We start from the raw sequence: 50172 nt of genomic DNA, 5'->3' as shown, positions 1-50172 counted from the left end.
AGGCGTCTTCGAAGTTTGGAAATTCCATGGCGCGGAGCTTGCCGGCAATCTGCTCGGGAGAAAAGCGTTTTCGCAGCAGGTGGACGACCAGCTCGAACAGCTCGTTGCCGGGCACCAGCTTTTGCCGGGGCCGGCAGGACATGCGGCGTTCACGCATCGCTCGCTGGGCATGCTGGGTGATGTAGTCGCCCTGAGTACTGCGGTTACGGCGGATCTCGCGACTGATCGTCGAGGGGCTGCGGTTGAGCATTCGGGCAATGGCCCGCTGGCTCATGCCGCGCAGCAGACCGACCTGGATGTTGGAGCGCTCTTCAATGCTGAGTTCGTGGTAAGACATGGCAACACCGTACCGGAAAGGTCAGGTGTTGCACTCAGTTTTTGCCGCCGCCAACAGATAATCGATCAAAACGGACTTGCAAGATTCTCCACATGATTCGCTTGAGATTAACCACAATACGTACATCGCCCGCCAAAGGCCTTTATACAACGCGCGTGACCGGATCCCCTAGCGAATAGCACCCAAAACACCAACTTCAAAAAGCCAGCTCTCGGAGAAGGACCTATGAGACTAAAAGCAGTTTACATAAAAAATTTCCGCTGCTACGCAGACAAAATAAAAATCCCTCTCGATGAACTAACGACCATTATAGGCAAGAACGACATCGGAAAATCATCTATTCTTGAGGCCCTTGAAATATTCTTCAACAACGATACTGTATCTGTCGACCCTAGCGATGCTAACGTCAAATCAGAAGACAAGCGCGTCGAAATATGCTGCGAGTTTGATGACCTCCCAACATCCATGACCCTGGATGCAGGAGCCGAAACGACATTGGCTAACGAGCACCTCTTAACAGAGGACGGAACACTTAAAATCCTCAAAACGTTCAACTGCGCCAACAAAAAACCAACAGAAGAAGTATTTATAATTGCCAACCACCCAACGGCTGCCGGATTCAACAATCTTCTTGAACTCAAAGAAAAAGAACTGCAAGCCAAAGTCAAAGAGCTTGGACTAGACGTCCCCCTTAAGGGAAACCCGGGAATGAGGCAGGCAATTTGGGCCTCTGCCCCTGACCTGTCATTGGCAGAAACCATTATCCCAGCAGGCAAAGCAAAAGAAGACACAAAAAAAATTTGGGAGCAAATCGAAAGCCATTTGCCTATATTTGCACTATTCCAGAGTGATCGGAGCAGCCGTGACTCCGATGACGAAGTGCAAAGCCCGATGAAAGCGGCGATAGCCGCGGCCATCGCAGAAGTGCAGGATGACATCACCAACATCCAGAGGCGTGTCCAGGAGAAAGCCGAGGAAATCGCGCACAGAACCCACGACGCGCTAAAAACACTTGACTCAAATCTGGCTAACGAACTGACCCCTGAGTTCTCTGCACCAACCCCTGCAAAATGGACAAGTCTATTCTCTGTAGGGCTCAACACAGACTCTGGCATCCCCCTAAACAAGAGAGGCAGTGGTGTCCGACGCTTAGTTCTCGTGAGTTTCTTCAAAGCAGAGGCGGAGCGACGACTTAAATCAGGAAGCCGCCGCAACATTATCTATGCAATCGAGGAGCCAGAGACTGCCCAGCACCCGAACAACCAGCGACTGCTTATCGAATCATTTAAGACTCTCTCCGAGGAAGTTGGCTGCCAAGTACTTCTCACGACTCATAGCCCAGGACTCGCCGCTAAGCTACCTAGTGACAGCATTCGCTTTGTGACTCGCAACTCGACCGATGGAAAACCGATCATACTGTTAGGCGCCGACGCTTTTGGTCCGGTTGCTGATGCACTTGGAGTAACACCTGACAGCCGAGTTCAAGTTCTTCTTTGTGTTGAAGGACCTAACGACGTTGCTTGTCTCAAGGCCCTAAGCAAAGCCACCAACGCCACGGATCCAACCTTACCTGATTTAGATACCGACGAAAGGATTGCATTTGTGGTACTTGGCGGAGCAACACTTCAGCACTGGGTCAACCGGCACTACCTACAGTCTTTGAAAAAGCCCGAGGTTCACATATATGATGGTGATGTTGCTGACTACCGGGATTCGGTAGCGCAAGTAAATGCTCGCACTGATGGCTCGTGGGGTGCTATCACTAGCAAGCATGAAATCGAAAGCTACCTGCATCCCGACGCCATAGTTAAAGCATTTGGATTTAGGATTGCCGTCACCGACCATCCCGCGGAAGGAAAGGCAACACCTAAGGTATTCGCTGAAGCGTATACCGCCCACCAAGGGCACGGGGCCGTACTAAAGGACTCAACCGCCAAGAAGCATCTCGCAAACAAAGCATTTCCTTGTATGACCGCTGCAATGCTTCAGGAGCGAGACCCACAAGGAGAAGTGGTTGGCTGGTTCCGAAGAATCGGCGAGATGCTGATATAACTCACCAGCCAAAATGTTTGATCGTGCCCACGCTCCCGCGTGGGTACGCCACACGACCGCTCCTGCGGTTGGACGCAGAGCGTCCAGGGTTCAGGCCCCCACGCGGGAGCGTGGGGGCCATCGAAATCAGAAATCCTCCGGAATTTTTTGAGCGGTTCACAGAGATTGACCTCGATGAGTAATAGCAGCGAAGTGAAGAAGAGCAGGCGCATAAACTTTTCACCGGCAACCAAGCTGGAGTTGGCTAAGCGGGCAGGCTTTCATTGCAGCTATCGTGACTGCGTGACCCCGACCACTGCGTCAACCGTTAACGATGATGGGGAGGATGCGGCTGCAGGTATTGCGGTCGCTGCCCATATCTACCCAGCGTCTAAGAACGGGCCTCGGAAAAAGGATGGATTGACGCCTGATGAGATCAGCAACATATCCAATGGAATATGGCTCTGCCGCACACATGGCACGTTAATTGACGACTTCCAAGCAGAGTTCCCGGCTGAAAAAGTCATTGAGATGAAGCTGGTACGTGAGTTCGCCCAAAAGCTCACCATCAAGATGCCGGACGTGGGTTATTTGGTGGGTTGGATGGGCGTTAAGCGATTGGATGCTATCGTCTGGAAGCATTGGCCCAATGTCGATGAAGAGCAGATCAGACTTGAAGTCCTCACTGAGGGCATCAAGTGCGTACCCACCTCTGAAGATTCGATCTGGACCAAGATGCCTGTTCCACCATCGGTATTTGAGCTCAAGCCGATGATAACGGCGGCTAAGCCGGCTGCACAGGCCGGCGCAGCACCAGAAGCCCCCCTTCGTCGTGAGTCGTTTGCTGCAGAGCGGCGGCGCGCGGTGCAGATCGTTACTTCTTGGCAAAAGTTGCTAAAGCGCTGGGGCTGGGACGGCGAAGGGCTGATTCACGATGGCCATGTGAAGATCACTGCCCGCAATCCGGAAACCGGCGAGATTGCCGAGCCGTTTGTGTGGGCCAGAGGACGTATCGTTGGCCTGTACCGCTTCAACCTTGTCGATGGGGAATCCGTCTACCTCGACATCAACTATACAGCGCACCGGTCTAGCAACCTCGATTGGCATTTAAACGTGACCATCAAGGATGGGCTCTGCCGTACTGAAAGCACCTTGAGTGCGAGAAAACCCATTACCCCACACAACAGCGCCAATACCTTCGAGCGGAAAGAGGTCGAGGCTTGCTCGCAAGTCTTTGAGAAACTGGCCAATGGATGGGAGCCGATTGGATATGTAGGCCTTGAAGCCGGTGAATGGTCGGAGCCTGAGACTGTGCACCCAGAGGTATTTTCGATCAAATCCCAAATCACTGAAGCGCAGATCGCTCAGGCGCTTCAGCATTGCGCCAGGGTAAAGCTTGGCTACGAGTTGGGGATGACTTGGGGACTATGCTTCTGCTTCAACGACACATTCCTTAGCGACGTGCTTGATGAGGCCACTATCCGCGAAGCATCTGAAGCGCTACGTGCTCAGGTTGGTCTTGGACCATACCCGCCCTACGCCCACACTGATCAACTGGTCACGGTTGATGAGCGGTTTGGCATCCGGCTGACAATCAAATACGGTGACTTGTTCTTCGAGCTTGCTCAGACCAAACCTCGCGTCCATCGCAACTGGTAATACTGGAGGAGGAGCGCCCAGCCCTTGGGCTATCAGCAAGTAGGGTAGAAAACTCGTGCAGCGATTTTCTACCGCCACGCAGGGCGCGGCCCCAAGGTGGGCAATACCTCCGGCAGTTGCCCACCCTACAACTCCCCTCTGCCTCGCTGGGCCACGCTCAAACGCAGATGCCAACAGTAGCGCAGCGACAGCATGAGCAAGGTGAAGCACACCGAGATGGCCAGCAGGGCAACCAGACACGCGACCAGTCCAGCGCTTCGCCGAGCACCTCGATGCTGGCACTGAGCAGCGCGGCGGTCGCGTAGACTTCCTTGCACAGGATCACCGGCACGCGGTTGAGCAGCTCATCGCGGACGACGCCAGCGAGGAGTTCCCGCCCCTCTCCCACCCGGCGCCGAGTTCCTGCATTTGTTGGAAGGCGAACGGGTCTACCGCCACGGCAACCCGATCTACCCCATGCAGCCCGGCAGCAGCCTGACCGGCAAACCACTTCACACCCCTGTCCCCATTTTCAGGGGACAGAGCAGTTTCTCTTGTCGACCTAAGCTGTTGCTCAGTGTCGACGCAGAGTGACGGCGTCCTGACGTGCGCTCGGTCGACAACAACGACAAGAGGATTCTGCTCATGCAATACCATCTGAACGGCTTCAAGCCCGGCAACTACCAGATTCCTGATGAGGCGCGTGAGCCTGCAGCGCCGCCGCCGATGGTCGATCTGCCGAAAGAGGTCGATGTGCTGATCGTGGGCTGTGGCCCGGCGGGCCTGGCCTTGGCGCGGCAGCTGGCGGATTTTGCCGATATCAGGACCTGCATCGTCGAGCAGAAGGCCGGGCCCATGCTGTTTGGCCAGGCGGATGGTATTTCCTGTCGCACCATGGAAATCATGGAGGCCTTCAACAGCAGCGAGCTGCTGGCGAAGGAGGCCTACCAACTGCACCAGAACGCCTTCTGGGAGCCGGATGCGCAGAATCCGCAGCACATCAAGCGCACGCACAAGGTGCCGGATGCGCGGCTGGGGCTATCCGAGTTCACTCACTGCGTGGTGAACCAGGCGCGCCTGCACGACATCCTGCTCGACGGCATGGCGCATTCGGTCACCCATCTGGTGCCGCATTACAACCGCCGCCTGCTGGAGCTGACCGTTGACCAGAGCCTGACCCAGGACCTGGACACCTATCCGATCACCGCGACCTTCGAGCGCAACGATGCCGGCCAGTCGGGCAAGGTCGAAACCATCAAGGCCCGCTATGTGGTGGGTTGCGATGGCGCCCGCAGTGCGGTGCGCAAGAACCTGGGGATCGAGCTGCAGGGCGACTCGGCCAACAAGGCCTGGGGCGTGATGGATGTGCTGCTGGCGACGGACTTCCCGGATATCCGGGTGAAGAGCTTCATCCAGTCGAAGGACAACGGCGCGGTGATGCTGGTGCCGCGCGAGGGCGGCTATCTGGTGCGCCTGTATGTCGAGCTCGACCTGCTAGGCAAGGACCAGCGGGCTTCGCAGCTGAACATGACCGTCGATGACGTCATCGCCAAGGCCAAGCTGATCATGAATCCGTACCAGGTGGACGTGAAGGAAGTCGCCTGGTGGTCCATCTACGAAGTCGGCCAGCGCGTTGCCGAGCGCTTCGACGATACCCCGGTGGGCAACCCGGACAAGCTGATTCCGCGTGCCTTCGTCGCCGGCGACGCCTGCCATACCCACAGCCCGAAAGGCGGCTGGGGCCTGAACACTTCGCTGCCCGACACCTTCAACCTGGGCTGGAAGCTGGCGGCGGTGCTGCAGGGCAAGGCGCAGCCGAAGCTGCTGCAGACCTACGCGACCGAGCGCCGCAAGGTGGCCTTCATGCTGATCAACGCCGACCGCGAAATGTCGGCGCTGGTCGCCACCCGCGCCAACAAGGACGCCACCGCAGCGAAGACCAGCACCGCCGAGATCGAGAAGTTCATCGCCCGGCAGAACGGCTTCATCGCCGGCACCTCGATCGGCTACGACGAGTCCTGGCTGTGCACGGGGCATGAGCACCAGGCGCTGGCGACCGGCTTCCCGATCGGGCAGCGCTTCCATTCCGCCCAGGCCGTGCGCGTGGCGGATGGTTGCCCGGTGCATCTGGGGCACCTGAACAAGGCCGATGGCCGCTGGCGCATCTTCATCTTCGCCGATGCGCCCAGCCCGCTGGATGCGACCTCCAAGTCGGCCAGGCTGGTCGAGTTCCTGGCCAACGCGGACAGCTCGCCGGTGAAGCAGTACACCCCGGCCGGGGCGGATATCGACGCGGTGATCGATGTCTACGCGGTGTTCCAGCAGCAGGATCTGGCCATCGACGCACTGCCGGACTTCCTCTGGCCGGCCAAGGGCAAGTACGGCCTGCGCGATTACGAAAAGGTCTTCCAGACCAGCGCGGCGCACGACATCTTCACCCAGCGCGGCATCGACCGTGCGCAGGGCTGCATGGTGGTGGTACGTCCGGACCAGCACATCGCCACCATCCTGCCGCTCGATGCCCATGCCGAGCTGAGCCAGTTCTTTGCCGGGTTCATGCTGAAGTAGGTCTGCTCGCCCGTTTGCAATAACGACACGGCCCGCGCAAAGCGGGCTGTGTCGCGCAGGTAGGGTAGAAAACTCGCGCAGCGATTTTCTACCGCGGTGCCAGGCACAACCTCCAAGGTGGGCAATGCCTGCGGCAGTTGCCCACCCTGCGGCTGGCGAAACCGTGGCCTGTCCCTGATTCCTGCGCTTCTCCCAGCCTTGCCTTTGCCCCATCCGCCCCCATAAAGCCATGACGACTTCTGGAGGCTGTATGAGCAAGCTGTCCACCACCCCGTTTTCCATCCTCGACCTGGCGCCGCTGCGCGACGACGACGTCGGCCCGGGGCCGGCCCTGCGCCGTTCGCTGGCGCTGGCGCAGCACGCCGAGCGGCTCGGCTTCTCGCGCTTCTGGGTGGCCGAGCACCACAACATGGAGGGCATCGCCAGTTCGGCGACCGCCGTGCTGCTCGGTTATCTGGCCGCTGGCACCTCGACCCTGAAGCTGGGCTCCGGCGGGGTCATGCTGCCCAACCATGCGCCGCTGGTGGTGGCCGAGCAGTTCGGCACCCTCGCCGCGCTCTATCCGGGGCGCATCGAGCTGGGCCTCGGCCGCGCGCCGGGCGCCGATCCGCAGACCGCCCGCGCCCTGCGCCGCGAGCGCAGCGGCAGCGCCGACGACTTCCCCGAGGACGTCGCCGAACTGCAGATGCTGCTCGGTCCGCGCCAGCCGGGGCAGACGGTGATCGCCATGCCCGGCGTGGACAGCAACGTGCCGCTCTGGCTGCTCGGCTCCAGCCTGTTCAGCGCCCAGCTGGCGGCGCAGATGGGCCTGCCCTACGCCTTCGCCGCGCACTTCGCGCCGCGCTACCTGCACCAGGCGCTGCGCATCTACCGCGAGAACTTCCAGCCCTCGGCGGCGCTCGCCAAGCCCTACGCCATGGTCGGCGTGCCGCTGATCGCCGCGCCCAGCGACGAGGAAGCCGAGTTCCTCGCCACCACCGCCTACCAGCGCGTGCTGGCGCTGCTGCGCGGCGAGAGCCTGGTGCTGCGTCCGCCTGTCGAGAGCATGGCCGGCCGCTGGCTGCCGCGCGAGCAGGCGGCGGTGGGCGACTTCCTCGGCCTGGCGGTGATCGGTGGGCCGGAGAAGGTGCGCGCCCGCCTGGAGGTGCTGCTGGAGCAGACCGGCGCCGACGAGCTGATCTTCACCGGCGACATCTACCAGCCCGAACACCGCCTGCGCAGCTTCGAGATCGTCGCCGGCTTGCGCTGATGCCGCTGGCCTTCCTCGGCTGACGACACATAAAGGCACACAAGCAAAGGGACAGATTCAATTGCCGGGCTGACCGCCAGCAAAGTGCAGGCTGGCGGTCGGTCGTGCTCCAGAAAGTTCTGCCCATCCTGCTCTTCCCGGCAGGGTTCAGATTATTCCAAACGAAAAAAAGCCCCGCATTGCGGGGCTTTTTTTAAATCAGGCGTCTTAGTTGACTTGAACCTGATCAGCCTGCATCCCTTTCTGGCCTTTGGTCGGCACGAAAGAGACGGATTGGCCTTCGCTCAGGCTTTTGAAGCCTGCGCTTTCGATCGAGCGGTAGTGAACGAACAGGTCGGCGCTGCCATCAGTCGGGGTGATGAAGCCGAAACCTTTTTCATCGTTGAACCACTTGACGGTACCAGTTTGACGAGTAGACATGCTGTATCTCCAGGGTAAATTAAGACTGCGACGCTGAAACATTCAGGCCGAGACTGAGAAGCTAATAGCAAAACGAACCAGGGAGATGAGGCGTTGAAGCATCAAACTGAGTATCGAAGTGGCAATCGCAAAGCAGTGAGGCGAATATACGCTACTTCCTGAGAATGTATAGTTTTATTTTCATAAAATTCCTCCCGAAAGGGAAATATCGCCTGTCGGCGAGATTATCATTCCGCAATCAATTCTCAAGCCGTTGATTTCATTCAATTTAAAACCGTAACTTGCAGACTGGTCCGAATTGATCGAATCGCCGTGACCGTCCGCGCCAGCCGGGGCAGACGGTGATAGCCATGCCCGGCATGGAGGTGCTGCTGGAGCAGAGCGCAGATCCCGCCGGGTTGTGCCCTACGGCTTCGCTACCAGCGACTCGACCGCCCGCCGCGCCAGCGGCGCGATGACCAGCACCAGCGGAAAGGCGAACAGCCAGGCGGTCAGCCAGGCGCCGATCCACAGCGCGCCGAAGTCGGCAACCGGCCCCACGGCGCGCAGGGTGGAGATTCCCGACACCATCAGCGACATGAGTCCGGAGAGGATCAGGGCGAACAGGACCTGGCTGTATTTTCTGGGAATCATCGGGCGGCCTCCGGGGTCTGGCCGCACGGCTCAGCGCGGCGCAGACGGTGCAGCGCTTCGGCGAAGTTCCTGCCGAACATCCGCGCCGTCTTGATGTCGCCGGGGGCGAACGCATGGGCGGGCGACGCTTTCTCGGCCTGGGCCATCAGGCCGGACCAGGAGCCGAGCCGGTTCGCCGCTTCGTCGTAGGGCACACCCAGGTGCTGTTCCGGCAGGATCGGATTGCCGACCCACAGCATGCCGTGCTGCATGCAGAACACGAACATCGACATCAGCGTCGACTGCTTGTCGCCGGCCGGCAACGCCGACACGGTGAAGCCCGCCGCCAGCCGTCCGCGCAGCCGCTGGGCGCGCCACAGGCCCCCGGTGGCGTCCATGAAGGCCTTGACCGGGGCGGACACGCCACCCAGGTAGGTGGGCGAGCCGAGGATGAAGCCGTCGAAGCCGAGCAGTTCGTCCGGAGCCGTGGCGAGCTGCTGCGCCTGCAGCAGCTGGACTTCGGTATTGGCAACGCTGCCGGCTCCCTCGGCAACGCTGCTGGCGATGTATTCGGTATGGCCGTGGGCACTGTGGTAGATGACTGCGATCTTGTTCATTGCTCGCTCTCCAGTAGAGGTTGATGGTGCTCGGCTTCAGCGCAGGAGCCAGGCCAGCAGGACGGCGCTCAGGTAGAGCCCCAGGCCGAAGACCGCGTGATTGACCAGGCTGCGGATGCAGTTCTTCAGCGGGGTGGGCGTTCTGGCGGCGGCGAAGCCGGCGCCCATGGCGGGCTGGATCGCGAACAGGGGGATGACCACCGTAGCGATGCCGACCAGCAGGGCGGGCAACAGGGTCGGGCTGCGGGCCCAGTCCATGCCTGCGATGCCGAGCAGGAGGCCGGCGAAGGCGATGCCGGTGACGTAGTGCATCAACCAGCCCAGGGCGAGTTCGTTCCTGATCGGTTGCGCTTTGGCAATCGCTGCGTGCCTCAGCCTGCCCCGCGCCAGATGCCCGACCCAGCGGCCGATGAAGGCGAAGTCGAGCGTCTTCACGCCCCTGGACTTGAGGAACGTCAGCCAGATGTCCATGACCGCGGTGGCGCCGATACCGGTTCCGGTGGCCAGGATGATGTCGTGCAACAGGTGTCCCATGATGACCTCGCTCAGATTGACCGGTGAAGGGTTCAAGGCGACTATAGAAGTTCAAGCGAACTTGAGGTCAAGGGGGTTTCCGTGGATATCGCTGACGTGGCCAGACGCTCCGGCGTGCCGGCATCGACGCTGAGGTTCTACGAGGAAAAGGGGCTGATCGCATCGCTCGGCCAGCCCGGCGAGCGGCGCCGCTTTGCGCCGCAGATACTCGACCAGCTGGCGCTGATCTCCCTCGGGCAGTCGGCGGGCTTCACCCTGGAGGAAATACGCTCGATGTTCGGCGCCAACGGGGAACCCGATATCGACCGGCAGCTGCTCGCGGCCAAGGCCGACGAACTCGACGCGACCATCAAGCGCCTGCAGGCCATGAGCCGGGGCCTGCGCCATGCCGCTGCCTGCCCGGCCCCCAGCCATGCCGAATGCCCCACCTTCCAGCGGCTGGTGAAAGCCGCGGCGGCCGGTGCGCACGCACGCAAGCACAGCACGCGCGGGCGCCTGCGCAAATGAGACGACCGCCGGCCCTCCTCCGTCCCTGGCACGCCGCCCGGCTTGTGCTGAACTTGTAGCTACGGCCCGCAGTGCATGGCCGCAACTGCGGAGCCCTCATGCAGGTCTGGATGCGTGAGGGAGGGACCACATGTACCACGGTGAACGCTTCAATGCCTGGACCCATCTGGTCGGCGCGGTGCTGGCCAGCATCGGCGCGCTGTGCCTGCTGGTGCAGGCGCTGTGGGAGGGCGAGCCGCTGAAGATCGGCAGCGTCGCGGTCTACGGCGGCAGCCTGGTGCTGCTCTACGTCGTATCCACCGTCTATCACAGCGTGCGCGGCCGGGCGAAGGCGGTGCTGCGCAAGCTCGACCACCTGTCCATCTACCTGCTGATCGCCGGCAGCTACACGCCGTTCTGCCTGCTCAGCCTCGGCGGCCCGCTGGGCTGGACGCTGCTCGGGCTGGTGTGGGGCATGGCGCTGGTCGGCATGCTGCAGGAACTCAGGCCGCGCTCCGAGGCGCGGGTGCTGTCGCTGGTGATCTACGCGCTGATGGGCTGGATTGCCGTGGTGGCGATCAAGCCGCTGGCCGCATCGCTCGGCCCTGCGGGCTTTGCCTGGCTGCTCGCCGGCGGCCTCTGCTACACGGTCGGCATCGTCTTCTTCGTGTTCGACGACCGCTTCCACCACTGGCACGGCATCTGGCACCTGTTCGTGATCGGCGGCAGCACCCTGCACTTCACCGCGGTGCAGCTCTACGTGGTGTGAGACCGAGTGGCGCCGGCCGGAGATGCCGCCCGCGAGGGACCGCAAACCGCCGCTTGCCGCATCGCCGGACGGCTCGCCGCGACAGCCTGCGCGCTGTGCTAGCTTTCTGATTCGCCTCCCCCAAAACCACCACGGCGCGCCCATGACCACAGCTGCCAGCCTGTCCTGGAGTGAAAGCACGACCGCCAGGGATGCCGACCTCGCCGCCTGGCTCGACGCCACCGCCCGCGATCCGCTGGTGAGGGCGCTGATGGCGACCGAGGCCTTCCGCCGCCTGCACGACGTCGCCTTCCTCGGCGCACTGGACTACAGCCACCGACCGTTCCCGCCTGCCGCCCAGCGCAGCCGCGCCGCCCATTCCCTGCACGTCGCCGCGCTGGCCAGCTACGTCGCCAGCGCCCGCGGCTACGACGCCGACCTGCGCCGCCACCTGCTGATCGCCGCCCTGCTCCACGACATCGGCCACCCGCCGCTGTCGCACAGCGCCGAGCCGGCGCTGCGCGCATGCAGCGGCTACGGCCACCACGAGCTGGGGGCGCGGATCATCCGCGGCGAGGCCACCATCGGCCGCGAGCTGCACGCCCTGCTGCGCGGGGTGGCCGACCTGCCGTTCCTCCTCGACCTGATGGGCGGCAGGGTCGCCGCCGCGGCCGGCGGCGACCTGTTCGCCAGTGCGCTGAACGTCGACACCCTCGACGCCATCGCCCGCACCCTCGACTGCCTGGCGCCGCAGCTGCCGCCGCTGTGCCGGCTGGCCTGCGCGCGCGCCGCGCTGCTCGACAGCCACCGCGATGCCGCGGCGCTGGCACTGCTCGACGAGTTCTGGGAGCGCAAGAACCTGGTCTACACCCAGTTCATCGGCCAGCCGCTGGGCATCCTCGCCGACCGCGCCTGCCGGCAGTTCTTCGCCGCCGCGCCGGCGCTCGCCGAGGAGGACTTCCTGGTCGGCGAACGCTGCTGGCAGGAGCGCCATCCGGCGCTGTTCGCCGGTCTCGCCCAGCTCAGGCACGGGCAACTGCCCGCCTGGCTGGACGACGGGCCGTTCGAGATCGAGTTCCGCGGCTACTTCGTCGACCGCGAGCAGGACTTCGCCAGCCGCTACCGCCAGGTGCGCGGCCGCCAGCAGGCGCAGGCCGGGGCGCTGCTGGCGAAGCTGCCGGCGGACGCGGCGCCGGCCGGGGTGCAGGCCACGGGCTACGCCGCCTTCCTCGCCGGCTATCCGCACATCGCCCGCGCCCGCCGGCACAGCGCAGAGGTGCTGCGCCAGCTGCGCGCCGAGCTGCACGCGGCGCTGGCGGACAGCCCGCAGCGCGACCACCTGTGCGTGGTGGCCACCGGCTCCTACGGGCGCGACGAGGCCTGCGCGGAGTCCGACCTCGACTGGTTCATCCTGCTCGACGGTTGCAGCGCGGCGGAGATCGTCGCGGAACAGGCGGAGATCAGGCAGGTGATCGAGCGCCACATCGCCCGTCCGACCGGCGACTCGGGCATGTTCGGCGGCGCCGCGACCCAGGACTTCCGCCAGCTGGTGGAGCACATCGGCGGCAGCCAGGACAGCAACCAGTCGCTGACCCGGCGCATGGCGCTGCTGCTGGAGGGGCGCAGCCTGTTCGGCGACGCGCCGTTCGCCCGCCTGCGCCGTCAGCTGATGGAGGCGTACATCGGCAAGGGCAGCCTGGACAAGTCGATCTCGCGCTTCCTGCTCAACGACGTGATCCGCTACTACCGGACCATCACCACCGACGTGCAGCACAAGGCCTGCGTCGACCAGAAGGCCTGGGGGCTGCGCAGCATCAAGCTGAAGTTCTCGCGCAAGCTGCTGTACTTCGCGGCGATCATCGCCATCGCCGAGACCGCCGGCGAGCCAGCGCGCGATGCGCGCATCGAGCGGCTGCTCGCCCTGCTGGAGCTGCCCGCGCTGGAGCGCCTGCACGCCATCGCCAGCGCCAGCGGGCCGCTGCAGAAGTCGTGCGCGGAGGTGCAGCGCAGGACGCGGGAGATCTTCGCCCTCTACGAGGGCTTCCTGCGCCAGCTCGCCGAACCGGCCAACCGCCAGGAACTGGCCGCGCTGCGCGAGGACGAGCGCGCGGAGTGCGAGCTGTACATGGAGCTGCGCGCCGGCAGCAAGACCTTCACCCGCACCCTGTTCGACTGGCTGCGGGTGAAGTACGCGGAGGAGCATCCCATCCATCACGCGCTGGTGTTCTGAGCCGGCGCTCTCACTCGGCGACGCGGTAGCGCTCCAGCCAGTGCGCGTAGGGCGCCGGCAGCACCCAGGTCGGTCGCTCGACGCCGAGCTGCTGGGCGGCCTTGAGCGGCCAGTGCGGGTTGGCCAGGTGGGCGCGGCCGACCATCACCAGGTCCATCTGCCCGTCGGCAACCACGCGCTCGGCGTTGGCCGGGCTGTCGATACCCCAGGACGAGGCCACCGGCAGTTCCGCCTCGCGGCGCACGCGCTCGGCGATCGGCGCGAGGAAGGCCGGCCCCCACGGGATGCGGGCCTCGGGAATGGTGAAGCCGACGCTGACGTTGAGCAGGTCCAGGCCGCCGCGGCGGAAGCCCTTGGCCAGCTCGATGGACTCCTCGAGGGTCTGCTCGTCCTGGCCGTCGTACTCGATCACGCCGAAGCGCGCGGTCAGCGGCAGGTGCTCCGGCCACACCTCGCGCACCGCGGCGAGGGTTTCCAGCAGGAAGCGGCTGCGGTTGGCCAGGCTGCCGCCGTACTGATCGTCGCGCTGGTTGGAGTGCGGCGAGAAGAAGCTCTGCGCCAGGTAGCCGTGGGCGAAGTGCAGCTCCAGCCACTCGAAGCCGGCGTCACGGGCGCGGCGCGCGGCGGCGACGAAGTCGGCCTGCACGCGGGCGATGTCGCCCTGGCTCATGGCCTGCGGCACCTTGGGCAGGTGGGCGCCGAAGGGGATCGCCGAGGGGGCGATGGTCTGCCAGCCGCGCTCGTCACCTTCGGCGATGTGGTCGTCGCCCTCCCACGGGCGGTTGGCGCTGGCCTTGCGCCCGGCGTGGGCGATCTGGATGCCCGGCACCGCGCCGGCGGCCTTGATGGCGCGGGCGACCGGGGCGAAGGCTTCGGCCTGCACGTCGTTCCACAGCCCGGCGCAGCCGGGGGTGATGCGCCCTTCGGGGGATACCGCGGTGGCCTCGACGATCACCAGGCCGGCGCCGCCGCGGGCGATGCTGGCATAGTTGTGCAGGTGCCAGTCGTTGATCAGGCCGTCGGTGGCGCTGTACTGGCACATCGGCGGCACGGCGATGCGGTTGCGCAGGGTGACGTCTTTGAGCTGGAACGGGGAAAACAGTGCGGACATGCGGAAACGTCTCGTGAACCGGGATGAACGGGGGATTGAGCGGAGCGCCGGCCCGGTGGCGGGGCCGGCGCGAAGGGGTCAGTGGCCGAGCAGCTTCAGCAATGCCTCGGCGCTGGCGTCCGAGGAGGCCGGGTTCTGCCCGGTGACCAGCAGGCCGTCGACGGCGACGTGGCTGTGCCAGTCGGCGGCCTTGCTGTACTGGCCGCCGTTGGCCTTGAGCATGTCCTCGACCAGGAAGGGCACCACCGCGCTGAGCTGCACGGCCTCCTCCTCGCTGTTACTGAAGCCGGTGACCTGGCGGCCTTTGACCAGCGGCTGGCCGTCGGCGCCCCTGGCGTGGCGCAGCACCGCCGGGGCGTGGCAGACCGCGCCGACCGGCTTGCCGAGCGCCTGGAAGCGCTCGATCAGCGCCACCGAGCGGGCGTCCTCGGCGAGATCCCACAGCGGGCCATGGCCGCCGGGATAGAACAGCGCGTCGTAGTCCTCGGCGCGCACTTCATCCAGCGTCAGGGTGCTGGCGAGCGCGGCGCGCGCCGCGGCGTCCTCATTGAAGCGGCGGGTGGCGGCGGTCTGCGCGCCGGGATCACTGCTCTTCGGGTCGATGGGCGGCTGGCCGCCCCTGGGCGAGGCCAGGACGATTTCGGCGCCGGCGTCCCTGAACACGTAGTAGGGCGCGGCGAATTCCTCCAGCCAGAAGCCGGTCTTGTGGCCGGTGTCGCCCAGCCGGTCGTGGGAGGTGAGCACCATCAGGATCTTCATCGAGGTCTCCAGTGCGGGCCATGGGGCCGGTGGATCGTGTGGTGGGCATCATAGGCCGCCGGCTAAGATTCGATAATTCGAAAGCTTCGATCCGAGGTATTCAATAAATGAATATTGCCAACAAGGACCTCAACCTGCTGCTGGCCTTCCACGTGCTCTATCAGGAGCGCAACGCCTCGCTGGCCGCGGCGCGCATGGCGCTCAGCCAGCCGGCGCTGAGCCACAAGCTGAACAAGCTGCGCCACGAGTTCGGCGACCCGCTGTTCGTGCGTGCGCCGCGCGGGCTGACGCCGACGCCACGCGCCCACGAGCTGGCGCCGACCGTGCAGCGCCTGGTCGGCGAGCTGGAGGCGTTCTACGACCACTGCGCGGGCCGCGACTTCCTCGCCCGCGCCGAGCGCATCCACCTGTACACCACCGACTTCATCGAGCAGACCCTGCTGCCGCGCCTGCTGCCGCAGCTGCGCGCCCAGGCGCCCAACCTGGTGCTGATCACCCACAACACCCGCGGCCAGCTGCCGCGCGAGGAGCTGGAGAAGGGCACCTGCGACCTGGCCATCGCCGGCTTCTACGCCAACCTGCCGGACACCTTCCGCCAGCAGCGCCTGTTCGGCGAGGACTTCGTGGTGCTGGCCTCCAGGCACAACACCCGGCTGGCCGGCGGCCTCGACCTGGCCGCCTTCGTCGCCTGCGAACACCTGCTGACCACCCTGACCGGCGACCTGCACGGCGTGGTCGACCGCGCCCTGGAAGCGCGCGGCCTGCAGCGCCGGGTGGCCGCCGGACTGTCCAGCTTCATCGCCCCCACCCGGCTGATCCGCGGCACCGACCTGCTGCTCACCTGCCTGCGCCCCATCGCCGAGGAAGCCGCCGAGCGCGATCCCGAGCTGGTCATCCACCCGCTGCCCATCGAGCTGCCGCGCGTCGAGCTGATGCAGATCTGGCACGAACGTACCGACGCCGACCGCCTGCGCCGCTGGCTGCGCCAGCAGATCCAGCAGGTGGCGGGGGAGTTGCAGCGGCGCTGATCCCGCTGCTCGCCCAGGGCCGGCGCATGAGGCCGACCAGGTAACCCCACACACGACAGAACATCTGCCCTCCCCTGCCGGAGCGAATTCATTCGCTCCTTGCCGTTGCTGCTCCAGCCGTTGCTGCGCCTGCCCTGGCCGCGTCCCCTTCCCCGCCTCGTCTCCACCCGACTTTGCTTGCCCCGCGCACTCCTGGCAGGGCCGGCAGGCCTCTCGAATAAAATTCCCTTCAAGATAAAAAATTTCACAGCAGCTATGGACGGCCCCATCCACCTTCGCTTATAAAAACACCACAGAGAAAAATATATTCCCCGCAGTCAAAAATATTCAGAAATGAAATCGGGCTTCACCGACGAACTTTTCGCCTTGCAACCGCTGCCTCCATACCCCGAGGACTCGACATGCAACACGCTCCGAACCAGTACGTGATCAAGATCAGCTGCCCGGCGACCTCCGGCATCGTCGCCGCGGTGACCACCTTCCTCGCAGACCACGGCTGCTACATCAGCGAGATGGCCCAGTTCGACGACGAGGTCAGCGGCACCTTCTTCATGCGTGCGGTATTCCGCTTCAACGCCGGCCTCAAGGGCGATATCGCGGTGATCGAGCAGGGCTTCGTCGATGTCGCCGGCAAGTTCGCCATGACCTGGGAACTGCACGACACCAGCCAGCCGATGCGCGTGCTGCTGATGGTCAGCAAGTTCGACCACTGCCTGTCCGACCTGCTGTATCGCCACCAGAAGGGCGAGCTGCACATGCAGATCACCGCCGTGGTTTCCAACCACCTCGACCTGCGGCCGATGGCCGAGCGCGAGGGCATCCGCTTCATCTACCTGCCGGTGACCAGGGACACCAAGGCCCAGCAGGAAGCCGAGCTGATGAAGATCGTCGACGAGACCAGGACCGAACTGGTGGTGCTGGCGCGCTACATGCAGATCCTCTCCGACGATCTGTGCAAGCAACTTTCGGGCCGCGCCATCAACATCCACCACTCGTTCCTGCCCGGCTTCAAGGGCGCCAAGCCCTACCACCAGGCCTTCGAGCGCGGCGTGAAGCTGATCGGCGCCACCGCCCACTACGTCACCGCCGACCTCGACGAGGGCCCGATCATCGAGCAAGAAGTGCAGCGCGTGGACCACAACTACGCACCGGACGACCTGGTCGCCGTCGGCCGCGACACCGAGACCGTGGCCCTGTCCAAGGCGGTCAAGTACCACCTGGAGCACCGCGTGTTCCTCAACCACGACAAGACGGTGATCTTCCGATGAGCACGCCCGGCCAACTGATCGACGGCAAGGCCGTCGCCGCCCAGGTCCTCGCCGAAGTGACCGCCGATGTCATCACCCTCAAGGCCCGGGGCATCGAGCCGGCGCTGGCGGTGGTGCTGGTCGGCGACGATCCGGCCAGCCACGTCTACGTGCGCAACAAGGTGCTGCGCGCCGGCGAGGCGGGTATCCGCTCCCTCGAGTACCGCCTGCCGGCCGAAGCAGGCGCTGCCGAGGTGCTGGCGCTGGTCGCCGAGCTGAATGGCGACGCCTCGGTGCACGGCATCCTGGTACAGCTGCCGCTGCCCAAACACATCGACGAGACCGCGGTGCTGCAGGCCATCGACCCGACCAAGGACGTCGACGGCTTCCACAGCGAGAACGTCGGCGGCCTCAGCCAGGGCCGCGAGGTGCTGGTGCCGTGCACCCCGGCCGGCTGCATGCGCCTGCTGCGCGACACCCTGGGCGATCTCGCCGGCAAGCACGCGGTGGTGATCGGCCGCTCCAACATCGTCGGCAAGCCGATGGCCGCCCTGCTGCTGGCCGCCGACTGCACGGTGACCATGCTGCACTCGCGCAGCAAGAACCCGCAGGCGCTGTGCCGCAAGGCCGACATCGTGGTCGCCGCGGTCGGCCGGCCGCGGATGATCAAGGCCGAGTGGATCAAGCCCGGCGCGGTGGTGATCGACGTCGGCATCAACCGCATCGAGGAGGACGGCAAGAGCCGGCTGGTCGGCGACGTCGACTTCGCCAAGGTGCAGCCGCTGACCGCGGCGATCACCCCGGTACCCGGTGGCGTCGGGCCGATGACCATCGCCCTGCTGATGCAGAACACCGTGACCGCGGCGCGCCAGCAACAACCCAAGCATGCGGCCCCTGCGGCCGGTGAGGAGGCCACATGCCGTTCAGCCTGCTGAAATACGGCCTGTCTTCGGACTACCCGGTGGATGTCGATCTGCCGGCGCCGAAGGAACTGAAGTCGTCCTACGACGTGGTGATCATCGGCGGTGGCGGCCACGGCCTGGCCACCGCCTACTACCTGGCCAAGTACCACGGCATCACCAACGTGGCGGTGCTGGAGAAGGCCTACCTGGGCGGCGGCAACACCGCGCGCAACACCGCGGTGATCCGCTCCAACTACCTCACCTCGGAAGGCGTGAAGTTCTACGCCGAGTCGGTGCGGCTGTTCAAGGAGCTGTCCAACGAGTTCGACTTCAACATCATGTACTCCGAGCGCGGCCAGCTGACCCTGGCGCACACCGATGCCACGGTGCGCGCCTTCCGCCAGCGCGCCGAGGTCAACAAGCACTTCGGCGGGCGTACCGAGATGATCGACCGCCAGCAGATCCGCGAGCTGGTGCCGACCCTCAACCTCGACCCCGGCCACCTGCCGGTGCTCGCCGGTCTGTGGCACATCGACGGCGCCACCGCGCGCCACGACGCGGTGGCCTGGGGCTACGCCAAGCAGGCGGCCAAGCGCGGCGTGGAGATCCACCAGCTCACCGAGGTGCAGGACTTCGTGGTCGAGCACGGCAAGGTCACGGCGGTGAAGACCAACCGCGGCACCGTGAAATGCGGCTGCGCGGTGCAGGCCATCGCCGGACACAGCTCGCTGCTGCTCAACAAGCTGGGCATCCGCGCGCCGATCCACAGCTACCCGCTGCAGGCGATGGTCACCCAACCGTTCAAGCCGTTCCTCGACCCGCTGGTCAGCTCGTCGGCGCTGCACTGCTACGTGCAGCAGACCGGCCGCGGCGAGGTGGTGTTCGGCGGCGGTTCCGACCCCTATCCGCTGTACAACACCCGCTCGACCCTCGACCTCAAGGAAAGCCTGCTGGCCCACGCCATCGAGATGTTCCCGTTCCTGGCCAACGCCAGGCTGATGCGCCAGTGGGCGGGCACCACCGACATGACCCCGGACTACAGCCCGATCATGGGCCGCTCGCCCATCGACAACTACTACCTCGACGCCGGCTGGGGCACCTGGGGCTTCAAGTCGACGCCGATCTGCGGCAAGACCATGGCCGAACTGGTGGCCAGCGGCGGCAGGACGCCGGAGCTGATCGCACCCTTCGCCCTGGAGCGTTTCTCGACCTTCCAGCAGGTCAACGAAATGGGCGCCACCGCCGCCAGCCACTGAGGAACCCGCGATGAAGATCATGCCCTGCCCCCTGAACGGTCCGCGCAACATCAGCGAATTCACCTACGGCGGCGAATTCAAGCAGATGCCCGACCCGGCCACCTGCAGCGACGCCGAGTGGGCCGACTACGTGTTCAACAGCGACAACCGCGCCGGCCTGGTGGTCGAGTGGTGGATGCACAACGCCTCCAGCTACTGGTTCCTCGCCGAACGCCACACCGTCACCGACGAGATCGTGCGCACCTTCGATCCCAAGGAAATCTTCACCAGCCGGGTCGACTTCGCCGCGCCCGCCAAGCCCCAGGAGGTCGTCGCATGACCGCTTACAGCCGCCTGCCCGCACCCATGGGCCTGCTGATCGACCGCGATCAGCCGCTTCGCTTCGACTTCGACGGCAAGCCGTACCAGGGCTTCGCGGGCGACAGCATCGCCAGCGCCCTGGCCGCCAACGGCCGCTGGCTGCTGTCGCGCTCGTTCAAGTACCACCGCCCGCGCGGCCCGCTGACCATGGCCGGCCAGGACGCCAACACCCTGGTGCAGCTGCCCAGCGAACCCAACGTGCTGGCCGACCTGCAGCCGCTGGCCGAGGGCCTGAGCGTGACCGGGCAGAACTTCGCCGGTTCGCTGGACAACGACCGCGACGCCCTGCTCGGCAAGTTCTCCAAGTTCATGCCGGTCGGCTTCTACTACCGCTCCTTCTACAAGCCCAAGGGCATCTGGAAGGTGTGGGAGCCGATCATCCGCAAGAAGGCCGGTCTCGGCGTGCTGGATCTGCAGTTCCAGCCCGAGTACCACGACAAGGCCTTCCTGTTCGTCGACGTCGCCGTGGTCGGCGCCGGCCCCGCCGGCCTCACCGCCGCGCTGCACGCCGCCAACGCCGGCGCCAAGGTGCTGCTGGTCGAACAGCAGAGCTACCTGGGCGGCGCCCTGGCCTGGGCACGCTTCGACATCGAGGGCCAGCGCGCCGGCGAGCTGCGCCGCGAGCTGGTCGACGCGGTGGAGAACCACCCGAACATCCGCATCCTCAAGGACGCCACCTGCAACGCCTGGTTCACCGACAACTTCCTGCCGGTGATCCAGGGCAACCGTCTGTACAAGGTGCGCGCGAAACAGTGCATCGTCGCCGCCGGCGCCTTCGACCAGCCGGTGGTGTTCCGCAACAACGACCTGCCGGGCGTGATGCTGGCCAGCGCCGCGCAGCGCCTGATCAAGCTGTACGCGGTCAAGCCGGGCCAGCGCGCAGTGGTACTGACCGGCAACGACGATGGTTATCTCGCCGCCCTCGACCTGCTGGATGCGGGCGTGGTGGTGGCCGCTCTGGTCGACATGCGCACCCAACCGGACGATGCCGCCCTCGCCGCCACGCTGAAAAAAGCCGGCGTCGCGCTGCACAGCGGCAGCACCGTGTACGAGGCGCTTCACGAGAAGGGAATGCGCCACGTCAGCGGCGTCGACGTGCGGCGCATCGTCGGCAAGGGCCAGGTGGCCGGCAAGGGCATGCAGCTCAACTGCGACCTCTTGTGCATGTCCGCCGGCTACATGCCGGTCTACCAGTTGCTCTGCCAGGCCGGCGGCAAGCTGAGCTACGACGACGCCCAGGCCGCCTTCACCCTCAGCGGCCTGCCGCAGAATCTGAGCGTGGCCGGCTCGGTCAACGGTCGTCACGCCCTCGACAACGTGCTGTGCGAAGCCGCGCAGGTGGCCAGCGCCGCCTGCGCCAGCCTCGGCCTGCAGGAAGCAGCCGCGCCGGCCAGCTTCGTCGCCGAGCCGCGGGTCAACTTCGACTGGCCGATCTTCCCGCACCCGGACGGCAAGGACTTCGTCGACTTCGACGAGGACCTGCAGGTGCGCGACATCGTCAACGCCACCCGCCACGGCTATCGCGACGTGCAGCTGGTCAAGCGCTTCTCCACCGTCGGCATGGGCCCCTCGCAGGGTCGCCACTCGGCGCTGCCCACCGCGCGCCTGGTCGCCCAGGCCACCAACCGCAGCGTCAGCGAGACCGGGGTGACCACCGCGCGTCCGCCGTTCGTCGCCGAGAAGCTCGCCCACGTCGCCGGCCGCGGCTTCGACCCGTACCGGCAGACCGCCATGCACCAGCGCCACGTCGAGCAGGGCGCGAAGATGATGCCGGCCGGCGTCTGGCAGCGTCCGGCCTTCTACGGCAAGCCGGAGGAGCGCGAGGCCTGCATGCAGGCCGAGGCCCGCCACGTGCGCGAGAAGGTCGGCATCATCGATGTCTCCACCCTCGGCGGCCTCGACGTGCGCGGCCCGGATGCCGCCGAGCTGCTCAACCGCCTCTACACCTTCGCCTTCGCCAAGCAGCCGGTCGGCCGTTCGCGCTACGCGCTGATGACCAACGAGCACGGCGTGGTGATCGACGACGGCGTGTGCGCGCGCTTCGCCGACAACCATTTCTACGTCAGCGCCACCACCAGCGGCGTCGACCGCATCTACCAGCAGATGCTCAAGTGGAACGCGCAGTGGCGGCTCAACGTCGACATCACCAACGTCACCGCGGCGATGGCCGCGGTCAACCTGGCCGGGCCGCGTGCGCGCAACGTGCTGCGCAAGCTGTGCCAGGACGTCGACCTGAGCCCGGAAGGCTTCCCCTACCTGGCCGTGCGCCAGGGCACGGTGGCCGGCATCCCGGCGCGCCTGTTGCGGGTCGGCTTCGTCGGCGAGCTGGGCTACGAGATCCACGTGCCGGCGCGCTACGGCGAATACCTTTGGGATGCGCTGATGCAGGCCGGCGAGAAGGACGAGATCCGCCCGTTCGGCGTCGAGACCCAGCGCCTGCTGCGCCTGGAGAAGGGCCACGTGATCATCGGCCAGGACACCGACGGCATGACCCATCCGGCGGAGATCGACATGGGCTGGGCCATCGCCCACAGCAAGTCGTTCTTCGTCGGCAAGCGCTCGGTGGAAATCCTCGAGGCGCAGCCGCTCAAGCGCAAGCTGGTCGGCTTCGTCCTGCCGGCGACCTCGACCAAGCCGCTGGAAGGCCACCTGGTGCTCAACGGCCCGGACATCAGCGGCAACGTGACCTCCTGCGAGTACAGCGCCACCCTCGGCCAGATCATCGGCCTGGCCTACTGCGCAGCCGCGCAGAGCGCGCCGGGCAGCCAGATCCCGATCCGCGTCGAGGGCGGCCAGGTGGTGCAGGCGACGGTGGTCAAGCTGCCGTTCTTCGATCCCGAAACCCAACGTCAGGAGCTGTGATCATGGCCTCTCTGCAAGCCCAGCAATTCACCGAACGCAGCCCGCTGTACCGCCGCCATGCCGGCGCCAGCCTCGGCCGCTTGGGCGACAGCGTGATAGTCGCCCACTACGGCGAGCACGACGAAAGCGCCCAGCTGCAACGCTGCGCGCTGCTCGACCTGACCAACCTGGCGCGCGTCGGCTTTCGCGGCGCCGCGGCCGCCGAGTACCTCACCGCGCGCGGCTATGCCCTGCCGGAGGCGCCCAACCGGGCGCTGACCCAGGCCGACGGCAGCCACGTGGCGCGCCTGTCGCAGACCGAGTACCTGCTGCTCGGCAGCCTGCGCGACGCCGGCGCGCGCATCGCCGCCGAGGAGGCCAACTGGCAGTTCGGCGCGACGGCCAACTACCTGCTGCCGCGCCAGGACAGCCACGCCTGGCTGCTGCTGACCGGCGAATGCATCGCCGAGGTGATGGCCAAGCTGTGCGGCGTCGACCTGCGCGCCGAGGCCTTCCCGGTCGGTGCGGTGGCGCAGACCTCGGCGGCGCGGATCAATGTCATCGTGGTCAACCTGCCGGAAGGCGAGCTGCCGTGCTTCCAGATCCTCTGCGACCGCGCTTCGGCGAGCTACTTCTGGGACGCGCTGCTGGATGCCATGGCCGAGTTCGGCGGCCAGCCGGCGGGGATCGATGCGCTGCTGTAAGGCGCCAAATCTGCCCCGCCTCTGATCGCTCCCACGCTCACGCGTGGGAGCGCAACGCCCGGGACGCTCCGCGTCCCCGGACACCGGCGCCTGGGTTCCCACGCAGGAGCATGGGAACCATCAAATGCCCCCGCCCGGAGAACAACCATGACCATCGCCGAAGACCTCGACAGCGGCCGCGACACCGATTACATGGTCCCCGCCCTGCAGCGCGGCCTCTCCATCCTGCAGATGTTCAACGCCCAGCAGCGCACCCTCGGCACCAGCGAGATCGCCGAGCGCCTCGGCGTCAGCGTCTCGGCGATCTACCGCATCGTCCACACCCTCGAGGAGATGGGCTACCTGCGCAAGCTCGCCAAGAACACCTGGGAACTCGGCCCGCAGGTGGTGTCCGCCGGCTTCAGCTACCTGGCCAGCCGCGACCTGGTCGACCTGGCCCTGCCGCACCTCAACGCCCTGCGCGACCGCACCTCGCTGTCCTGCCACCTGAGCATCCGCGAGCACACCGACAGCCTGTACCTGTACCGCGCCTTCGCCGCCCAGCGCCTGTCGGTGAACATCCCCATCGGCACGCGCCTGCCCTGCCACTGCACCGCCATGGGCCGCATCCTGCTCACCGGCCTGACCCCGCCGGTACTCGACGCGCTGTACCTGCACGTGCGCCTCGACGACCACCCGCCGCCGGCCCCCAAGACCCTGCCCGAGCTGCAGGAACTGATCGCCGGCGACCGCCAGCGCGGCTGGGTGCTGCACCGCTCCGACTACTCCACCGCCATCGCCACCGGCATCCGCAACCACCTCGGCGAAGTGGTCGCCGCCATAAACCTCTCCGGCCCGGATGCGGTGATGGACAGCGCGGAATCGCAGGCGCGCTTTCGCGAGGCGCTGCTGCTGACGGCGGCACGGATTTCGGCGGAGCTGGGTGGCTGAACTGCGCGACGGGCCTCAGCCCTGGCGCTTTTCCGCTATCCAGATGGTGTGGCGGGTGCCCTTGTTGCCGTGGGCGTAGACCTTGACCTCCTCGGCCTTGAAGCCGGCCTTGCCCAGGCGGGCGGAGAAGGCACGGTCGGCGCTGGCCGACCACACGGCAAGGATGCCGCGCGGACGCAGGGCACGGGCGCAGGCGTTCAGGCCGTCGAGGGAGTACAGCCAGTTGTTGGCCTGCTGGGTCAGCCCCTCGGGGCCGTTGTCGACGTCCAGCATGATCGCATCGAAGCCCTGCGGCTCGGCCTGCAGCACCCTGGCGACATCCTCGTTGACCACCCGGGCGCGCGGGTCGCGCAGCGGGTAGCCGGACTTCTCGCCCAGCGGGCCGCGGTTCCACTCGATCACCCCGGGCACCAGCTCGGCCACCACCACCTCGCCGTTGTCGCCCAGGTGCCTGAGCGCGGAGGCCAGGGTGAAGCCCATGCCCAGGCCGCCGATCAGCACCCGCGGGCCGGGCCGCGCGGCGACCTTCTTGCAGGGAATCTCGGCCAGGGCGTCTTCCGAGCCGTGCATGCGCGTGTTCATCAGCTGGCCGCCGTGGCCGCCCTGGATCTTGATCACGAAGTCGTCGCCGTGCTCGAACAGGCACAGGGCGCCGCCGTTGTCGGGAATCGGGGCGGTGTCGAGCAGGACAAAACGTTTCATGGGCAGCCTCGCAAGAGGGTCGATCGACTCGACCCGAAGGGGGACAGGCAACGGCGGCGAGCACCATTGCCCAGGCCCGGCATTCTAGCGGTTATCCGCCGGGCGATACCGACTAGACGCGCCATGGCCACCGCCCGACAGCCCCTAACCAGCCCTCAGGAGTACCGATCTGCTAGTGGGTCTTGAGGTCATAAGCCCAGATGATCGGGCTCGGGTCTTCCCACTTCATCGGCTCGTGGGCGTCATGCATCAACACGTAGAGGCGATTCAGCTTCGGAGCGACTGCCATCAGTTGCCAGCCACCAGGCGCCCAGCCGGCCTTCTTGTCGGCTTCCCGCTGCTCCAGCTCCCAGGCCGGGAGAATCCTCGGCTCCTTGCCAGACAGGTCGACCGCACGAATGGTGCCGGTAGTAGTCGTGTAGTAATACGTTTCACCAACGTTTACAACTCGGGAACGTTTGGAAGGAATAACAACTTCCCAGGACGGCGACAGAGTGCTGGTATCCCAGGCAGTCAGCACATCAGTGCGAGTTCCACGGGTGCCACGAGAGTAGAAAAGGTCGGCGGTGTACAACAGCTTGCCGTCGCGACTCAATGTGGACGGTGCCGTGAAACCGGTGCTGACCATGCCAAGCATGCGCTTCTGATCCGGATCGACCACCACTACACGCCCGGCGACCATGCTCTCGAATTCGACGTCGACAATGTAGGCGCGATGAGGCTCAGGCGGAAAAGCAAGTTTCTCCTGACCAATATTATCCGCAGGCAGGTCAGCGCATGCATGACCAATCCCCATCAGAGACACGCCAAGAAGCGTTACGCTCCGCGCAAGATTTCGGACTATCCGCATTTTTTATACCTATTGTTATTAAGCCAAGTCGAAGATCCCTTCCTCTGGTCCAAGAATGTATTCGGCATTCCCCCCGGAGGCACTGCCGATTCCTGCCAAACGATTGCGGGTTCGTGCCAGGCGTTCGACGAGGCCCATCAGGAGGGCAACGCTGCCCTGCCCGGCTTGCTGATCCCCACGCCTGGCATGTCGATCGACCGGGCGTGGCCGGAAGCTGCGGGCATCTAGGGTTGACGGATGATCAGGTGGACTTGCGCGAGCCGGGCGGATGCCGGCGCACAGATGACGTGGCACGCGAACGAAGTATCGGGAGGAGGATCGGCCGGGATGCGAGGGCGCCCCGCCGGCTCGCCCGGCGAGGCAGCGACGGAGCGCCGCACCTGTGGCGGGCGCGGCCTCAGGCGGAGGGCGGGAAAGCGGTCGTCAGTCGGAAAGCGCCTTGAGGTTGTCGAACAGCTTCGACAGCAGCACATTGGTGCGCTGGATCTCGGCCGAACTCACCCCCTCGAAGCTGCGGCGGAACAGCTTGCTGACCGAGCCGCGAATCAGCTCCAGGCTTTCCAGTCCCTTGTCGGTCAACGAAACCAGGGTAACCCGGCCATCCTCGCTGGAGGTCACCAGATTCACCAACCCCTCATCCCGCATGCGGTAGACGATCTTGGTGGTCGTCGGCAACTTCGCCACGGCCTGGCTGGCTATGTCGGATATGCTCAGCTCGGAATGCTCCTTCAGGATCATGATGATGCGCCAGCGCGGCACATCCATGCCAATCCGCTTCAGCAGCCGTTCCATCTCCTGGCTGTAAAGTGCATTTATCTGGGCAATCCAGTAGAAGGGAAACTCGCGGCGCTTGAAGTTTTCGCTCAGCGGGTCGTACATGTCGGCTTTGCGTTTATTGGTCATCAGGCACCTAGGTCTCCGGCCGCATCCGACCATTCGGGCCGGGTAAGAATCGAGCTGAAATTCTAGAGTGATTCCCGGGGAGGTGCGAGCATTTTCAGACCTTGGGAAAAGCAACTGGATCCGCTCTTGGTGGGTTAATAACCGCACGAATTGTCCAATGACAAGGGACACCCCGAAAACTCACTTACCGCCGCTCCTGCCTGTGCGGGAGCGGCGGTAAGTGGCTGATTTCAAAACCTGCCTAGATCGAGCTGTAGATTTTCCTCAGCATCGCCTTCAAGCCGGCCTGTTCATCGGGCTCAAGCAGCGACAGCATCTTCTGCTCATGCTCGATCGCGGTATCCAGAAGCTGAGTTGCCAGCCGCTGGCCATTTTCGGTGAGCAAGAAACAACTTCCCTCCACCTGCAGCAGGCCTCTTTCCTGCAACCACTCGCCAGTCGAGGCCAGCTCCTTCAGGGGCTGGGACACGATACGGCAGATCTGCTCCTGCTCCATCGGTTCGCCATCGGCCAGCAGGGTGAGCACCCGCCACTCCTCGGCGCTGACGCCGAAGTGACTCAGCCGCGGATAGAAATCGCTGGCGTAGGCGTTGAGTGTCTGGCGCAACTGGTACAGCAGGTAGTCGCCGAGAAGACCACGGGCTTCGAGCGCCTCGGTCGGCGCCTGCACGGCCGGATGGGTTTCCGGCACCGCATAGCGGCCATTGTGGAACACCAGCGAGCTGACGTTATCCTCGTAGGCGTAGTCAATGACCTCACCCACGATGATGAGGTGGTCGCCGCCCTCGTAGACACTCCAGGTCCTGCACGCGAACGAGGCCGAAGTGCCGGGCAGCAGCGGGCAGCCATTGGCATCGTCCCGCGTGTGCAATCCGGCGAACTTGTCCTCGCCGCGGCGGGCGAAGCGGTTGGAAATGTCCACCTGGTCGTTGCGCAGCACGTTGATGGCGAACGCCTTGCCCCGGGTGAAGGCTTCGAGACTCCAGGCCCCCTTGTCGATGCTCCAGAGCACCAGAGCCGGCTCGATCGACAGGGTGTTGAAGCTGCTGGCGGTCATGCCGATCGGCTTGCCCTCGGCATCGCGGGTAGTGATTACGGTGACGCCGGTGGGGAACTTGCCCAATGCCCGGCGGAAGTCCTTGGGATCGAATTTCATGGGTGGCTCCGGTTCAATTCAAGACGGCAGGAAACTTTCGCCTGCCCATCAGCCCAGCGAATGGGGCAGCAGCAGCGACAGCGCGGGAATGCCGACGATCAGTCCCAGGCGCACCACATCGGCCACCACGAACGGGGCCACCCCCCGGAAGATGGTCGACAGCTTCACGTCGGGAACCACCCCGCGCAGCACGAACACGTTCATGCCGACCGGCGGCGTGATCAGGCTGATCTCGGTCACCACCACCACCAGGATGCCGAACCAGATCAGATCCATGCCCATGGCCTGCACCATCGGATAGAACACCGGCACGGTCAGCAGGATCATCGACATGCTCTCCAGCACGCAGCCGAGCAGCAGATAGATGGCGATCAGGACCAGGATCACCCCGAACAGGCTGAAGCCTTGCCCCATCACCCAGTCGCGCAGGAGCATGGGCAGGCCGGTCATGTTGATGAAGTTGGAAAAGACCAGCGCACCGATCACCAGGAAGAACAGCATCGCGGTGGTCCGCACGGCGTTGCTGAGCGAGCGGTACAGCATGGCGGGGCCGAGCTTGCCGCTGAACAGCGCGATCAGGAAGGCGCCGGCGGCTCCGATGCCGGCCGCTTCGGTGGGGGTGAAGATGCCGGCATAGATGCCGCCCATCACGATGATGAAGATCAGGTTGATGCCCCAGACCCCCTTGAGGGAGATCAGCCGCTCCTTCCAGCTGGAGCGGGCACCGGCAGGACCGCTGCCCGGATTCAGCCGGACCGTGACCATCACCGCCGCCATGTAGAGCAGGATGCCGACCGCCCCCGGCAACAACCCGGCGATGAACAGCTTGCCGATATCCGTCTCGGTGATCAGGCCGTACACCACCAAGATCACGCTCGGCGGAATCAGGATGCCCAGGGTGCCGCCGGCGGCGATGGCGCCGGTCGCCAGGCTGTCGGAGTACTTGTACTCGCGCATGGACGGCATGGCCACCTTGGACATGGTGGCCGCAGTGGCCATGGAGCTGCCGCACACGGCGGAGAAGGCACCGCAGGAGACCACGGTGGCCAGCGCCAGCCCGCCCTGGAAGTGCCCGAGAAACGCATTGGCCGCGCGGTACAGCTGCCTGGACATGCCCGACTCGGTGATCAGGTTGCCCATCAGCAGGAACAGCGGCACCACCGACAGCCCGTAGGCCAGACCGGTATCGAAGGCGGTCGAGGCCACCATGTTCAGGGCAGTGCTCCAGCCCCGCGGATTGCCGTAACCGATCTGCTGCATCAGGGCAAAACCGACCACGCCGACGATCCCCATGGCCACTCCCAGCGGAACCCGGGCGAGGATCAACACCATCAGGGCTGCAAAGCCGATCAGACTAGCTTCCATCTGGTTATTCTCCTTGGGCAACGGGAGCGCTGCTGCCGAACAGTGCGCGGATGATCAGGGCGAGGGTCGCAAGACCGGTGGTCAACGCCATCAGGAAGGCCAGCCAGGCCATGGGGATCTGCAGCACCGCCGTGGTATCGGCAAACCGCTGCACCTTCAGCGCGTGCTGCCACAGCACCCAGGTGAAGGTGCCGAAGGCCAGGATATTGATCAGCTCGATCAGCCGGGACTGGATGCGCCGGAGCCGAGGGCCGATGGAGGAGTCCAGCAGATCCACCACGATATGCCCATCCTCCGCCGTGACCAGCGCCAGGCCGAGAAAGATCACCGCTGCCAGCATCAGCTCCGTCAGTTCGAAGGCGCCATTCAACGGGGCGGAAAACAGATAGCGGCCCAGTACATCGATCAAGGTCATGGCCATCATCAGGAACATGACAACTGCGGCAGTTCCACCGAGCAGGTGGCGGTACAGCAGTACCACCACCCCCCGGCTGCCGACTGAAGCTCTGAGAGATGCTTTCATCGGCTTCCCCGTCAGTTTTTGACCAGCTCACGGCTCAGCTGGCGGAACTCCGCCAGGGCCGCCGCACCATCCACGCCAGCCGCTTCGGCCTGCTTCAGCCACTCCTGCTCCATCGGCAGGCTGGCAGCGCGGATTTCGCCCACGAAGGCATCGCTGGCGGTCAGCACCTCGTTGCCGTTGGCCTTGATCGCCTCGAGTCCCTTGGCATCCTGGACATCCCACATATGGCCGGCCAGGCGCGCCAGGGCTTCGCCGGAAACCCGCTCGATGGCGGCCCGATCCTGTTCCGGCAGACCTGCGAAGCGCTCCTTGTTCATCACCACGAAGAAGCTGAAGTTGTAGAGCCCGTCCGGCACCAGGGTGGTGTGGGTGGCCTTCTGCACGATGTTGAAGGCGGGCACCGACTCCAGCGGGAACAGGGTGCCATCGGCCACGCCACTGGAAAGCAGCTCGTAGGTGCTGGAGGAAGGCTGCTGCAGCGGGACGTAGCCCAGGCCCCTGGACAGGTCGTTCATCACGCCGCCCCCGACGCGCAGCTTCAGGCCCTTCAGATCGGCTGCGCTGCCGACACTGCGGCGACTGTTGTGGATATGGCCCGGTCCATGGGTGAACAGGCCCAGCAGCTTGGTGTCCTCGTGCTCGCCGGCCTTGGCCAGGTACTTGTTGTAGACCTGCCAGTAGGCAACCGAGGTGGCTTCGGCGCTGTGCCCGCCGAAGGGGAACTCGACCATCTTGTACAGGCCGAAGCGCCCCGGCGTGTAGCCATGCGCGCCGTAGGTGATATCGGCCTGCCCTTCGGCGGCAATGTCGTAGTGAACGCGCGGATGCCCCAGGGCCGACGGCAGCATCACCACCTTCACCCGGCCTTCGGTTGCCTGTTCCACGCTCCTGGCCCAGGGTTCCATCACGTCCCGGACCAGCGGATGTCCCGAGGGCAACCACGAAGACATGGTCAGCCGGGTCTCCGCCTGCACGCCCGAAGCCAGGACAGCCATCGTCGTCATTACCGCCACGCGCCAGATCTTTTTCATTGTTATTGTCTCGCTTCTTGTTTTGAGTTCTGCCCGAACGAGGAGATCGGGCAGGGCAATGAACCACTCCAACCACCAACGCCAACTGCCTTTCAGATATCCACCACCAGACGCGCGCTCTTCGCCCGCGAGCAGCACAGCGCGATCTGGTCGTTGTCCGCCTTTTCATCGTCAGTGAGGAAGCGATCGCGATGATCGGGAGTGCCTTCGAGCACATCGCAGATGCAGGTTCCGCAGACCCCCTCCTCACAGGACATCCGCACCTTGACCCCCACTGCCTTCAGCGCCATGGCGATGCTTTCGTTCGGCCCTACCTGCACGGTCACGTCACTGGTCCGGGCGTACACCTCGAACGCCTCGCCACTGACATCCACCTCGGCACTGAAGTACTCGAAGTGGATCTGCCGCTCAGGCAGGCCGGCAGCCCCGGCCTGCTCGATCACCCAGTCCATGAAGCCGCCCGGGCCACAGACGTACAGGTGGCTGCCCGCACGCGCCGCGCTGCACAGCCCGTGCGGGTCGAGACGCGCGGCGTCGCCGGCATCGTCGAAGTGCAGCACCAGGCATTCGCCGAATTCGCGCTGGAGCTCGGCGAGGAACGCCGCCTTGCTCTCGCTGCGACTGCAGTAGTGCAGCTCGAACGACTTGCCGGCGGCCTTGAGCGCATAGGCCATGGCGATCATCGGCGTGATGCCGATGCCACCGCCGATCAGCAGGCTGTGTTCGGCACTCATGTCCAGGGGAAAGTGGTTGCGCGGGGCACCGATCTGCACCCGGCTGCCCTCCTCCAGACGGGCATGAATCTCCCTGGAGCCGCCGCGGGAGCCGGGATCGTTGAGGATCCCCAGCCGGTAGCCCGCACTGCCCGGCGCATTGCTGAGGGAGTACTGGCGGATCAGCTCCGGCCCCACGATCACGTCGATGTGGGCGCCGGCCTCGAATGCCGGCAGCGGGCTGCCATCGGCCGCGGCCAGATCGAACACCGCGATCTCGTCGGTCTGGTCTTCGCGCCGGGTCACGATGGCGTCGATAACGCTATTGCTAGTACTGCTTGTCATGGGAAGTGCCTCAGCGCATGAATAGGCCGCCGTTGATGTCCAGGGTCGTGCCGGTGGTGAAGTAGGCTTCCGGCCGGGCCAGTTGCACGACCATGTCGCCGATGAAATCGGCATCGCCCAGCCGCCCGACCGGAATGGCGCCGAGCAGGCCCGGCAGGCGTTCCTCGGGAACCAGGGCCTTGACCATCGGCGACTCGATCGGCCCCGGAGCTATCGCGTTGACGGTCACGCCCCGCCCGGCCAGCTCCTTGGCGAACACCTTGGTCAGGGTGACGATGGCGCCCTTGGAGGCGGCATAGTGGGCACCGGTCGAGGTGCCGCCGTTCTGCCCGGCAAGGGAGGCCATGTTGACGATGCGACCGTAGCCCCTGTCGGCCATGTGCCGTCCGATCACCTGGCAGCCGGCGAAGGTGCCGCCCAGGTTGATGTTCACCACCTCGGCGAACTCCTCCGGCGAGATCTCCATCAGCGGCGTCGCCCGGGTGACCGCCGCGTTGTTCACCAGCACCTGCAGCTCGCCCCAGCGCTCCAGCACGGCAGCCAGGGCGGCCTCGAAAGCGGCCTTGCTGGCCACGTCCAGCGCCAGCGGCATGACCCGCTCGCCGCTGGCGTCCATGGCCTGAGCGGCCGCCTGCGCCGCCGACAGCGAGCGATCGGTCAGCACGACCCGATAGCCCGCCGCCAGCAGGCGGGCGGCGATATGGTTACCCAGGCCCTGGGCGGCACCGGTGACCAGCGCGATATGAGACTGCATTGGGTTACCCATGCGGCCACTCCTCAGAAGATGAAGCTGACAGTGCGCAGGAAGCCGTCGGCGTGCAGCAGCTTCACCACCTTCTGCTCCATCCGGAAGCCATCGGCGCTCGGTTTCAGGATGTACTCCACGTTGGCCGGATAGGTCACCAGCTGGCCGTGGCGCAGTTCGTTGAGGGTCATGGCGCAGCGGGCGATGACCACCTCGTCACTGGCTTCCAGAATGCGCACCCGCGACATCATGCGTACCGTATCGCCCACGGACAGGGCCGATACCGACTCGCCGTTCTCCAGCCGTGCCACACGCAGGCGACGCATTGCGGCATCGTCCAGTGCCAGGTTCAGGGTATTGAGGTAGTCGGTTTCCTTCAGATCGGTCGGCACTATGTACAGGCCGGTTTCGCTCCACAGGGTGAGCCATTCCTGATAGCCCTTGTGGTCCAGCAGGTCCGCTTCATAGCCGATGAATTCGGTGACCTGCGCGAGCAGTTGAGTGTTGGATTTCATCGCTTAGATCTCCTCTCCAGCGGCCATCAGCTTCTTGTACTGGCGGTAGGCACCGCGCATGCCGGTTTCCGAACACACGGCGCCGGCGACGTTGCCATCGGGGGAGGTGTGCAGGTTGTTCAAGCCCCGGTTGACCAGGATCCAGCCGTCGGGGCCAGCCATGGAGCCTTTCTGGACTCGCTCCCAGGCCTCGCCGTCGTCCGGGGTGCCGAAGCCCATCGGCCCCTGGAAGTGCTCGTGCAGACGCATGCGCTTGCGATTGAATGCCGCCGGCGCCCCCTCGCCGCCCAGCGCCACATGCTGGATCTCGGTTACGCCGACACTGACGGGGCGCAGCACGCGGAAGAACGCCATGGAGCAGGACACGTTCGGGAACAGGTTCAGGTTGAAGCCGGTACCATGGGCGGCACGCACCAGCTTCCTGACTTCCTCTTCGGACTTGCCTTCGTCTCGCAACTCCATTGCCAGCTGCTCGAAGCGCGGCGGAATCGGCTGATCCAGATCCGCCTCCAGATCCACCAGCTGCGGAATCATCACCATCACGCTGTGGCCGTTGCCCAGGTCCTCCACGAAGCCTTCGCCGTCGAGGAAGTCGAAGATGTCGGCGGTGGCCTCGTCCAGGGAGGTCACGAAGGACTTGTGCACGATCGGGAAGTGGTAGGCGTCGGTGGTGTTCTCCAGCTGGATCTTCCAGTTGCCCGGGAAGTTGAAGCGGTGCTCGCCCAGCACCTTCACCGGATAGCCACCGCCCTGCTTCATGAACAGGTCGATCCACTTCCTGGCAGCACCGAGGAAGTCTTCCAGCGACTCGATGTCGTCCTTGAGGGTGGCGAACACCATGCCCCGATAGGTTTCCACACGCAGGCTTTCCAGCGGCATTTCGCTCTTGTCGAACACGCCGTCATATTCTTCCGGCTTCGGCAACGCGCGCAGACTGCCGTCCAGGCCGTAACCCCAGCCGTGGTACGGGCAGGTGAAGGCCTTGGTCTTGCCCTTGCGGGCCTCGCAGACGGTGGCACCACGGTGGCGGCAACGATTCTGCAGCACATGCAGATTCATCTGACGGTCACGGCTGAGGATCACCGGCTGGCGGCCGATGTACGCCGTCTTGAAGCTGCCGGCTTCCGGCACTTCGCTCTCGTGGCCGACGAACACCCAGGTGCTGTTGAACACCTTGTCCAGCTCTTCCTCGAAAATCGCCGGATCGGAGTAGAGGGACTTGTGCACGCGACCCTCTTCTACAAGCTCGGCCGCTTTCAGGCTGACGTTCTGCATGTCGATCAGTTCACTCATGGCTTTGTTCTCTTTATTCATTCTTGGCAAACGGACGCATCCGTCGGGCAGTCATTCCTTGGGGACCGGCAGTGGTTGCGGGCAATCCCAGGGGCTCTGTACCGGGCGGTTGAAACGGCTGGTGGTGCAGAAGCGGGAGATCTTCCAGCGCCCCTTTTCCCGACGGAAAGCCACACTCAGCAACGCAGAGCTGAGCTGGGAGCGACCATCGGCAAAGGTCGCGGTCTGCAGAAGCACCCAGGTACCTGCAGCCTCGGTCTCGCTGTGTACCTCCACCTTTTCCGAGGTCAGGAAGTGCACGTTGAGGGCGAAATGTGCCGGCGGCAGGGTGTACTTCGCGAACATGGCGCGGATCGCTGCGCATCCTTCACGACGACCGAAGGTCGCCGCATAGCGCTTGCCCTTGCCTTCCCAGATGGCGTCCTCGGTAAACAGCTCCATCAAGGGATCGAGATCGAAGCCTTCGTCGAGGTAGTCGCACAGCTGCATGTACTCGTGCATGCAGCCACTGACCTCGCGGGCCGCCTCCAGGGCGCCCACCCGCTGCCGCAATTGCTCCAGCTCATTCATCGGACCGCTCTCAGGCACGCTGCACGATCAGTTCACGACCGATGCGCGCCTCGACCTTGGCGTAGCGCCACAGCTTGTAGGGGCCCTTGCCCACCGCGGTGCTGCGGAACAGGTTGCAGCAGGCCGCCACGGTGTCGTAATCCGCCACGTCGGCCAGCAGGTAGGTAGTCCAGGGATAGCCGCTGGACGGGCCGACCATGCTCTGGTCGTCATCCATGTTGCCGATCACCTCGACACCGTCCATGTCATGGATGCCGTTCCACATCTCGCCGAAAGCCGCCCAGACGTCGAGCTGCTCGTCGCGCGGGGCATCCATGAAGTTCTGGTTGATGCCCATGCAGAACAGGACGCGCAGGGGTTTCTTGTCACTCATGGCGTTTCTCCTTCTTATTGTTCGGTTACAGGTAGCCCGGCAGCGGGTCGTGGCCGAAGAACATGGCACCGGCGTTCTTCAGGGTGATCGCCCCCATGAAGGCGTGCTGGGTACACATCATCGAGTCGCGGACGATGCGCGACAGCGGATGGTCGTTGTAGGTCCCGGTCATGCCGGTCACCTGGTAGGTGGAGCGGATCGCCTCGGCGCACTCGTGCGCCAGATTGGTGGTCGCCAGGCGGATCAGGTTGACCTGCTCGCGAGTGGGCTCGCCGCCGGCCAGGATGCTGTTCCAGGCCTCCTCGGTCGCGCCGTAGAAGAAGGCGCGGGAGGCGCGCACCTTGGCTTCGGCCCTGGCGATCTCGATCTGCACGTATTCGCGATCGCCCAGGTTCGGCGCCCCGGTCACCGACTGGCGACCCGCCGCCATCGCCTGCACCACATCCAGCGCCTCGCGCGCCAGGCCGGCGGTGGTCACCGACAGCACCTGGGCGGCAAAGGCCAGCGTCGGGTAGCGGAAGAAGGGCGCATCGACATTGGGCTTGCCGCCACGGACGAAGGTCCACTCCTCCGGCACGAACACCTCCTCGACGACCAGGTCATGACTGCCGGTACCGACCATGCCGATCACGTCCCAGTTGGGCTCGATCTTCACCTTGTCGGCGGACATTACCGCCATGCGCGGCAGCGGCTCGCCGTTGTCCGGCTGGATGCCAACGCCGATCAGCGAAGCTCCCATGCAGCCGCTGCCGAACTTCCAGCGGCCGCTGACGATGTAGCCACCGTCGACCTTCTTCGCCGGCTGGGTCGGAAAGATCCCCCCGGCGAACACCACATCCGGCGTCCCGGACCAGACCTGGTCGATGGTCTGCGGCGGCAGTGCCGCCAGGTAGGCCGGGTTCATGCCGAAGCTGGCGACCCAGCCGGCCGAACCGTCGGCCGCGGCCATCGCCTCGACCATCTGCAGGAACTCGAGCGGCGAGCGCTCGTCCCCTCCCATCACCCTGGGGACCATGGCGCGGTAGACCCCCACCCGCTTGAAGGAGTCGATGATGTCCGGCGAGATGAACTGCTGATCCTCGAACTCCTGACGGCGCTTGCGTACTTCGGCAAGCAGGGCATCGAACACGGTCTCCCCGCCCCAGAGGGATTTGTCGATCTGATAACCAGGCATTCGCCCGCCTCCCTAGTTGTTGTCTTTATTGTTACGGGCGGCATCAGCCGCTCTGAGCAACTGCTGTGCCGCCGCAAAGACCACCTCATCGGCATGCTTGCGACCCACCAGTTGAATTCCGACCGGACGGCCGTCGACCTCGAAGGGGATGACCAGCGCCGGATGACCGGACAGGTTGAAAGGCCGCGCCAGCGCGGTCATGTTCAGGTCCGTCTGCCCGGCCAGTGCGTCCTGCAGGGCCATCGGCCCCTTTGGCAAAGCCGGCATGACCAGCACCTCGCAGTTCTCCAGCAGCCGATCCACTTCGGCGCCGAAAGCCGTGCGCACCTGCTCCGCTGCATGCACCTCTGCAGCCGAGGTTTCGCCGGCCCTCCTGAGCCGCGCTGCCACATCCGCCCCCAGCTTGCCGCTGGCCAGCAAGTCGGCGCCCGCCAGTGCGGTTTCCGCGTTGATCACTGCCAGCCCGGCGGCGAAGGCCTCGGCCAGCAGCGGCAGTTCGACCCGACTCAGGTCCAGGGCCAGTGGCGCCAGGTACCGATCCAGCGCCGCGGCCACAGACGGCTGGGCGCAGGTATTGGTGACCAGCGCGAAGCGCATCGGCGCGTTGACTGCACCGGGCTTGAACGAGGGATCGATCGCCTGCTCGGCGAGTTGCAGGGTCTGCAGGTCCGCAGCGAAGGGACCAACGCAGTCCAGCGACGAGTTCTGCGGCCAGACACCGGCGCGGCTGACGCGGCCGAAGGTCGGCTTGAAGCCGAATACGCCGCAGCAGGCAGCCGGCACGCGAACCGAGCCGCCGGTATCCGTGCCCAGCGCGTAATCGGCCAGTCCGGAAGCCACGGCAGCGGCAGAGCCACTGGAGGAGCCACCCGGGATCAGCTCCGGATAGCGTGCATTGATGGGGGTACCTGCATGCAGGTTGATGCCGGTGACGCCGAAGGCCAGCTCATGCATCGCGGCCTTGCCGACGATCCGGTGGCCGGCCGACAGCAGACGCTCGACCACCTCCGCGTGCTGCTCGGCGGGACGGACCTCGTCACATGCTCGGCTACCCAGACGGGTCGGCATGCCGGCGATATCGATGGAGTCCTTGATGACGACCTTCAGCCCTGCGGGGGCGCCCAGCTCGCACCGGGAGATCAGCGTTGTCATAGCGAGTCTCTTGCAGAAATTGTTTTTGTTAGCGGGGCCTCCGCTCGACTGGAGACCGCTCAAGAGCTGGAACAAAAATTACATCATTCACTTGAATCGTCAACTAATTTTCGAGTGCAAAACCACGCCATGCCGAATCAGCCCGCAGCCATTCTGAGCCCGGCGCCGCTCGCAAAATCAGAGGAAAACTGGAGAAAACGCGGACAAAAACCAACCTCGTCGGCCTTCGCCAGCGCCCTGGACCCGGTGTCCATGAAGGAGCTCAAGTGTCTCGAAGGACGGGGCGAGGTGGTCTGCCACGCGCCCTCCCCCTTCTCCCCGGCCTGCGCGACGACATCGCTCCCGGCCTGCGCTGGATCGAATCCCTGAGCATCGAGTAGCGCCGGCAGCCCCTCGGTTGTGGTCAATTCCACGGCCAGCCGCCTGGCTGCCGCCCAGGCGCCTTGCGCAAACCGGGATGAGGGGAAATCGATGGGGTCGAGCCGCTACTCGGGGCATTGCTGGCCGGCGGCATCAAGCGGGCCTGGCGGCAGGCCTGCGCCCGGGAGGACATCAGCCGGCGCCGCCGCCGCAGCCGAGCCGGCGCTCAGAATGCGTACAGCAGGCGCAGGTTGACCCGGCTGTCCTCGCGGAAGCCGTTGTCCACCGCCAGGTCGCGGCCGAAGGTGGCGGCCAGTTGGGCATCCGGGCGGAAGAACCAGGCGAAGCCCGCCGACCACTTGCCGGTGCGCTGGCTGTCGTCCAGCCAGGAACTGTCCAGGCAGTTCTCGCCGCCGTGCTGCCAGGACAGCCCGGCGCGCAGGTCGAGGGTGTCGCCGAGCGGGTAACGCAGGAAGCCCTGGTACTGGTAGCTGGGCTTCTGCTCGTGGTTCAACCTCAGCGGTCCATAGCTGTCGTTGTCGCCGTAGAAGGTCACGTCCGCCGCCAGGTCCAGCGCCAGCCTGTCGCCGAGGCCGGTGACGTAGCCGGCCTGCAGGGTCAGCTTCCAGCGGTTCTCGCCGAGGTTGAGCGGCTGGTCGTGGTCATAACGGCCGACGGGGACGAACAGGTAGGGGGTGATGGCGAAGAAGCGCCGCCGCTGCGGCTGCTCGAGCAGCCACACCGGCATGGCCAGGATCGGGTCGGCCAGGCCGCTGCTGTCGCCCAGCGCGTTGCCGTCGTGGCGACCGTCGAGGCGGCCGAACGGCAGGAGGATCTGTGGCGCGACGCGGTAGCCGCCGAGGTCGGCGTAGTGCACCAGGCGCAGGATGCCGATCTGCGAATCGAGTCCCGGCGAGCCGGCCAGGCGGTGGCCGTCGCGGTACAGATGGTCGCGTTCGGCCTGCTGCAGGTAGAGCAGACCGAGGGTGGTGCCGGCGGCGGCAGGCACGTAGTCGCCGGCGTCGAGGTCCAGCGCGCTGGCCGGCCGGCTGCAGGACAGGCCGGCGCCGAGCAGGACCAGGCCCCACAGGATGATCCACAGCCGCGCATCGAGTTCGGGGGCGCGGCGAAGGGACAGCAGGCAGATGGGCAACATGGTGGTTCCTCTCTCTTGTTGTTTTCTCACCGGCGCACGGCTGGCCGCGCGGGCCTGTCGCTCGCGTCCGGAGATGGATTCGGAAAATGGTGGGTGGGGCGGACGCCGCGACCTGCGCCCTGGCAGGTCGCGGCCCGGCGCGGCTATTGCGCGGGGAAGCGCGGGTCCCAGAGCAGGCGGGTGTGCGCCTCCTCGTACTGCATGCCATCGGGGAAGCTGACCAGCTCCAGCTGCAGACCCCAGGGCGCGAGGAAATACACCCAGGTCAGCCCGGCGGCCGGACCGTCGGTGAAGGTGCTCGGCGTGTCGAGCACGGTGACGCCCTTGTCCTTGAGGTAGGCGACCGCCTGGTCCATGTCGTCGACGTAGAAGGCCAGGTGGTGGCCGCCGACATCGCTGTTGCGCGGCAGACGGCGATTCTGGTCCGGCGCGCTGTACTCGAAGATCTCCAGGTTGGTGCCGTTGCCGCAGCGGACCATCTGGAAGTCGCGGATGGCGGCGCGCGGGTGCACGTTGAGGTGGCGTTCCATCCAGTCGTCGTCGAACCGGAACTCGCCGAAGGTGAAGTACGGCTCGCAACCGAGCACCTCGACGAAGAAGGCCACCGCCTCGGCCAGGTTGGGGACGGTGATGCCGATGTGCTGCAGGCCGCGCATGCCGGGCAGGCCGCGCGCTGGGGTCGCGAAAGTCATGGGAATGCTCCTGAGTCAGTGTTCTTGTTGTGGGCGTGCCCACCGGCCTGGCGGCGGGCTACCGGCTCTTTCGCAGGAGCCGTGCCAGGCCCGGCGGATTCGTTCAGGGCACTGATTTCCCGGGAGTTTTCGCCAGCGCGCGGCGACCGGCGCAGCCCGTGCCGAGACAGTCGACCGTCAAACCGGCTTACAGCTGTAATGCCCGCCGTTACAGGCTTTACAGACTTCGCAGCAGCGTCGCGGCAGGGGTACACTGGCCCTTCAGAACTCACTCGCACGGCACGCCACAGGGCGTGCCGCCACAAGAACAAGATCGTCACTGCGGATACCGACGGCCTGCGGCCAGGCCAGTGCAGCACCGGTGATCCGAGGAGGCCGCATGCGTATCACCCTGCCCGGCAGTGCCCACGTCGACACCGTCCTCTCCCTTGCCGCCGACGCCGCCCCGGCCCTCGCTGGTCCCGGCTTCGACCCGCTGATCTCCCGCTCGTGGAAACGCTGCATTGAGGACTACGGCCTCGACCCGGCCAAGCCTGCGCCGCCGCGCTTCGTGCCGCGCCAGGTGCTGCTCGACCATCAGGACCAGGCCGACGAGCTGCTCAACGTGGCCCGCGCCGGCGTCGAGCAGCTGTACCGGCACATCGCCGAACTGGGCTACGTGGTGCTGCTCACCGACAGCCGCGGCATCACCGTGCAGTTCCTCGGCAACCCCGACGACGAGGCGGCGCACCGCAAGACCGGCCTGTACCTCGGCGCCGACTGGAGCGAGGACCACGCCGGCACCTGCGCGGTGGGCACCTGCATCAAGGAGCAGCAGGCGCTCACCTGCCACCATCGCGACCACTTCAGCGCCCACCACATCAGCCTGACCTGCACCGCGGTACCGATCTTCAACCCGCAGGGCCAACTGCTCGCCGTGCTGGACATCTCAGCGCTGCACTCGCCGCCGTCCAAGGACTCGCAGACCTTCGCCCTGCAGCTGGTGCGCCAGTACGCGCGGATGATCGAGGACGCCTACTTCCTGCGCCGCTACCGCGAGCAGTACATCCTCTGCCTGGACAGCTCGCGCGAGTTCGTGCTGATCAACCGTCACTACCTGCTGGCGATGGCCGAGGACGGCACCCTGCTGGCCGCCAACACCGCCGGCCGCCAGTTGCTCGCCCAGTGCGGCCTGGAGCTGCCCGTCAGGCCCTCGGCAATGGCGCCCAGGGTCGGCGTGCAGCAGCTGTTCGACTGCGAGCTGGAAGACATCCTCGGCATCCCCTACGCCAGCGCCGACCACGTGCGCGCCTTCCGCACCCACCGGCAGAACGCGCTGTACTTCGCCGCGCTGATGGAGCCGCGACGGGCTGCGCCTACCGCGACGGCCCCCAGCACCGAGACGCCACGCTGCGCCCTCGACGAACTGGCCGACGACGACCCGCTGATGCGCAAGATGCTCGCCCGCGCCAGGCGCCTGTGCGACGAGCCGCTCAACGTGCTGCTCAACGGCGAGACCGGCACCGGCAAGGAGCGCCTGGCCCGCGCCCTGCACGACAGCAGCCGGCGCGCCAGGGCACCGTTCGTGGCGATCAACTGCGCCGCCGTACCCGAGTCGCTGATCGAAAGCGAACTGTTCGGCTACCAGCCGGGCACCTTCACCGGCGCGCGCAGCAAAGGCATGCGCGGGCTGATCCAGCAGGCCGACGGCGGCACCCTGTTCCTCGACGAGATCGGCGACATGCCGTTGCACCTGCAGACCCGCCTGCTGCGCGTGCTGGCCGAACAGGAAGTGATGCCGCTGGGCGCGGAAAAGCCGGTCAAGGTCGACATCCGGGTGATCGCCGCCAGCCACCGCGACCTGCGCCAGATGATCGACGCCGGGCAATTCCGCGAGGACCTGTTCTACCGCCTCAACGGCGCCGTGCTGCGCCTGCCGCCGCTGCGCGAGCGCGCCGACAAGGGTTATCTGATCGAGAAGGTGTTCGCCGAACTGAGCCAGCAGCGCCAGCGCCCGGCGCGCATCCGCGGCGACGCCATGAGCGCGCTGCTTGGCTACGCCTGGCCGGGCAACATCCGCGAGCTGCGCAACGTGCTGCAGTACGCGCTGGCCACCTGCGAGGATGGCGAGATCACCGCCGCCGACCTGCCCGAGGAGTGCCTGCTGGGCGTCGGCGCGCGCCAGCCCGCAGCGCCGGCGCCGGTGCTCGAGGTGGCCGCCGGCGATCCGGCCGCGCAGCTCGCGGAAACCCTGCGCCGCCATCGCTGGAACGTCAGCGCGGCCGCCCGCGAACTGGGCCTGTCACGGCCAACCGTGTATCGCTGGATGAAGGTCTACGACATCGTGCCGCCCAACGCCCAGGGTTGAGGCGGGCGGCACCGTTTTTTCGTAGGATGCGCCGTGCGCACCCGCCCATCGGGTGCGGGCATCAGGTGCGCGCGGCGTACCCTACCGGACCGGCTCCGGCAAGCCTGCCGCCAATAGGCTGCGCCGGTAGCAGCCCTCCAGTACCTCCGCCGCCGCCCAGGCGTCCTCCACGCACTCGTCCAGCGCCACATGACTGGCCGCCCGGCAGCGGGTGTCCAGTGCGCAGTCGCGATAGAAGGCGTTGACCACGTCCACCATTTCCTCACGCAGGTTTTCCATGAGGATGGCGCCGTGCGCCAGGGCCACGTGGCGGCCGTCGCTGCCGCGCTTGCGCCAGCGCTGGGCGGTGCCGACCAGCTTGCACCCGGCCAGGGTGACGTTGAAGCGACCATCGCAGAACGCTCCCTCCACCGCACCGAGATCCGGCGCCAGGCCCTGTTCGAGCAGCCACTCGCAGAGCGGATCGCACAGGTGCCGGTAGGCGTTCTCGATGCGCTTCTGCTCGGCCTCGCCGGCCGGCACGGCCCAGGCGAGGGCGACATTGAGCACCGCCGGCGACTGCGGTACCGGCTCGCCGCCGGTGTCGCGCAGGGCCACCGGCCAGCCCAGTTCGGCGCAGCTCGCCGCCGCGGCGGCGAAACCAGCCAGCCGCTCGAGGCGCCGTGGCATCACCAGCGCGGCGTCCTGCGGGCGCCACAGCAGCAGCGTGCAGTCGATGTCGCCGGCGTGCACCCGCTCCAGCAGCGCACGCTCGGCATCCAGGCCGGCCTCGACCGGCAGGCGTCGTATCAGACTCATGTCACCTCACTGTTGTCGATTGGCCGCCACCGCGGGCGGGAAGCAGCCCCGGGCAGCCCGGATGCCAAGGAGCAGGATGCGTGCCATGGACCGCAAAGCGCGCCGCAGCCGCGGCAGCGCTGGTCAATCCGACGCAACCGCCCGGAACCCGTCCACTGCACCTGACAACGTACCTGTAAAGGCGCTTACAGGTGTAACGCATTACCGGCGCAGCACCATCGCCTGCAAGCCCCGTATTCCGGGCACTTGGCCGCTGGCCCGCGTCTTGCTCCGGCCTTGTGAGCAGACCTCATCCCTTCCCAACCAGCGGAGATCGACGTGGAGTTCCAGCACACTGCCGGCCAACCGGCCGCAATGGCAAGCGGCACCAAGCTGCGCGGCGCCGACAAGGTGGCGCGCATTCCGGTGAAGATCATTCCGACCGGGGAGCCGTTGAAGAAACCGGAGTGGATCCGCGTGCGCAACCCGGTCACCCCCGAAGTCGAGCGGATCAAGCAGCTGCTGCGCCAGCACAAGCTGCACAGCGTGTGCGAGGAAGCCTCCTGCCCGAACCTCGGCGAGTGCTTCAGCGGCGGCACCGCCACCTTCATGATCATGGGCGACATCTGCACCCGCCGCTGCCCGTTCTGCGACGTCGGCCACGGCCGGCCCAATGCGCTGGATCCGGACGAGCCGAACAACCTCGCGCTGGCCATCGCCGACCTGCGCCTGAAGTACGTGGTGATCACCTCGGTGGACCGCGACGATCTGCGCGACGGCGGCGCCCAGCACTTCGCCGACTGCCTGCGCGAGATCCGCGCGCTGTCGCCCAGCGTGCAGCTGGAGACCCTGGTGCCGGACTACCGCGGGCGCATGGAGATCGCCCTCGACATCACCGCGACCGAACCGCCGGACGTGTTCAACCACAACCTGGAAACCGTGCCGCGCCTGTACAAGTCGTCGCGCCCGGGCTCGGACTTCGAGTGGTCGCTGGACCTGCTGCAGGAGTTCAAGCAGCGCGTGCCCGGCGTGCCGACCAAGTCGGGCCTGATGCTCGGCCTCGGCGAGACCGACGAGGAAGTCATCGAGACCATGCAGCGCATGCGCGAGCACGACATCGACATGCTGACCCTCGGCCAGTACCTGCAGCCGTCGCGCAGCCACCTGCCGGTGCAGCGCTTCGTCCACCCGGACACCTTCGCCTGGTTTGCCGAGGAAGGCGCCAGGATGGGCTTCAGGAACGTCGCCGCCGGTCCGCTGGTGCGCTCGTCCTATCACGCCGACCAGCAGGCCCGCGGCCTGTGAACGGCGCCAACCACAAGCAGGAGAATCGACGATGGGTATTTTCGACTGGAAACACTGGCTGGTGATCCTGCTGGTCGTGCTGGTGATCTTCGGCAGCAAGCGCCTGCGCAGTCTCGGCAGCGATGTGGGCGAGGCGATCAAGGGCTTCCGCAGTTCGGTGGCAGACGACAAGGAGCAGTTGCCTTCCCCGGAAGACCGCCCCTGAACCATCCCCGGCGGCGCGGCGAACTGCAGCGGTAGCCGCCGCGCCGCCCATCCCCTCCACATCCCCGTACCGCGCCCCGGCGCGGCGGGGGCGTTTGCCGCAAATGCCGAGGCCGGTATCCAGTTACCCGGATACCGGCCTCGGCACGCTGGAGAACAGCCGCAGCCCATGGCGGGCCGCGGCGGCCCGGTTCAGGAACCGGCGCTCTCGATGCGCCGGCACAGCGCATCGAGGAATTCGGCGGCCGGCGCGCCGTTGACCGCGCGGTGGTCGAAGGTCAGCGACAGGCCGAGGAAGTCGGCCTCGACCAGGCTGCCGTCGGCGGCGCGCTGCAGGCGGCGCTGGCTGCAGCCGATGCCGACGATGGCCACCTGCGGCACGTTGAGGATCGGCGTGAAGAAGCGTACCCGCGACAGCCCCAGGTTGGATACCGTGACGGTCGCCCCGGTCAGCTCGCGCACCGACAGCTTGCCGGCCAGCGCCTTGCCGGTGAGCACGCGGCGCGCCTCGGCCAGGCCGTCGACGTCGAGCGCTCCGGCGTCGAACAGCGCCGGGGCGACCAGCAGGTCGTCCGGCAGCGGTATGGCCAGCCCCAGGTGCACCGCCGCGTGGCGGGTGATCACCTCGTCCTCCAGGGTGGCGTTGAGCGCCGGATGCTCGCGCAGGGTCTGCACGATGGCGTGCAGCAGCAGGTCCTGCAGCGAGGCCTGGCTGCCGGCCGCCTTGAGGCGCGCACGGCGCGCCTGCAGGGCGGTCAGCTCGCACTCGGCGTGCAGGGTGAGCTGCGCGGCGCTGCGCAGGCTTTCGCTCATCTTCGCCGCGATCATCTTGCGCATGCCCTTGAGCGGCAGGGTGTGCATCTGGCCCATGGGCTACTCCACCACGCCGATGGTGGCGCCCTTGGCGATCACCGCGTCCTCGCCCTCGACGATCTTCAGCACGCCGGCCACCGGCGCCTCGATCTCGAACTGGGCCTTCTCCGACATGATCTCGGCGACCAGGTCGCCCGGTGCCACCTCGGCGCCGTCGCTGACCAGCCATGAGGTGATCACCGCCTCGGCGTCACCGTCCCACAGGTCATCGGCAATCACGATTGGGGTCGACATGGGTCATTCCTCGCTGTTCAGGTTCTGGTAGGCGGCCACGATCTTCTCGGCACTGGGCAACGCCCACTGCTCCATGACCGGGGTGAAGGGAATCGGGATATCCGGGAAGGCCACCCGCTGCGGGCGCGCCTTGAGCATGCCGAGGTCGTGCTCGACCACGCTGGCGATGATCTCGCCGCTGACGCCGTAGCTGTGGTAGTCCTCGTCGACCACGATCAGCCGGCCGGTCTTGCGCACCGAGGCGATCACGTGGTCGCGGTCCAGCGGCACCAGGCTGCGCAGGTCGACCACCTCGGCGCTGACGCCGTCCTTCTCCAGCTGCTGGGCGGCGCGCAGCGCGTGGTGCACGCCGGCGCCGAGGCTGACGATGGTCACGTCTGAACCCTCGCGCACGGTCGCGGCCTTGCCGATCTCGACGGTGTAGGGCTCCTCCGGCACCGCCACGGTGGCGCCCTTCTCGGTGCCCAGCCAGCCCATGCCCTGCAGGGCCTTGTGGAACAGGAAGATCACCGGATTGTCGTCGCGGATCGCCGCGGTCATCAGGCCCTTGGCGTCGTAGGCGTTGCTCGGCACCACCACCTTCATCCCCGGCAGGTGGGCGAAGGTGCCGTAGAGGCACTGCGAGTGCTGGCCGGCGTCCGAATAGCCGGCGCCGGTGGAGGCCATCAGCACCATCGGCACGCGCACGTTGCCTCCGGAGAAGTAGGTGTTCTTCGCCATCAGGTTGTAGATGGCGTCCATGCACACGCCGAAGAAGTCGACGAACATCAGCTCGACGATCGGCCGCATGCCGTCGGAGGCGGCGCCCACCGCGGCGCCGATGAAGGCGGTCTCCGAGATGGGGGTATCGCGCACCCGCGCGCCGCCGAACTCCTCGAACAGGCCGCGGGTGTTGCCGAACACCCCGCCGAGCTGGCCGATGTCCTCGCCCATCACGAACACGCGCGGGTCGAGGCGCATTTCCTGGGCCACCGCCTCGGCCATGGCGCGGGCGACGGTGAGTTTTCTTTCTTTCACTGGGCTGCTCATGCTGCAACTCCTGGCAATTCGGTGGGGGAAATCAGACGAACATGCAGTCCATGGCCTCTTCCGGCGCCGGGTAGGCGCTCTCGCGGGCGAACAGCACCGCCTCGTCGACCCGGCCGCGGGCGCGCGCGGCGATCTCCTCGGCGGCCGCCTCGTCCAGCACGCCGGCATCGAGCAGGCGCTGGCGGTAGGCCGGGATCGGGTCGCGGGCCAGCAGCGCCTCCTTCTCGCCGGCCGGGCGGTACTGCTCGCCGTCGCCCATGAAGTGGCCGGCCAGGCGCGAGGTCTCGATCTCGATCAGGGTGGGCCCCTGCCCGGCGCGTGCGCGGGCGATGGCCTCGCCGGCGGCGGCGAAGATGGCGTCGGCGTCGTTGCCGGGGACGAACACCCCCGGCATGCCGTAGGCGGCGGCGCGCACGTAGTTGCGCTCGATCGGGGTGGAGGCCTGCTTGGCCACCGAGATTCCCCAGGCGTTGTCCTCGATGACGAACACCACCGGCAGCTTCCACAGCGCGGCCAGGTTCAGCGTCTCGTGGAAGGCGCCCTGGTTGGCGGCACCCTCGCCGATGTAGGCCACCGCGACACCCGGCTTGCCCTGCAGCTGGCGCGACAGCGCCGCGCCCACCGCCGGGCCCATGCCCTGGGCGATGATCCCCGAGCAGCAGAAGTTCACCCGTGGGTCGAACAGGTGCATGTGCCCGCCGCGCCCACCGGACAGGCCGGTCTTCTTGCCGAAGATCTCGGCGACCATTTCGTTGAGGTGGACGCCCTTGGCCACGGCGATGTGGTGCGGGCGGTGGGTGGCGGTGACCACGTCCTCGGCATTCAGGTGCGCGCAGACGCCGACGGCGCAGGGCTCCTGGCCGTTGGACAGGTGCATCTCGCCGGGGATCGGCCCCTTGGCCATGTTGAAGACCGGGGTCTTGCCTTCCATGTAGATACGCTCGATGGACTCTTCCAGATAGCGGCTGACGAGCATCTGCTCGAACATCCACAGTCGCTGCGCGTTGCTCGGTGCGGTCATGTGATCGGCTCCGTTTCGGGATTCAGAGGGCGCGCTGGCTGAACAGCTTGCCGATGTGGTCGGCCTGGCGCAGGGCCAGGGCGACTATGGTCAGGGTCGGGTTCTGTCCGCCGCTGGTGGTGAACTGGCTGCCGTCGGAGACGAACAGGTTGGGGATGTCGTGGCTCTGTCCCCACTTGTTGACCACGCCATCGGCGGCCTTGGCGCTCATCCGGTTGGTGCCCATGTTGTGGCTGGCCGGGTAGGACGGCAGGCGGATCACCTCGGTGGCGCCGACCGCCTCGTAGCACTTGCGGGTCTGCTCGACGCCGTGGTCGCGCATGGCGTTGTCGAACGGGTGGTCGTCCTTGTGCACCACCGGCACCGGCAGGCCGTACTGGTCCTTCTCGCTGGCGTGCAGGGTGATGCGGTTGCTCTCCACCGGCAGGTCCTCGCCGCACAGCCACACGCCGGACATGTGGTCGTAGCGCTCCATGCGCGAGGCGTAGGTGCGGCCCCAGCCCTGCGGGGTCGGGTCGAGGAAGGCCGACATGAACGGCAGGCCGAGGGAGAGGATTTCCAGCCGGTAGCCGCCGACGAAGCCGCGCTCGGGCTTGTTGTAGGACTCGTCGGAGATGATCCCGGCGCAGGTGGTGCCGCGGTACATGTGCACCGGCTTGGGCAGCACAGCGTAGATGCCGGCGGTGGTGTGGCACATGTAGTTGCGCCCGACCTGGCCGGAGGAGTTGGCCAGGCCGTCCTTGAAGGTCGACGACTCGGAGTTGAGCAACAGCCGCGGCGACTCGATGGAGTTGCCGGCCACGCACACCACCCGCGCCTTCTGCCGCTGCTGGCGGCCCTCGGCGTCGGCGTAGACCACCGCATTCACCCGGCCGCGGGCGTCGTGCTCGATGCGCAGCGCCATGGACTGCGGGCGCACCTCGCAGTTGCCGGTGGCCTCGGCGCGCGGGATGTCGGTATACAGGGTCGACCACTTGGCGCCGATACGGCAGCCCTGCATGCAGAAGCCGATCTGCATGCAGCCAGGGCGACCGTCGTAGGCTTGGGTGTTGATCGCCATCGGCCCGGACTGGACTTCCTTGTAGCCGATGCGCTGGGCGCCGGTGGCCAGCACCTTGAACGAGTTGTGCCATTGGTGGTACAGCATGCCGGTGCTCGGCCCGGTCACCCCCATGTGCTGCTCGGCCTTGACGTACCAGGGCTCCATTTCTGCATAGTCGAGCGGCCAGTCGAGCAGGTTGGCGCCCTGGATGTCGCCGTTCTCGCTGCGCATGCGGAACTCGAAGTCGCGAAAGCGCAGGGCCACGCCGGCCCAGTGCACCGAGCTGCCGCCGACCGCCTTGACGATCCAGGCCGGCAGGTTCGGGTGATTGCGTGCCACGTCCCAGTTGCCGGTGGCTATGCGCTTGTCCAGCCAGGAGATCTTGTTGAACATCGCCCACTCGTCGTTCTCGATGTCGGACATCTCGAAGCGCTTGCCGGCTTCCAGTACCACGACGCGGATGCCTTGCTTGGCCAGGGCGTTGGCCAGGGTGCCGCCGCCGGCGCCCGAACCGATGATGACGACGACGTCGCCGTCGTCTTGGGAGAATTTCGCTGCCATGGAGTCAGCCCTCGTTGTTGGAGTTGTGGTGAGCAGGCTCAGAGCCAGTCGATGTCGTTGAAGCCGCGGTTGACGTAGCCGCCCTTCTCCACCGAGGAGCCCTCGTAGCCGAACAGCGGGAACAGCGCCTTGTTGTCGTAGATGCCGAACATCAGCGCGCTGCGCACCTCGCGGAAGAACGGTTCGGTCTCGATGGCGCGCAGCAGGGCGACGCGGTCGTTCTCGGCGAGCGCCTCGAAGGCCTTGCCGTGGCGTTCGCGGGCGCTGGCCTGCAGCGTCTGCAGCCCCTGGCGGACCAGCACGCCCTGCTTGTCCAGCAGCGCAGCCAGCGGCTTGGCGTAGTGCTGATCGGCGAGGCGGTCGTGGGGAAAGATGTCGCGGCCCATCTGCAGCAGGCCGGCGGGCAGCTCGGGCAGCGCAACGGGCCGCGCCTCGTCGGCGAGCAGGGTGACCGGGATCAGCTGGCTGCTGACCGCGGTGGCGCCGAGCAGCGCCAGCGACTGGGCGGACAGGGACATGAAGCGCCGGCGGCTGAGGCCGGCACCCGGGGCGG

General features: G+C 66.1%; 51 protein-coding genes and 2 pseudogenes (1 of these 53 cut by a window edge). 20 read left to right on the top strand and 33 right to left on the bottom strand.

Annotated elements, in window-relative coordinates; translation table 11 throughout:
- Window positions 1-337 (bottom strand): helix-turn-helix domain-containing protein (locus RA210_RS02330; protein WP_201485257.1); only part of this gene is annotated, 337 nt, incomplete at its 3' end.
- A 225-nt stretch (window positions 338-562) separates the two neighbouring features.
- Between RA210_RS02330 and RA210_RS02325 the strand changes: the two genes are divergently transcribed.
- Together RA210_RS02325 and RA210_RS02320 are read left to right on the top strand one after the other, a co-directional pair.
- Window positions 563-2389: an ATP-binding protein gene (locus RA210_RS02325; RefSeq protein ID WP_201485256.1), complete on the top strand. Its 1827-nt coding sequence runs from the start codon at window positions 563-565 to the stop codon at window positions 2387-2389.
- 174 nt (window positions 2390-2563) lie between these two features.
- Entirely contained in the window at window positions 2564-4027 is a 1464-nt protein-coding gene (locus RA210_RS02320; RefSeq protein WP_201485255.1) for an HNH endonuclease, read from the top strand.
- Window positions 4028-4184: 157 nt separating this feature from the next.
- Here the strand turns inward: RA210_RS02320 and RA210_RS22045 are convergent, their stop codons facing one another.
- Entirely contained in the window at window positions 4185-4352 is a 168-nt protein-coding gene (locus RA210_RS22045) for a hypothetical protein (protein ID WP_328821100.1), read from the bottom strand.
- Between the two features lie 27 nt (window positions 4353-4379).
- Between RA210_RS22045 and RA210_RS22130 the strand changes: the two are divergent.
- The 3 genes and pseudogenes from RA210_RS22130 to RA210_RS02305 all read left to right on the top strand — a co-directional run.
- Window positions 4380-4600, top strand: a pseudogene (locus RA210_RS22130) (hypothetical protein); the annotation flags it as partial.
- 51 nt (window positions 4601-4651) lie between these two features.
- Window positions 4652-6574, top strand: coding sequence for an FAD-dependent monooxygenase (locus tag RA210_RS02310; protein WP_201485253.1), 1923 nt, complete (start codon window positions 4652-4654; stop codon window positions 6572-6574).
- 250 nt (window positions 6575-6824) lie between these two features.
- Entirely contained in the window at window positions 6825-7823 is a 999-nt protein-coding gene (locus tag RA210_RS02305) for an LLM class flavin-dependent oxidoreductase (protein WP_201485252.1), read from the top strand.
- 207 nt (window positions 7824-8030) lie between these two features.
- Here the strand turns inward: RA210_RS02305 and RA210_RS02300 are convergent, their stop codons facing one another.
- The 4 genes from RA210_RS02300 to RA210_RS02285 form a co-directional block, all read right to left on the bottom strand.
- Window positions 8031-8243 carry a cold-shock protein gene (locus RA210_RS02300; RefSeq protein ID WP_201485251.1) on the bottom strand — a complete coding sequence of 71 codons (213 nt, stop codon included), beginning with the start codon at window positions 8241-8243 and terminating at the stop codon, window positions 8031-8033.
- A gap of 405 nt (window positions 8244-8648) precedes the next feature.
- Window positions 8649-8876: a DUF2798 domain-containing protein gene (locus RA210_RS02295; protein ID WP_136489318.1), complete on the bottom strand. Its 228-nt coding sequence runs from the start codon at window positions 8874-8876 to the stop codon at window positions 8649-8651.
- Window positions 8873-9472 carry a flavodoxin family protein gene (locus RA210_RS02290; protein WP_201485250.1) on the bottom strand — a complete coding sequence of 200 codons (600 nt, stop codon included), beginning with the start codon at window positions 9470-9472 and terminating at the stop codon, window positions 8873-8875. The genes RA210_RS02295 and RA210_RS02290 overlap by 4 nt, the downstream gene beginning before the upstream one ends.
- Window positions 9473-9508: 36 nt before the next feature.
- Entirely contained in the window at window positions 9509-10006 is a 498-nt protein-coding gene (locus RA210_RS02285) for a DUF2938 domain-containing protein (RefSeq protein ID WP_201485249.1), read from the bottom strand.
- A gap of 81 nt (window positions 10007-10087) precedes the next feature.
- On the opposite strand from RA210_RS02285, the gene RA210_RS02280 reads away from it, so the two are divergent.
- The 3 genes from RA210_RS02280 (at window position 10088) to RA210_RS02270 (ending at window position 13470) form a co-directional block, all read left to right on the top strand.
- Window positions 10088-10513 (top strand): helix-turn-helix domain-containing protein, encoded by a 426-nt coding sequence (locus RA210_RS02280; RefSeq protein ID WP_201485248.1) that lies wholly within the window; start codon window positions 10088-10090, stop codon window positions 10511-10513.
- A 130-nt stretch (window positions 10514-10643) separates the two neighbouring features.
- The gene (trhA, locus tag RA210_RS02275; RefSeq protein WP_201485247.1) at window positions 10644-11261 is read left to right on the top strand and encodes a PAQR family membrane homeostasis protein TrhA; all 618 of its coding nucleotides are present in this window, start codon (window positions 10644-10646) and stop codon (window positions 11259-11261) included.
- A gap of 142 nt (window positions 11262-11403) precedes the next feature.
- Window positions 11404-13470 carry an HD domain-containing protein gene (locus tag RA210_RS02270; protein ID WP_201485246.1) on the top strand — a complete coding sequence of 689 codons (2067 nt, stop codon included), beginning with the start codon at window positions 11404-11406 and terminating at the stop codon, window positions 13468-13470.
- A gap of 10 nt (window positions 13471-13480) precedes the next feature.
- Here RA210_RS02270 and RA210_RS02265 read toward each other — a convergent pair whose 3' ends face one another.
- Together RA210_RS02265 and RA210_RS02260 are read right to left on the bottom strand one after the other, a co-directional pair.
- Window positions 13481-14581: an NADH:flavin oxidoreductase/NADH oxidase gene (locus RA210_RS02265; RefSeq protein ID WP_201485245.1), complete on the bottom strand. Its 1101-nt coding sequence runs from the start codon at window positions 14579-14581 to the stop codon at window positions 13481-13483.
- A gap of 78 nt (window positions 14582-14659) precedes the next feature.
- A complete protein-coding gene (locus tag RA210_RS02260) occupies window positions 14660-15340 on the bottom strand; it encodes a type 1 glutamine amidotransferase domain-containing protein (protein ID WP_201485244.1) in 681 nt (226 codons plus the stop codon).
- Between the two features lie 107 nt (window positions 15341-15447).
- Here RA210_RS02260 and RA210_RS02255 point away from each other — a divergent pair, with 107 nt between their 5' ends.
- From RA210_RS02255 to RA210_RS02220, 8 genes are all read left to right on the top strand, one after another.
- Entirely contained in the window at window positions 15448-16368 is a 921-nt protein-coding gene (locus tag RA210_RS02255) for a LysR substrate-binding domain-containing protein (RefSeq protein WP_136489310.1), read from the top strand.
- Between the two features lie 401 nt (window positions 16369-16769).
- Complete coding sequence (gene purU / locus RA210_RS02250) at window positions 16770-17636, top strand: formyltetrahydrofolate deformylase (protein ID WP_201485243.1); 867 nt, start codon at window positions 16770-16772, stop codon at window positions 17634-17636.
- Window positions 17633-18550: a bifunctional methylenetetrahydrofolate dehydrogenase/methenyltetrahydrofolate cyclohydrolase FolD gene (folD, locus tag RA210_RS02245; RefSeq protein WP_201485242.1), complete on the top strand. Its 918-nt coding sequence runs from the start codon at window positions 17633-17635 to the stop codon at window positions 18548-18550. Before purU ends, folD begins: the two co-directional genes overlap by 4 nt.
- Window positions 18532-19773, top strand: coding sequence for an FAD-dependent oxidoreductase (locus tag RA210_RS02240; RefSeq protein ID WP_136489307.1), 1242 nt, complete (start codon window positions 18532-18534; stop codon window positions 19771-19773). The genes folD and RA210_RS02240 overlap by 19 nt, the downstream gene beginning before the upstream one ends.
- Before the next feature lie 10 nt (window positions 19774-19783).
- Window positions 19784-20092, top strand: coding sequence for a sarcosine oxidase subunit delta (locus RA210_RS02235; protein ID WP_136489306.1), 309 nt, complete (start codon window positions 19784-19786; stop codon window positions 20090-20092).
- Window positions 20089-22995 (top strand): 2Fe-2S iron-sulfur cluster-binding protein, encoded by a 2907-nt coding sequence (locus tag RA210_RS02230; RefSeq protein WP_201485241.1) that lies wholly within the window; start codon window positions 20089-20091, stop codon window positions 22993-22995. Before RA210_RS02235 ends, RA210_RS02230 begins: the two co-directional genes overlap by 4 nt.
- Window positions 22996-22997: 2 nt before the next feature.
- Window positions 22998-23678 (top strand): sarcosine oxidase subunit gamma, encoded by a 681-nt coding sequence (locus tag RA210_RS02225; RefSeq protein ID WP_201485240.1) that lies wholly within the window; start codon window positions 22998-23000, stop codon window positions 23676-23678.
- 147 nt (window positions 23679-23825) lie between these two features.
- Complete coding sequence (locus RA210_RS02220) at window positions 23826-24608, top strand: IclR family transcriptional regulator (protein ID WP_136489303.1); 783 nt, start codon at window positions 23826-23828, stop codon at window positions 24606-24608.
- Window positions 24609-24623: 15 nt separating this feature from the next.
- Here the strand turns inward: RA210_RS02220 and RA210_RS02215 are convergent, their stop codons facing one another.
- Window positions 24624-25310, bottom strand: coding sequence for a spermidine synthase (locus RA210_RS02215; protein ID WP_201485239.1), 687 nt, complete (start codon window positions 25308-25310; stop codon window positions 24624-24626).
- Between the two features lie 178 nt (window positions 25311-25488).
- Window positions 25489-26160, bottom strand: a pseudogene (locus RA210_RS02210) (amine dehydrogenase large subunit); the annotation flags it as partial.
- Between RA210_RS02210 and RA210_RS02205 the strand changes: the two are divergent.
- Window positions 26092-26388 carry a hypothetical protein gene (locus tag RA210_RS02205; RefSeq protein ID WP_201485271.1) on the top strand — a complete coding sequence of 99 codons (297 nt, stop codon included), beginning with the start codon at window positions 26092-26094 and terminating at the stop codon, window positions 26386-26388. The pseudogene RA210_RS02210 and the gene RA210_RS02205 sit on opposite strands and share 69 nt — an antisense overlap.
- A 195-nt stretch (window positions 26389-26583) precedes the next feature.
- On the opposite strand, the gene RA210_RS02200 is transcribed toward RA210_RS02205, so the two are convergent.
- The 16 genes from RA210_RS02200 to RA210_RS02125 form a co-directional block, all read right to left on the bottom strand.
- A complete protein-coding gene (locus RA210_RS02200; protein WP_136490283.1) occupies window positions 26584-27063 on the bottom strand; it encodes a MarR family winged helix-turn-helix transcriptional regulator in 480 nt (159 codons plus the stop codon).
- A 241-nt stretch (window positions 27064-27304) separates the two neighbouring features.
- A complete protein-coding gene (locus RA210_RS02195; RefSeq protein WP_136490284.1) occupies window positions 27305-28219 on the bottom strand; it encodes a flavin reductase in 915 nt (304 codons plus the stop codon).
- Between the two features lie 48 nt (window positions 28220-28267).
- Window positions 28268-29584 carry a TRAP transporter large permease gene (locus RA210_RS02190; protein ID WP_136490285.1) on the bottom strand — a complete coding sequence of 439 codons (1317 nt, stop codon included), beginning with the start codon at window positions 29582-29584 and terminating at the stop codon, window positions 28268-28270.
- Window positions 29585-29588: 4 nt separating this feature from the next.
- Window positions 29589-30107, bottom strand: a complete 519-nt coding sequence (locus tag RA210_RS02185) for a TRAP transporter small permease (protein WP_201485237.1) — start codon at window positions 30105-30107, stop codon at window positions 29589-29591.
- 11 nt (window positions 30108-30118) lie between these two features.
- Window positions 30119-31138: a TRAP transporter substrate-binding protein gene (locus RA210_RS02180; RefSeq protein WP_201485236.1), complete on the bottom strand. Its 1020-nt coding sequence runs from the start codon at window positions 31136-31138 to the stop codon at window positions 30119-30121.
- 92 nt (window positions 31139-31230) lie between these two features.
- Window positions 31231-32196: a PDR/VanB family oxidoreductase gene (locus RA210_RS02175; protein ID WP_201485235.1), complete on the bottom strand. Its 966-nt coding sequence runs from the start codon at window positions 32194-32196 to the stop codon at window positions 31231-31233.
- Between the two features lie 10 nt (window positions 32197-32206).
- A complete protein-coding gene (locus tag RA210_RS02170) occupies window positions 32207-32962 on the bottom strand; it encodes an SDR family NAD(P)-dependent oxidoreductase (protein ID WP_236574588.1) in 756 nt (251 codons plus the stop codon).
- A gap of 11 nt (window positions 32963-32973) precedes the next feature.
- On the bottom strand, window positions 32974-33456 hold the full coding sequence (locus RA210_RS02165) for an aromatic-ring-hydroxylating dioxygenase subunit beta (RefSeq protein ID WP_201485234.1): 483 nt from the start codon (window positions 33454-33456) through the stop codon (window positions 32974-32976).
- Between the two features lie 3 nt (window positions 33457-33459).
- Window positions 33460-34749 carry an aromatic ring-hydroxylating oxygenase subunit alpha gene (locus RA210_RS02160; protein WP_201485233.1) on the bottom strand — a complete coding sequence of 430 codons (1290 nt, stop codon included), beginning with the start codon at window positions 34747-34749 and terminating at the stop codon, window positions 33460-33462.
- Window positions 34750-34800: 51 nt separating this feature from the next.
- Window positions 34801-35319, bottom strand: a complete 519-nt coding sequence (locus RA210_RS02155; protein WP_201485232.1) for a nuclear transport factor 2 family protein — start codon at window positions 35317-35319, stop codon at window positions 34801-34803.
- Between the two features lie 10 nt (window positions 35320-35329).
- Complete coding sequence (locus tag RA210_RS02150; RefSeq protein ID WP_201485231.1) at window positions 35330-35692, bottom strand: IacB protein; 363 nt, start codon at window positions 35690-35692, stop codon at window positions 35330-35332.
- Window positions 35693-35717: 25 nt separating this feature from the next.
- Window positions 35718-36866, bottom strand: a complete 1149-nt coding sequence (locus RA210_RS02145) for an acyl-CoA dehydrogenase family protein (RefSeq protein ID WP_201485230.1) — start codon at window positions 36864-36866, stop codon at window positions 35718-35720.
- Window positions 36867-36878: 12 nt separating this feature from the next.
- Window positions 36879-38018, bottom strand: coding sequence for an amidase (locus tag RA210_RS02140; protein ID WP_201485229.1), 1140 nt, complete (start codon window positions 38016-38018; stop codon window positions 36879-36881).
- A 137-nt stretch (window positions 38019-38155) separates the two neighbouring features.
- Window positions 38156-38431: a hypothetical protein gene (locus RA210_RS02135; protein ID WP_201485228.1), complete on the bottom strand. Its 276-nt coding sequence runs from the start codon at window positions 38429-38431 to the stop codon at window positions 38156-38158.
- 173 nt (window positions 38432-38604) lie between these two features.
- Window positions 38605-39534: a transporter gene (locus tag RA210_RS02130; protein ID WP_136490296.1), complete on the bottom strand. Its 930-nt coding sequence runs from the start codon at window positions 39532-39534 to the stop codon at window positions 38605-38607.
- A 143-nt stretch (window positions 39535-39677) separates the two neighbouring features.
- Window positions 39678-40226, bottom strand: a complete 549-nt coding sequence (locus RA210_RS02125) for a VOC family protein (protein WP_201485227.1) — start codon at window positions 40224-40226, stop codon at window positions 39678-39680.
- A 379-nt stretch (window positions 40227-40605) separates the two neighbouring features.
- Between RA210_RS02125 and RA210_RS02120 the strand changes: the two genes are divergently transcribed.
- Window positions 40606-42573 (top strand): sigma-54-dependent Fis family transcriptional regulator, encoded by a 1968-nt coding sequence (locus RA210_RS02120; protein WP_136490298.1) that lies wholly within the window; start codon window positions 40606-40608, stop codon window positions 42571-42573.
- Between the two features lie 81 nt (window positions 42574-42654).
- Here RA210_RS02120 and RA210_RS02115 read toward each other — a convergent pair whose 3' ends face one another.
- Window positions 42655-43371 (bottom strand): lipoate--protein ligase family protein, encoded by a 717-nt coding sequence (locus tag RA210_RS02115; protein ID WP_136490299.1) that lies wholly within the window; start codon window positions 43369-43371, stop codon window positions 42655-42657.
- 354 nt (window positions 43372-43725) lie between these two features.
- On the opposite strand from RA210_RS02115, the gene lipA reads away from it, so the two are divergent.
- On the top strand, window positions 43726-44655 hold the full coding sequence (gene lipA / locus RA210_RS02110; RefSeq protein ID WP_201485270.1) for a lipoyl synthase: 930 nt from the start codon (window positions 43726-43728) through the stop codon (window positions 44653-44655).
- A gap of 31 nt (window positions 44656-44686) precedes the next feature.
- Complete coding sequence (gene tatA, locus RA210_RS02105; protein ID WP_201485226.1) at window positions 44687-44860, top strand: twin-arginine translocase TatA/TatE family subunit; 174 nt, start codon at window positions 44687-44689, stop codon at window positions 44858-44860.
- A gap of 191 nt (window positions 44861-45051) precedes the next feature.
- Here the strand turns inward: tatA and RA210_RS02100 are convergent, their stop codons facing one another.
- The 6 genes in view from RA210_RS02100 to RA210_RS02075 are tightly spaced (at most 38 nt apart) and all read right to left on the bottom strand, a layout consistent with a single transcriptional unit that may run on beyond the window.
- Window positions 45052-45729: a 2-oxo acid dehydrogenase subunit E2 gene (locus RA210_RS02100; protein WP_201485225.1), complete on the bottom strand. Its 678-nt coding sequence runs from the start codon at window positions 45727-45729 to the stop codon at window positions 45052-45054.
- Window positions 45730-45732: 3 nt separating this feature from the next.
- The gene (locus tag RA210_RS02095) at window positions 45733-45966 is read right to left on the bottom strand and encodes a lipoyl domain-containing protein (RefSeq protein WP_201485224.1); all 234 of its coding nucleotides are present in this window, start codon (window positions 45964-45966) and stop codon (window positions 45733-45735) included.
- A gap of 3 nt (window positions 45967-45969) precedes the next feature.
- Complete coding sequence (locus RA210_RS02090) at window positions 45970-46995, bottom strand: alpha-ketoacid dehydrogenase subunit beta (protein WP_201485223.1); 1026 nt, start codon at window positions 46993-46995, stop codon at window positions 45970-45972.
- 31 nt (window positions 46996-47026) lie between these two features.
- Window positions 47027-48016: a thiamine pyrophosphate-dependent dehydrogenase E1 component subunit alpha gene (locus RA210_RS02085; RefSeq protein WP_201485222.1), complete on the bottom strand. Its 990-nt coding sequence runs from the start codon at window positions 48014-48016 to the stop codon at window positions 47027-47029.
- Window positions 48017-48038: 22 nt separating this feature from the next.
- Window positions 48039-49619 carry a GMC family oxidoreductase gene (locus RA210_RS02080; protein ID WP_201485221.1) on the bottom strand — a complete coding sequence of 527 codons (1581 nt, stop codon included), beginning with the start codon at window positions 49617-49619 and terminating at the stop codon, window positions 48039-48041.
- 38 nt (window positions 49620-49657) lie between these two features.
- On the bottom strand, window positions 49658-50172 hold the 3' portion of the coding sequence (locus RA210_RS02075) for a gluconate 2-dehydrogenase subunit 3 family protein (protein ID WP_201485220.1). 13 nt of this gene lie beyond the right edge of the window; the window shows 515 of its 528 coding nt (coding positions 14-528); its start codon lies off the right edge, out of view; the stop codon is at window positions 49658-49660.

This window comes from Pseudomonas sp. OF001, assembly GCF_904426495.1.
GTDB lineage: Bacteria > Pseudomonadota > Gammaproteobacteria > Pseudomonadales > Pseudomonadaceae > Geopseudomonas.
The sequence above is the reverse complement of the archived record's forward strand: the minus strand, read 5'-3'. Positions and strand labels throughout refer to the sequence as shown.

Bases quoted from the DNA above. Each gene is read 5' to 3' on its own strand.
- RA210_RS02325 (WP_201485256.1), top strand. From the start codon at position 563: ATGAGACTAAAAGCAGTTTACATAAAAAATTTCCGCTGCTACGCAGAC.
- RA210_RS02320 (WP_201485255.1), top strand. From the start codon at position 2,564: ATGAGTAATAGCAGCGAAGTGAAGAAGAGCAGGCGCATAAACTTTTCA.
- RA210_RS02310 (WP_201485253.1), top strand. From the start codon at position 4,652: ATGCAATACCATCTGAACGGCTTCAAGCCCGGCAACTACCAGATTCCT.
- RA210_RS02305 (WP_201485252.1), top strand. From the start codon at position 6,825: ATGAGCAAGCTGTCCACCACCCCGTTTTCCATCCTCGACCTGGCGCCG.
- RA210_RS02300 (WP_201485251.1), bottom strand. From the start codon at position 8,243: ATGTCTACTCGTCAAACTGGTACCGTCAAGTGGTTCAACGATGAAAAA.
- RA210_RS02295 (WP_136489318.1), bottom strand. From the start codon at position 8,876: ATGATTCCCAGAAAATACAGCCAGGTCCTGTTCGCCCTGATCCTCTCC.
- RA210_RS02290 (WP_201485250.1), bottom strand. From the start codon at position 9,472: ATGAACAAGATCGCAGTCATCTACCACAGTGCCCACGGCCATACCGAA.
- RA210_RS02285 (WP_201485249.1), bottom strand. From the start codon at position 10,006: ATGGGACACCTGTTGCACGACATCATCCTGGCCACCGGAACCGGTATC.
- trhA (WP_201485247.1), top strand. From the start codon at position 10,644: ATGTACCACGGTGAACGCTTCAATGCCTGGACCCATCTGGTCGGCGCG.
- RA210_RS02270 (WP_201485246.1), top strand. From the start codon at position 11,404: ATGACCACAGCTGCCAGCCTGTCCTGGAGTGAAAGCACGACCGCCAGG.
- RA210_RS02265 (WP_201485245.1), bottom strand. From the start codon at position 14,581: ATGTCCGCACTGTTTTCCCCGTTCCAGCTCAAAGACGTCACCCTGCGC.
- RA210_RS02260 (WP_201485244.1), bottom strand. From the start codon at position 15,340: ATGAAGATCCTGATGGTGCTCACCTCCCACGACCGGCTGGGCGACACC.
- RA210_RS02255 (WP_136489310.1), top strand. From the start codon at position 15,448: ATGAATATTGCCAACAAGGACCTCAACCTGCTGCTGGCCTTCCACGTG.
- purU (WP_201485243.1), top strand. From the start codon at position 16,770: ATGCAACACGCTCCGAACCAGTACGTGATCAAGATCAGCTGCCCGGCG.
- folD (WP_201485242.1), top strand. From the start codon at position 17,633: ATGAGCACGCCCGGCCAACTGATCGACGGCAAGGCCGTCGCCGCCCAG.
- RA210_RS02240 (WP_136489307.1), top strand. From the start codon at position 18,532: ATGCCGTTCAGCCTGCTGAAATACGGCCTGTCTTCGGACTACCCGGTG.
- RA210_RS02235 (WP_136489306.1), top strand. From the start codon at position 19,784: ATGAAGATCATGCCCTGCCCCCTGAACGGTCCGCGCAACATCAGCGAA.
- RA210_RS02230 (WP_201485241.1), top strand. From the start codon at position 20,089: ATGACCGCTTACAGCCGCCTGCCCGCACCCATGGGCCTGCTGATCGAC.
- RA210_RS02225 (WP_201485240.1), top strand. From the start codon at position 22,998: ATGGCCTCTCTGCAAGCCCAGCAATTCACCGAACGCAGCCCGCTGTAC.
- RA210_RS02220 (WP_136489303.1), top strand. From the start codon at position 23,826: ATGACCATCGCCGAAGACCTCGACAGCGGCCGCGACACCGATTACATG.
- RA210_RS02215 (WP_201485239.1), bottom strand. From the start codon at position 25,310: ATGAAACGTTTTGTCCTGCTCGACACCGCCCCGATTCCCGACAACGGC.
- RA210_RS02205 (WP_201485271.1), top strand. From the start codon at position 26,092: ATGACCAATCCCCATCAGAGACACGCCAAGAAGCGTTACGCTCCGCGC.
- RA210_RS02200 (WP_136490283.1), bottom strand. From the start codon at position 27,063: ATGACCAATAAACGCAAAGCCGACATGTACGACCCGCTGAGCGAAAAC.
- RA210_RS02195 (WP_136490284.1), bottom strand. From the start codon at position 28,219: ATGAAATTCGATCCCAAGGACTTCCGCCGGGCATTGGGCAAGTTCCCC.
- RA210_RS02190 (WP_136490285.1), bottom strand. From the start codon at position 29,584: ATGGAAGCTAGTCTGATCGGCTTTGCAGCCCTGATGGTGTTGATCCTC.
- RA210_RS02185 (WP_201485237.1), bottom strand. From the start codon at position 30,107: ATGAAAGCATCTCTCAGAGCTTCAGTCGGCAGCCGGGGGGTGGTGGTA.
- RA210_RS02180 (WP_201485236.1), bottom strand. From the start codon at position 31,138: ATGAAAAAGATCTGGCGCGTGGCGGTAATGACGACGATGGCTGTCCTG.
- RA210_RS02175 (WP_201485235.1), bottom strand. From the start codon at position 32,196: ATGACAAGCAGTACTAGCAATAGCGTTATCGACGCCATCGTGACCCGG.
- RA210_RS02170 (WP_236574588.1), bottom strand. From the start codon at position 32,962: ATGGGTAACCCAATGCAGTCTCATATCGCGCTGGTCACCGGTGCCGCC.
- RA210_RS02165 (WP_201485234.1), bottom strand. From the start codon at position 33,456: ATGAAATCCAACACTCAACTGCTCGCGCAGGTCACCGAATTCATCGGC.
- RA210_RS02160 (WP_201485233.1), bottom strand. From the start codon at position 34,749: ATGAGTGAACTGATCGACATGCAGAACGTCAGCCTGAAAGCGGCCGAG.
- RA210_RS02155 (WP_201485232.1), bottom strand. From the start codon at position 35,319: ATGAATGAGCTGGAGCAATTGCGGCAGCGGGTGGGCGCCCTGGAGGCG.
- RA210_RS02150 (WP_201485231.1), bottom strand. From the start codon at position 35,692: ATGAGTGACAAGAAACCCCTGCGCGTCCTGTTCTGCATGGGCATCAAC.
- RA210_RS02145 (WP_201485230.1), bottom strand. From the start codon at position 36,866: ATGCCTGGTTATCAGATCGACAAATCCCTCTGGGGCGGGGAGACCGTG.
- RA210_RS02140 (WP_201485229.1), bottom strand. From the start codon at position 38,018: ATGACAACGCTGATCTCCCGGTGCGAGCTGGGCGCCCCCGCAGGGCTG.
- RA210_RS02130 (WP_136490296.1), bottom strand. From the start codon at position 39,534: ATGTTGCCCATCTGCCTGCTGTCCCTTCGCCGCGCCCCCGAACTCGAT.
- RA210_RS02125 (WP_201485227.1), bottom strand. From the start codon at position 40,226: ATGACTTTCGCGACCCCAGCGCGCGGCCTGCCCGGCATGCGCGGCCTG.
- RA210_RS02120 (WP_136490298.1), top strand. From the start codon at position 40,606: ATGCGTATCACCCTGCCCGGCAGTGCCCACGTCGACACCGTCCTCTCC.
- RA210_RS02115 (WP_136490299.1), bottom strand. From the start codon at position 43,371: ATGAGTCTGATACGACGCCTGCCGGTCGAGGCCGGCCTGGATGCCGAG.
- lipA (WP_201485270.1), top strand. From the start codon at position 43,726: ATGGCAAGCGGCACCAAGCTGCGCGGCGCCGACAAGGTGGCGCGCATT.
- tatA (WP_201485226.1), top strand. From the start codon at position 44,687: ATGGGTATTTTCGACTGGAAACACTGGCTGGTGATCCTGCTGGTCGTG.
- RA210_RS02100 (WP_201485225.1), bottom strand. From the start codon at position 45,729: ATGGGCCAGATGCACACCCTGCCGCTCAAGGGCATGCGCAAGATGATC.
- RA210_RS02095 (WP_201485224.1), bottom strand. From the start codon at position 45,966: ATGTCGACCCCAATCGTGATTGCCGATGACCTGTGGGACGGTGACGCC.
- RA210_RS02090 (WP_201485223.1), bottom strand. From the start codon at position 46,995: ATGAGCAGCCCAGTGAAAGAAAGAAAACTCACCGTCGCCCGCGCCATG.
- RA210_RS02085 (WP_201485222.1), bottom strand. From the start codon at position 48,016: ATGACCGCACCGAGCAACGCGCAGCGACTGTGGATGTTCGAGCAGATG.
- RA210_RS02080 (WP_201485221.1), bottom strand. From the start codon at position 49,619: ATGGCAGCGAAATTCTCCCAAGACGACGGCGACGTCGTCGTCATCATC.